Below are 57,671 nucleotides of genomic sequence, written 5' to 3'. Positions count from 1 at the left end.
AAATTGTTTTACTCCTATTTTAATTGCAGAACAAGCTTATCGACAAGCGCCTGATAAAATTAAGCATGTTTATATTACGAATGTTTATCATAAAAAAGATCACCCTATTATGTTTAATTTTATTGGGAGAACGAAGGTATTGAAAGATGGAATTCTGACCGTAGAAGGGCGTTATCAAATGCCAGATTTCTTGTCTCGTTACACGGATATAGTGCTTGCTCATCAATGGGAAAATGGCTTGAATTATGCTTATAATGATGCGTTGTATGGCGGTTATCCATTTGTACATAATTCAACGCTATTACCTAAAGGCGTTGGATATTATTATGAAGGTTTTGATGCATTTCATGGTGCTAATGTTTTATTAAATGTGATTGATAATCATGATAAGAACCATGAGGAATATCAAAAACGTGCAAATGCATTTTTAGAGACTTTGTTACCAAGTAATCCTATCAACATTGCTATTTACGAGCGTGAAATTCAGCGCTTATTTGAAGAATAATATATAATTATGGTTATTTAACCACGCTTTTATCGTATAAAAACAAGGTGTATAAAATGAAACGATTAATTTTAACTGCTCTAGATGATAATAATAAAATATGGTTTGAAAATCTAATTCCTTTTATTCTCAGTTTGCGAAGAACTAATTATACAGGTGATATAGGTATCATTGACTATGGTTTATCAGAAGTTAAGAAAATATGTTTAAAAGAGCATAGTATCAAAATTTTTAAGCCTAGTTATGGTTGTAAAGAGTTGTTATTAGATAGACATATTTCTGCAGCTGATATTGCACAGAGTTATAGCTATGATCAAATTGCAGTATACGACTGTGATATTTGGTTTCCTTCTCATCATCTAGATATATTTGAACAGATTAAAAATGAAAAGAATCTTTATGCAACTTATGATGCGTGGCGTTGTACCTTTTTAGATAATTGTGTTGAATCTAAATTTAAAAAAACAGTTAGTGCCAAGATAGATGCTGTAGTTTCGAAAAATGGATATGTATGGCAAGTAGGAGTAATATTAGGATATAAAGAAGCTTGGTTATTATACAAACAGTATATTGAAGAACAATTGGATATCAAAAATTATCTAAATCTTATTTATGGTGTTGATACTACTTTATTCAATTTATATGCACTGGATTCTGAAAAAGTAAGTTTTATTCATCAAAAATATAATTGCCCGCCTGTTTGGGGAATTGAATTAAAACATAGCGAGGGGAATCTTGCTTTTTGGGTTAAAGAGGAAATCGTTCAAGGGATACATATAACAAGAAATCATCGTAATGATAAGATGTTAGCTTATCCTTATGTATTTGAAAGTTATTATCATCAGGAAGGAAAAAAATTTAACCTGAGAGAGAATAAAACCTTCAATATAATTAAGTCTTCTTTGACATGTTATCTTCCGACTAAAGAAAACCTCACATTAGAATTAACTCAAGCAAATGCAAATGGAGGACATTTTTCAAGTATTATATCTCAATCTAATGATGTTTATAAAACAGGTTGTTTAATGATAGCTGTGTCAGGAGATAGTTCATTTGCACTAAAGAATACACACAATCATTCTGTAAGATTAGAATTTTTCTGTGAAAAAATAATTGGTTTTGGATCATGTCTTTCAACATATTTTATTCGTGAGAATGGATATAAGTTTTCTCCTGAATTACAATCACTTTATTATGTTGATTTAGCATCAAATGAGGAAATCCAATTTTGTACTAAAGAATTGGATGTTGAAGGTAAGCGTATTCGCTGGGTTTTTGATAATTTGCGTTTAATTTAGCTATCTTTGCAAAGAGTTAGTAAAAATAAAATTCTTTGGGGCTGAACTAGATAACGACTAAAAATCCCATTTAGGTTAGAATAAACCAATGAGAAAAAGCCGCTTAAGTCAGCATACAGCTTGTTTCATCATTCGGGTGATTTGTTCAAAGTTCGGGCTTCGCGCTAAATCATAAGCAATAATTTCATTGTTAAATAAATCCTTAATAGGGGATAAATAGAGCTTGCCTTCAGCACACTTGAACTCGGTAATGTCGGTTGCCCATTTTTCATTAGGTTGTGTTGCCGTAAAATCGCGTTGTAACAGATTATCCTCAATATGCCCGACTTTACTTTGATAAGAACGATATTTTTGAGTCTTACATTTTCCTTTAAGCTCCAACCATTGCATAATACGTTGCACTTTTTTATGGTTAATTTTAATGGTTTCTATTAGCTTAAATGTCACACGGCGATAACCGTAGTTTCCGTGATTGTCGTTATAAATAGCAGCAATTTTTTGTGAGATTGCTACATTTTTATCGCTTTTTACTTTTAAATGGTAAAAGAAAACACTACGGGCCAATCCCATTAAATTAAGCAATATTTGAAGCGGAAAATGAACGCGTAATGCCTTTACGATAGTGGCTTTTTCTGCATTTTTTGTTGGTTGAACTCTTGCAACTTTTTTAGAATGGCATTCTCCGCTTCCAGCTTCAAAATCTGATATTTCAAACGTTCTTCTTTAGTTTTGGGCTTAGGTGGCATCTTAGGGTATTTCAGTTTCATGGTTGGACGACCTTTAGGTTTGGGGATTAAGCCGTTTATACCTTGTTTTTCAAAGGCTTGAAACCATTGACTAACAACGCCTGAATTGGCAATGCCAAAATGTAAGCAAGCGGCTTCTACAGAAAATGGCCCATTTTTAAGCTCTTGTATCACGTTAAGTGTAAATTCAGGTGAGTAATTTCGCTTCTTACCCAGCACAGCTAATCCATTGATTCCACTATGATTAAATTGGTTAATCTAATGTCGTAATGTTCTGCTGGTAAGTTGAAAATGCCTGCGGGTAAGTGAACGATTTTTACTATTTTGAAGATAAAATTCTATGGTTTGTTGTTTGAAAAGAAAATTGTATTTGCTCATAAAAAATCTGCACCTTAGTTAGTTGGTTATTTAGTCCAACTTTTGGGAGGCTGATCATTTTTTATTGTTTAAAGTGCCAGATTAATTCAATATGTCCAACATATATATTTTGCTATTGATATGTGGATTGTGAGGTATTTCTAATGAAACTTATATCTGACCGTTGTTTTATAATTTAATAAAATATCAATGCAACCTATTATCTCTCGATAATAAAATCGTTTTGATAGCTCACTAATTTCCAAATAAAATAGAGCCTCCATTTACTGGGTTTAGCGTTCCATACAACAAACTCAAGGCAAAAAATAGCATTATTCCACCTGCGATTAGTTTCACGATGCTTTCGCTTTTTCCTTTCGTATTTTTTGAACTATACCAACGCCCTAAGTGGATTGCGGTATTTCGCGCATAACGTACAATTCCCGCGAAGGCTGACAGCATAAGTCCTGTGCCGAAAGACATGGCCAATACAGCTAAAATTCCCCAGCCATAAAGATCAAGCATATAAGCTAAAAATAAAACGAAAATTGCACCGCTACATGGGCGCATGCCAATTGTTAGAATCACGAGGAATTGTGATTTTAGATTGGTTGCTTGTGCAGTTCGCGTCGGGCTTGGCAAATGTTGGTGTCCACAGCTACAAGCGTTTGGTTGAAAAGTGCGGTTATTTTTCACCGCACTTTTTTCGTGTAGGGGTAGGGGATTTAGGGATTTAATAGCTAATTTAGCTTTTTTACGATAGGCACGTAAGCCTTGCCAAATCCAATAACAGCCCAGAAATACCAATAATAGCAAGGCAGATCGTTCTAACCAAAGCTGGCTTAATTTGAAATAACGTGATGATAGATTAAGTACCACAACGAGCAATGTGGTTGCTGTAATTGCGACAATGCCTTGTATTAAGGAAGAAAGTAAACTCAAGATAGTGCTTTGCTTTAATTGGCTTTCATGAGTGGAAAGATAGCTGGCAATAATAAATTTGCCGTGTCCTGGCCCGAGGGCATGGAGTACGCCGTAAACAAAGCTGGCAAAAATAAGCGTGATGCCTGCCTTGATACTATTATTTTGAATTTGATGTAAATTTTCCGAAATAAGTTGATTAAACTCTTTTTGCCATGCAGCAATATGTAAGAAAAACCAAGGGGAAAAATAGCCAAGTAAGGCGAGCGAAACCACTAATAACACGAGCCCTGTTTTATATTTTTTCATTTCTACTCACATTGAATTATTATTTTTTGCGCGAACATCACGCCTAATGAATCATCTTCGTTCTTTTGGGATTTATCAAGTGAAGATGCGTAGGCTTGGATTTTTCCATCTACATTAGGTTCAATTAATTTTCCTTGGCAATTTTTCGGAAGTGCGGAAAAATCTACCGCACTTTTTGAGGCGTAAGTCATCGCCACATAATAAGTAGGATCGTAAGTTTGTAAGCTAAAAGTGTTTTTTTCTAACTTTTGCGGATGGGCGAGTGGCACATCAAAATAATATTGCAGTTGTAAACCTTGAATGTTAATGCCGTAATTTTTTGGATGAGGGGAATATTTGATTTTATTATTCTGAGCATCATATAGATAGCTGAAATAATGTTCACTGACGATATTTCCCATTACATCATCAAGAAGTTTTTGTTTCTCCGCTTTAGTTCTAGCCTGTTTCATATCATAAATAACCGCGGACGAACTTGGCTCATCCAGCGTCCATTTCATTGAAAAGCCAGTGAGTTGATTATTTTCTATGATAGGCGTGGTTTGCATATCTATAAATGCATGAGGGTGAGCTAAAACTCCACAACTAATGAATAGAGCGAGTAATAATGAATACGTTTTCACAAAAAATCCTATTATTTTGAACACTAGAATTTGAAGTTGTTTATTCTACACGCAAAAAACAATTTTTCTGTCAAAAATGTTGATGTAAATCAAAAAAACTCTCAATAGCATTTCCCTTGCCTTTCAATATTCAGTAACATAGCTCCCGTCAAGTGATTGCTTGATATTCATAAAGTTCCTAAATAAAATAATCATAAATATAGCTAAACTACTTTCCTGCCACCCGTTTCGGGTGGTTTTTTTTATCTAAGTCGAAAGATGCACTCTTGCATTGTGCATTTATTCTTATTATGATCAGCTCGAGTATAACCAAGAGAATAATAGATGTTTAATTTAAAGCGTGAGCATTTTAGAGATGATTATCTTTATAGGTTTTATCAATATGGTGATGCTCATAGTAAGATTCCTTCTAATTTATCTAAAGTATTGGCAAGAAAATTGGATATGATAAGTGCTGCAGAAAACATCAATGATTTACGTTCTCCGCCGGTTAATCACTTAGAGTTGCTTGAGCCAAAAGAAAATAAAATTTATTCCATTCGAGTAAATAAACAATATCGCCTAATTTTTAAATATGAGAATAACGAAGTAAATAATTTATATTTAGATCCACATTCTTATAATTTATAAGGAAGATAATATGATGACGAGAAAACCCACTTCTGTTGGTGAAATTCTACAAGAAGAGTTTTTAGAACCTTTAAGTCTTAAAATTAATGATTTAGCTCAAATTTTAGATGTACATCGTAATACGGCAAGCAATATTGTTAATAATAGTTCACGAATTACGCTAGAAATGGCAGTTAAACTTGCTAAAGCATTTGATACTACGCCTGAGTTTTGGCTTAATCTGCAAACACGTATTGATTTGTGGGACCTTGAACGCAATAAACGTTTTCAACAAAGTCTTGCAAATGTTAAGCCTGCTCTACATCGGCATGGTACTTCTACATTTGCAATGTAATTTAAGTCCTAAAGTGTCTATTTAATTTAGGGAGCTGCTTTACCCCTGAATATTTACAAGCGGTCAATTTCCGCGAAACTTTTGTAAAATCCTACCGCTTGTTTTCTATATTTTCGCCCTATTTTCCAGTAAAATAGGGCGTCATTTTTAATGAGGAATAATTAATGTCAACGCAATTTGTATATACGATGCACCGTGTCGGCAAAGTGGTGCCACCGAAGCGTCATATTTTGAAAGATATTTCTTTAAGCTTCTTCCCTGGTGCAAAAATCGGGGTTCTAGGCTTAAATGGTGCGGGTAAATCAACCCTTTTACGCATCATGGCGGGCGTAGATAAAGAATTTGAAGGGGAGGCTCGTCCACAGCCAGGAATTAAAATCGGTTATCTTCCGCAAGAACCAAAATTAGAACCGCAACAAACCGTGCGTGAAGCTGTGGAAGAAGCGGTTTCAGAAGTGAAAAATGCACTGACTCGTTTAGATGAAGTGTATGCGCTTTATGCGGATCCAGATGTGGATTTTGATAAATTAGCGGCAGAACAAGCGAACCTTGAAGCCATCATTCAGGCGCATGATGGGCATAATTTAGATAACCAATTAGAGCGTGCGGCAGATGCATTACGTTTACCTGATTGGGATGCCAAAATCGAACATTTATCTGGTGGTGAGCGTCGCCGGGTGGCACTTTGCCGCTTATTACTCGAAAAACCAGACATGCTCTTATTAGACGAACCAACTAACCACTTAGATGCGGAATCTGTGGCATGGTTAGAGCGATTTTTACATGATTATGAAGGCACTGTTGTGGCAATTACCCACGACCGTTACTTCTTAGATAACGTAGCCGGTTGGATCTTAGAGCTTGACCGCGGTGAGGGTATTCCTTGGGAAGGTAACTATTCTTCTTGGTTAGAACAAAAAGAGAAACGCTTAGAGCAAGAACAAGCGGCTGAAAATGCCCGCCAAAAATCTATTGCGAAAGAGTTAGAATGGGTTCGTCAAAATCCTAAAGGTCGCCAAGCGAAAAGCAAAGCACGTATGGCGCGCTTTGATGAATTGAACTCTGGCGAATATCAAAAACGAAACGAGACTAACGAACTCTTTATTCCACCTGGTCCACGTTTAGGTGATAAAGTGATCGAAGTGCAAAACTTAACCAAATCTTATGGCGACCGCACTTTAATTGATGATTTATCCTTCAGTATTCCAAAAGGGGCAATCGTTGGGATTATCGGGGCAAATGGTGCGGGTAAATCAACTTTATTCCGCATGTTATCAGGTCAAGAACAACCAGATTCAGGATCTGTGACAATGGGCGAAACCGTTGTGCTTGCTTCGGTAGATCAGTTCCGTGACTCAATGGATGATAAGAAAACCGTATGGGAAGAAGTGTCTAACGGACAAGATATTCTGACGATTGGTAACTTTGAAATTCCAAGCCGTGCCTATGTGGGCCGTTTCAACTTCAAAGGCGTAGATCAACAAAAACGCGTGGGTGAATTATCCGGTGGTGAACGTGGTCGTTTACATTTAGCTAAACTTTTACAACGCGGTGGCAACGTATTGTTATTGGACGAACCGACCAATGATTTAGACGTTGAAACCTTGCGTGCCTTAGAAAATGCGATTTTAGAATTCCCAGGCTGTGCAATGGTGATTTCCCATGACCGTTGGTTCTTAGACCGTATCGCGACGCATATTTTAGATTATGGTGATGAAGGTAAAGTTACGTTCTATGAAGGTAACTTCTCTGACTACGAAGAGTGGAAAAAGAAAACCTTAGGCGATGCAGCGACTCAGCCACATCGTATTAAATATAAACGTATTGCGAAGTAATTTATATTGAGAAAGTGCGGTTGATGTTGACCGCACTTTTCTTGCTTTTTTGGGAGTGATTATGCTAGTTTATTTACATATTTTTTTCGCCTTTTTAAGTTTTGCCTTGTTGGTGATTCGTGGCGCAATGCAGCTTACTGGCAAAAACTGGCGTTCGATAAAATTATTAAAAATTTTACCGCACTTATCAGATACCTTGTTGATTGTTTCTGGTGTCGTCATTTTATATCTCTTTGCTTTTGATATTGAATGGTGGTTGATAGCGAAATTCGCATTACTGATTTTGTATATTGTGTTTGCTGCAAAATTTTTCAGTAAAAAAGTTTCTCAACCTAAAAGCATTTTCTTTTGGCTTGCTTGCGTAAGTTTTATTGGTGCGATGTTAATTGCTTATTTGAAATAACACGATGCCATCTCGCCATCTTCAAATTTTAATCTGCAAAACTTTGCCACTTGTGCCTGATAACGTATTAATTATCGGTGAAAGCGGCATTGCTTTTTCTAAAGCAACGAATTTGCTTGGACAAGAATTTGAACATATTTTATTTGATGCGCGAAATGGCATTCATCTTGAAGCACTAGCTATTGCAGCTGGAACACTGAAAATGGGCGGCACGCTTTGTTTAGTGTTGTCTGATTGGGAAAATTTATCTCAGCAGCCTGATCAAGATAGTTTACGTTGGAATGGAAATCAGTCAGCAATTTCCACGCCTAATTTTATTGATCATTTCAAACAGTGCATTGAACGCTATCATTTCCCTATTTTAAGAGATAAAAGTGCGCTTGAATTTTCTGCAGTTTTTTATTCTAACGAGCATCACAAAAATGCCACGTTAGCTCAACAACAAATTATCGAGACTATTTTACAGGCCGAGCAGGATATTTATTTTCTAACCGCTAAGCGCGGAAGAGGAAAATCCGCCTTATTGGGGATGCTTGCTAACCAAATTCAAGCGCCCGTTTACCTCACCGCACCAAATAAAAGTGCGGTACATTCGGTTATTGAATTTTCAGAACGAGAGATAGAATTTATCGCCCCCGATGAACTGTCTATTAGGTTACAAAATGAACCAGAATTTAGTCAATCTGCTTGGTTGCTCGTAGATGAAGCAGCGATGATCCCATTGCCCTTATTGCAAGAATATTCTCAATATTTTCAACATATTGTCTTCAGTACTACAATTCATAGCTACGAAGGAACGGGGCGTGGTTTCGAATTAAAATTTAAACGGAAAATCCACCGCACTTTTCAGCATTTTGAGCTTAAACAGCCCCTACGTTGGCAAGAAAATGATCCGTTAGAACATTTTATTGATGATCTTTTGTTGCTAAATGCCGAAGATGAGTTTCAGCGATTTCCTTTTCAGCCTCATCTCCCTTATCAAATTCGAGAAGTGCAAAAACCACAGCATATTGTAGAGTTTTATGGCTTAATGACATTGGCACATTATCGAACGTCGCCACTTGACCTTCGTCGTTTACTTGATGGGGAACATCAACGTTTTTATTTTGCCGAATATCAACAGAATTTGCTCGGTGCAATTTGGGCATTAGAAGAAGGAAATATGGCAGATGATGAGTTGATTATTCAAATTCAACAAGGCAAACGCCGTCCGAAAGGGAATCTTGTTCCACAAGCGTTATGTTTCTATGAAAACTTACCTCAAGCCTGTAAATTACTATCTTTACGCATTTCTCGTATCGCGGTTCAACCAAATTGGCAAAGAAAGGGTATTGGTCAAAATCTAATGAAATTTATGGAAAATTCAGAAGTTGATTTTCTTTCAGTGAGTTTTGGCTACACTGACGAACTGGCCAAATTTTGGCAAAAGTGCGGTTTTGTTTTGGTGCATTTAGGTGAACACCAAGAAGCGAGTAGTGGTTGTTATTCAGCGATTGCCCTTAAAGGTATTTCCAAAGAAGGCTTGGCTTTAGTTGATACTGCGCACAAACAATTTCAGCGTGATATCCCTTTATCTTTTCATCCGTTCGCCATAAATTTTGAGCAAAATCAGCTTGATTGGCAGCTTGATGAATTCGATTGGATGAGCTTAAAAAACTTCGCTAATTTTCACCGCACTTTATTTTCGAGCGTTCCTGCGATGAGGCGTTTATTAAAATTAGCAGGCAAAGAAAATTTCCCATTAATTTCCGCTTATTTAACAAAAAAACAACTTCTCATTAACAAGAAAAAAGGCGTAGAATGTTTGCGTTTAGAAATTAAACAATATTTAGAGCGAGGAACTTTATGACAGAACAAACCGCAAAATCAAAAGGCTGGTTTAAACGCGCACTTGAAAAATATGATAATTTCATTAAAGAGTGGGGATTAGATCAACCTAATTGTAGCTGCGTGCCTATGTCAGCAACAGAAGATGAAAATGGTAATTTGAAGAAAGAGGAATCTCTTTTAAAGAAATAAATATTAACTGTTTTTTTAAACAGTAAATTTATTGAAAGATAATTCAAATTCCAGTACACTATGCGCCAATTTTTATACAAGATTGGCGCATTATTTATATTTATGAAAACGGCTTTTTTCCAACCTGATATTCCAACCCAACCCAATGATCACAAAATTTTAGGCAATGTATTACTAGGCGCTGATGCATTGGCGATTAGTGAAATTGCAGAGCAAAATCAAAATTTAACCGTAGTGGTGACACCAGATACGCGAAGTGCGGTGCGTTTATCACGTGTTTTATCGGAATTAAGCAGCCAAAATGTATGCCTTTTTCCTGATTGGGAAACCTTACCTTACGATACCTTTTCTCCCCATCAAGAAATTATTTCCTCTCGTTTAAGTGCGCTTTTCCATTTACAAAATGCGAAAAAAGGCATTTTCTTATTGCCGATTTCGACATTAATGCAACGCCTTTGCCCGCCACAATATTTACAACACAATGTGCTTCTGATTAAAAAAGGCGATCGCTTGGTCATCGATAAAATGCGCTTACAATTAGAAGCAGCGGGCTATCGCACGGTGGAGCAAGTATTAGAACACGGTGAATACGCTGTTCGTGGAGCCTTGTTGGATCTTTTCCCAATGGGAAGTGCGGTGCCTTTTCGTCTTGATTTTTTTGATGATGAAATTGATTCGATTCGCACTTTTGATGTGGATACGCAACGTACTCTTGATGAAATTAACTCAATTAACCTTTTACCAGCGCACGAATTTCCAACGGATGACAAAGGGATTGAATTTTTCCGTGCGCAATTTCGTGAAACTTTTGGTGAAATTCGTCGAGATCCCGAACATATTTATCAGCAAATCAGTAAAGGTACCTTGATTTCTGGCATTGAATATTGGCAGCCTCTTTTCTTTTCTGAAATGGCGACGTTGTTTGATTATTTGCCAGAACAAACGCTGTTTGTGGATATGGAAAACAATCAAACGCAAGGCGAGCGTTTTTATCAAGATGCCAAACAGCGTTATGAACAACGTAAAGTGGATCCCATGCGTCCGCTTTTATCGCCTGAAAAATTATGGCTTAATGTTGATGAAGTCAATCGCCGATTGAAATCTTATCCACGCATTACATTTAAAGCGGAAAAAGTGCGGTCATCGGTACGCCAGAAAAATTTATCTGTTGACGCTTTACCAGAAGTGACTATTCAATCCCAGCAAAAAGAACCATTGGGACAATTACGTCAATTTATTGAGCATTTTAAAGGAAACGTACTGTTTTCGGTGGAGACGGAAGGTCGCCGAGAGACTTTGCTTGATTTGCTTTCAGCGTTAAAACTTAAACCAAAACAAATTCAATCCTTGGAACAGGCTGAAAATGAAAAATTTAGCTTGTTAGTCAGCTCTCTTGAACAAGGTTTTATTATTGAACAATCGCTTCCTGTTGCGATTATTGGTGAAGCTAATTTGCTTGGCGAACGTGTTCAACAACGTTCTAGAGATAAACGTAAAACGATTAATCCTGACACGCTTGTGCGCAATCTTGCCGAACTGAAAATAGGGCAACCAGTTGTGCATCTTGATCACGGTGTGGGGCGTTATGGCGGTTTGGTCACCTTAGATACAGGTGGCATTAAAGCAGAATATTTGCTACTAAATTATGCAAATGAATCGAAACTTTATGTTCCCGTTACTTCATTACATCTCATTAGCCGTTATGTTGGTGGTTCTGATGAAAGTGCGCCATTACATAAACTGGGTAACGAGGCTTGGGCGAAATCGCGCCAAAAAGCAGCGGAGAAAATTCGTGATGTGGCGGCTGAATTATTAGATGTTTATGCACAACGTGAAGCGAAGAAAGGCTTTGCTTTTAAATATGATCGTGAAGAATTTCAACAATTTGCCGCAACTTTTCCTTTTGAAGAAACCTACGATCAAGAAATGGCAATTAATGCGGTGATTTCGGATATGTGCCAACCAAAAGCAATGGATCGCCTTGTTTGCGGCGATGTAGGTTTTGGTAAAACTGAAGTGGCAATGCGCGCTGCCTTTTTGGCTGTGATGAATCATAAGCAAGTAGCAGTGCTAGTGCCAACCACACTATTAGCCCAACAGCACTATGAGAATTTTAAAGATCGTTTTGCGAATTTGCCGGTGAACGTAGAAGTGTTATCCCGTTTTAAAACTGCAAAAGAACAAAAACAAATTCTGGAAAATCTTGCAGAAGGAAAAGTCGATATCCTAATTGGTACCCATAAATTAATTCAATCAGATGTCAAATTTAATGATCTTGGCTTGTTGATTATTGATGAAGAGCACCGTTTTGGTGTAGGGCAAAAAGAGAAAATCAAGCAGCTTCGTGCAAATATTGATATTCTTACCCTAACAGCAACACCAATTCCGCGTACGCTTAATATGGCGATGAATGGTATTCGTGATCTTTCCATTATTTCTACGCCACCTGCGCGCCGATTAAGTATTAAAACCTTCGTCCGCCAGAATGACGATCTTGTTGTACGAGAAGCGATTTTGCGTGAAATCTTACGTGGCGGGCAGGTTTATTATCTCCACAATGATGTTGCAAGCATTGAAAATACAGCAGAAAAACTCACCGCACTTGTGCCTGAAGCACGAGTGATTGTAGGGCATGGACAAATGCGAGAACGTGAGTTAGAACGTGTGATGAGTGATTTTTATCATCAGCGTTATAACGTCTTAGTTTGTTCAACCATTATCGAAACGGGTATTGATGTGCCAACGGCAAATACCATTATTATTGAACGCGCGGATCATTTTGGATTAGCTCAGTTGCATCAATTACGTGGACGAGTAGGGCGTTCACATCATCAGGCTTATGCTTATTTACTTACGCCTCCACCTAAAATGATGACAAAAGATGCTGAACTCCGTCTAGATGCATTGGAAAATCTTGATAACCTTGGTGCTGGCTTTATTTTAGCAACTCACGATTTAGAGATTCGTGGTGCCGGCGAATTACTTGGAAACGAACAAAGCGGACAAATTGAAAGCATTGGTTTTTCGCTTTATATGGAATTATTGGATGCAGCGGTTAAAGCGTTAAAAGAAGGGCGTGAGCCATCATTAGAAGAATTGACGCAACAACAAGCGGATATTGAATTGCGCGTGCCTGCTTTATTGCCAGATGATTATTTAGGTGATGTGAATATGCGTTTATCCTTTTATAAACGTATTGCCGCCGCAGAGAGTAAATCAGAGTTGGATGAGTTAAAAGTTGAGTTGATTGACAGATTCGGATTATTGCCAGATGCGACAAAAAATCTACTGCAAATTGCAGAGTTACGTTTGTTGGTTGAACCGTTGAAAGTTGTGCGCATTGATGCAGGAACGCAAGGCGGTTTTATTGAGTTTTCACCAAAAGCACAAGTGAATCCAGATAAATTTATTCAATTAATTCAAAAAGAACCTATTGTGTATCGATTTGATGGTCCATTGAAATTTAAGTTTATGAAAGACCTATCTGATAACAAAGTGCGGTTAGAATTTGTGGTAGATTTGTTGAAAGCAATTGCTTCATAAAAAAGAAGTCCGATCATCATGATCGGACTTTTTGTTTATATCTTTGGTGGAAGAATTATTGTACTAATAAGTAAAAATTGTTGTCTCCACGTAAAATATTTAAGGCTACAGCCGATGGTTCATCATCAAGCGCTTTACTTAATTCAGCCGTGTTTTCAACCAGTTGACGGTTTATACCAATAATAATATCGCCAGCTTTTAAACCTCGTTGCGCAGCAAGCGAGTTCGGTTGAACTTTGGTGATTTCAATCCCTTTGATGCCTTTTGCATCATAGTTTTTCAATGTCGCGCCATCTAATGCAGGCAATTCCGTTTTAGAGGAAAGTTGATTTCCATCATCTGCTTGTAATTTCACTTTAACGTCGTGGGATTTGCCATCACGTAAGTAAGTTAAGCTAATCTCTTTGCCTGCACCAGTGGTTGCAATTTTTGCACGCATTTCAGCAAAACTTGAGATTTTTTGACCGTTCATTGCCGTGATAATATCCCCGGCTTTAATGCCAGCTTTTTCAGCGGCTGATTTAGGTAATACTTCACTCACAAATGCGCCTTGTTGCGCGCTTACATTAAAGGCTTTGGCTAAATCAGCATTGAGTTCGCCACCTTTAATACCAAGCAATCCGCGACGCACTTGACCAAATTCTAAAATTTGTTGCACTAAATTGCTTGCTTGATTACTTGGAATCGCAAAGGCAATTCCTGCATTGCCACCGCTTGGCGAAATAATTGCGGTATTAATTCCAATAAGTTCGCCATTTAGATTGACTAATGCACCACCCGAATTACCGCGGTTTACGGCTGCATCGGTTTGAATATAGTTTTCATAAGTGCCACTGTCAGAACCTGTTGAACGACCTAATGCAGAAACAATACCTGATGTCACAGTTTGACCTAAACCAAATGGATTACCGATTGCAACAGTGAAATCGCCTACACGTAATTTGTCGGAATCAGCAAATTTGATTTCTGTTAAATTACTTGGTTTTTCAAGCTGTACTAATGCAATATCTGATTGTTCATCTTTCCCCACTAATTTCGCTTTAAATTCACGCCCATCTTGCAATTGCACGGTAATTTTATCGGCACCATCAATAACATGATTATTGGTTAAAACATAACCTTTGCTTGCATTGATAATGACACCAGAACCTAAACCACGGAAGTTACGCTTTGATTCACTACGTCCACCAAATTGTTCGGCAAAACGATCCCCAAAGAAGAATTTAAATTCTTCAGGAATATCGTCTTGAAAAGGAGAACGTGAATCAACTTTGGCTTTCCCTTCAACGGAAAGCGTCACCACCGCAGGTTGAACTTTTTCTAACATTGGTGCAAGACTGTTTTGTTCCGAAATAAAACTTGGCAAAGTGGCTTGAGCAACAAATGATGTGCTTAATACACTTAATCCAAGTGCAATACTATTTAATACAAAACGTGTTTTTTTCATAAAATACTCCAAAATAGATTTTAGACAACGTGGTCTATAAGACAAAAAAATAGAAAAAATGTTCAATAAGAGGAGAGCAAATTATCTTGTTTAAAAGGAAATCGGAGCAGTATAAAAACGGCCTTACAAGTAGAAAATTCTATAAATTTATGTTCTAATACGCCCAATTTTCTAGTCAATAAAAAGGTCGAAAAATGAGCTGGATTAACCGAATTTTTAGTAAAAGTCCGTCTTCTTCTAGTCGAAAAGCCAATGTGCCGGAAGGCGTGTGGACAAAATGTACTTCTTGTGAACAAGTACTTTATAGTGAAGAACTTAAACGTAATCTTTATGTTTGCCCTAAATGTGGCCATCATATGCGTATTGACGCACGTGAGCGTTTATTAAAATTATTGGACGAAGGTTCAAGCCAAGAAATAGCGGCAGATTTAGAACCAAAAGATATTTTAAAATTTAAAGATCTAAAGAAATATAAAGATCGTATCAGTGCGGCGCAAAAAGAAACAGGCGAGAAAGATGCGCTAATTACTATGACAGGTACACTTTATAATATGCCAATCGTTGTGGCTGCATCGAACTTTGCTTTTATGGGCGGTTCAATGGGTTCTGTAGTTGGTGCAAAATTTGTTAAAGCGGCGGAAAAGGCAATGGAAATGAATTGTCCGTTTGTGTGTTTCTCTGCGAGTGGCGGTGCACGTATGCAAGAAGCCTTGTTTTCTTTAATGCAAATGGCAAAAACTAGCGCGGTGCTTGCCCAAATGCGTGAGAAAGGCGTGCCATTTATTTCAGTATTAACGGATCCGACCTTAGGCGGCGTATCAGCCAGTTTTGCGATGTTAGGGGATTTAAATATTGCTGAACCAAAAGCCTTAATTGGTTTTGCTGGCCCTCGTGTTATTGAACAAACCGTACGTGAAAAACTCCCAGAAGGTTTCCAACGCAGTGAGTTTTTACTTGAGAAAGGAGCAATTGATATGATTGTGAAACGTTCAGAAATGCGTAAAACTTTGGCAAGTGTACTAAGTAAATTAACGAATCAACCTTCTCCTTTTGTAGAACCTGAACTCATTTCAGAAGATGAATAATATGCAACTTAAAGCCACTTCGCCACTCGCTGAGTGGCTTTCTTATTTAGAAAAAAGCCATTTTAAACCCATTGATCTTGGTTTAGATCGTATTAAATCCGTGGCTGAAAAATTGGATTTACTTCATCCCGCTCCTTATGTGATAACTGTGGGGGGGACGAATGGTAAAGGCACCACTTGCCGCTTATTAGAAACGATTTTGCTTAATCACGGATTACGTGTAGGCGTATATTCTTCGCCTCATTTACTACGTTATAACGAGCGAGTACGTATTCAAAATCAAGATTTACCTGATGAAGCACATACAGCTTCTTTTGCTTTTATTGATGAAAACAAAACAGAATCGCTGACTTATTTTGAATTTAGCACCCTTTCTGCCTTGCATTTATTTAAGCAAGCAAAATTAGATGTGGTGATTTTAGAAGTGGGGCTGGGCGGACGTTTAGATGCGACCAATATTGTGGATAGCCATCTTGCGGTGATTACTAGCATCGATATTGATCACACTGATTTTCTTGGGGATACCAGAGAGGCTATTGCTTTTGAAAAAGCAGGAGTTTTCCGCAAAAATTGCCCTGTCGTGATTGGCGAACCTAATGTTCCGCAAACAATGTTAGATCAGGCTGAAAAATTACATTGCCAAGTTACTCGTCGTGATGTGGATTGGTCGTTTGAGCAAAATGCTGAAAATTGGCAATGGCAAAATAAAAAAGTGCGGTTAGAAAATTTGCCGTTTTGTCAAATTCCATTGGCGAATGCCACAACGGCTCTTGCTGCTGTTCAATGTTTACCTTTTGATATTTCAGAACAGACTTTGCGAAAATCTTTGCAAGAGGTTGAACTGGTTGGTCGTTTTCAAGCAATAAAAGCAGATAGACGCGAAAAATTAGCGGATTACCTTGGCGTACCAGTTGAAACCTTGCCAACAATTATCGTTGATGTGGGGCATAATCCTCATGCCGCAAAATATTTATCTGAAAAATTGACCGCACTTAAACATAGCATAGAAGGCAAAATGATTGCCGTATGTGGGATGCTCAAAGACAAAGATGCAAATGGGGTATTTGCGCATTTAACGCCTATTATTGATGAATGGCATTGTGTCACCTTAGGTGGCTATCGCGGGCAGTCAGGCGATGAATTAGCAGAGAAATTGAAAAGCCATTTCCCAAATATTCAAGCTACATCAGATAATTCTGTTATGGATGGCGTGCGTACAGCACTCAAAAGTGCGGTAAAAAATGATGTGGTTTTAGTCTTTGGATCTTTCCACACCGTAGCCGAATTTTGGGCTGTGGTGGAATAAAATTTATCATTAAAACAAAGGGCTGATATTTAAAATCAGCCCTTGCTTTTTAAAAGGGGATTATCTCCCCAGATTAATGATTACCAATGATAGCCAACGCCGACACCCGCTGAATAATCCTTACTGGTATTTGCCGTACCGACAAATTTTACAACGGTTTTCCCATTATCAGACATTCTTGAATAGCTAACGGCCACAGCTGAAGAGCCCGCAGAAATACCACTACCCGCAGCAAACATTGATTTACCTGGAATAGTCGATTGTGGTAATGCAGCCGCAGCGGCGATTGTTGCACTTAATCCATTTACGCGTTTATCAAGTTTATTAACGCGATTTTCAAGATGATGAATGCGTTGGTCCATAATACGGATTTCTTGTGGTTTCATTCCAGTTGGACCTTGAGGACCAATAGGACCCGTATCTCCTTTATCGCCTTTATCACCTTTATCACCCTTATCACCTTTGGTGCCTTGGATACCTTGCTCGCCTTTAGGGCCTGTTGCACCAGTATCGCCTTTAGGGCCCGTAGAACCAGTAGCTCCAGTGTCTCCCTTAGGACCAGTAGGACCCGTAGAACCAGTAGCTCCAGTGTCTCCCTTAGGACCAGTAGGACCCGTAGAACCAGTAGCTCCAGTGTCTCCCTTAGGACCAGTAGGACCCGTAGAACCAGTAGCTCCAGTGTCTCCCTTAGGACCAGTAGGACCCGTAGAACCAGTAGCTCCAGTGTCTCCCTTAGGACCAGTAGGACCCGTAGAACCAGTAGCTCCAGTGTCTCCCTTAGGACCAGTAGGACCCGTAGAACCAGTAGCTCCAGTGTCTCCCTTAGGACCAGTAGGACCTGTAGAACCAGTAGCTCCAGTGTCTCCCTTAGGACCAGTAGGACCCGTAGAACCAGTAGCTCCAGTGTCTCCCTTAGGACCAGTAGGACCAGTAGGACCCGTAGAGCCCGCAACTCCTGCATCACCCGTTGTATTTTTCACACTAGAGCCTACAAAAATAAAGTCACCTTTGGAATCAGTACGTTTTTCTGCATATAAACCATCTCCAAAATCCATGCGCAAGCCATTGACTAAAAGATCTTTTGCAACTTCTGTTGTACCAATTGCTGGAGATGTGGTTGCACCTGCAGGCGCTTTCGCACCACCGCTGTAGAAAGATACTCGCGGAATAAAGCTAAAGAGTTGTGAACCATTGATAGCATCGGTACTGTCCGCTGAAATTAAGCCTGGCGCAACATGTTGGATTCGGCGAGTTTCTGTTCCATTACCTACGCTAAATACACCTACAACATTTGTGCCACCTGCAAAATCAAATGTGTGCTTATCAATTTCCATAGAATTGTAAGTTTCAGTACCCTTTGTATAAGGATTTGGTGTGGTTAAAGTCGCAACGGTGGTTGCATTACTGCCTATTGCTACACTATTCGCGGCATTTGCCTCAGCCTTATAACCCAAAGCAAAAGCATTATCTGCTAAAGCTTTACTTTCATTCCCGAATGCTGCTGCATTGGCTTTCTTGGCTTTAGATTTTTTACCTATAGCAATTGCATTACTGACTTCTAATACATCATCTTCAGAATTGGCTTCTTCACCAATAGAAATATTTTCATTGCCTTTGAGTTTATTACCTGATTTTTTACCAAGCGCAATGTTGTTATTGCCTTCAACATCTTTTCCGGCATCTTCACCGCCAGCAAAGTTGCTATTGCCAGTAACTTTCTGACCCGCAGATTTACCCATAGCAACATTGTTATTACCTGTAACTTCATTTCCAGCTTCATGACCTGCCGCATAGTTACTGCTACCTGTTACTTTTTTACCCGCTTCGGCACCTGCTACAAAGTTATTGCTGCCCGTTACTTTATTGCCGCTTTCATGACCCAAGGATGTATTGAAGTTTCCTTCTACTTCTTTTCCTGATTCTTTACCTAAAACAACGTTGCTTTCACCTTTTATCCAACTACCAGAATTGACGCCAGCCGCAAAGTTATCTTGACCAGCAATCCATCTTCCCGCACTAAATCCAAAAGCGATATTGTGCTCTGCACCATCTACAGTACCTTTATCTTTTGTATTAATAAACTTGCCATCGGCATCATAGATATTTTCCCAATCATGACCGACATAATTCCCAGCATTTTCAGCAAAGGCAAGGTTGAAGTTACCAACCACGTTGCTACCTGCAGCCTTGCCAAAGGCCATATTGTTCCATCCTTTAGATTGACCATATTTGTCATCAGCGTTTGTTGCACTCGCATTTTTTATAAAGCCATCAACATCTTGTCCTGCATCTAGACCAAAAGCATAGTTGTAATTCCCACCTACTCTTTGACCTGCGTTTTGACCGATTGCGACGTTATAACTGCCCGTTGTATCATGGCCTGAATCTTGCCCAGCCATAAAGTTATTATTACCAGATACGCGCCATCCTGCACTAGGTCCTAAAGCGTAGTTGTGGGAGCCTGTTGTGTATTGACCAGCCTTGTAGCCTGAAAAGAAGTTATAATTTCCTTTAGTATTTGAACCAGCTCCTTCTATTAAAGAAATGTTATGACTACCACTTATATCTTGTCCTGCGTTTAAACCAGTGGCAAAGTTGTGATCTCCTGAAATAGTTCGCCCTGCACTTTCTCCAAAAGCAACGTTATGTGAACCTGAAACCTTAAATCCAGATAACTTACCAAAGGCAAAGTTACTTGTTCCAGTTAATTGATGACCAGCTTGTTCTCCATAAGTAAAGTTATAGTTTCCAGAGTTACCATCTCCTGCGTTAGAACCAAATGTAAAATTATATTTCCCATGAGTTCTTCTACCAGATAAGTCTCCACCAAAAATAAAGTTATATTCAGAAGTTCCAGCGGAGTTGTAACCAGCTGTATCACCAAAAGTAAAAATATATTTACCACCATAAGACTCTTGCCCTGCATTTCTGCCGATAGCTATGCCATAATCCCAATAGTGATGATCGCCTTCTCCAATAACTATTCGATGTGTGCCACCAACAACACCTGCATTACCGAGTACAAGAGTATTATTAGCATTCCAGTTTGTTGCAGTGCCTGCAATAATCGTATTTGTGTCACCAATCTGTGTTATTACCCCAAACGAATAATTACTCCACAAAGCCAAAGCAATTAGAGAATAAGAAAAAGAAGTTTTTGTATTCATAATAAAAAATCGTATAAAAGAAGAATTTATTACGACAGAAGAAAATTAACTAGATCGAATAGATAGATCCTTATCTTTTCTGTCACCAAATAACAGGAAAAGAGAAGTACTACATTGAATCTTAGTGAGAGATTCGGATTTTAATTTTTCGATGTGTAACTATGTTACACATCCCCCTGTAGTACTACAGGGCGTTTACACGCCCTGATTATTCTCTTTGTTATTCATTATTTCCAAGAATATTTCACACCCACGGTGCCTTGGTAGCCTTTATGTCGGTTGCTATCGAAGGATTTTTCGTAGCGAGCATCCGCATAAAGGTAAGTGTTTTCACTTAATGAGAATTGAGAGCCTAAGCCTAATTCCCACCAAGTGCGGTCAAATTTCTCGGTTAATTTATCACGACCAATTAATGCATTGCCAGTTGCTTTAAAATCGTGCCAAATATTACCGATGAAATAATAGGTGCGAGTGCGTTGTTTATCATTTGGTTTGTTATATGCCAAACGGAAACCAACACGACCACGCAAGCCATAACCTTTTTGTGAAACTGCACGAGTGCCGTCGTTAAAGTTGCCTAAACGCAAGTATTGAGCAATAAGTTGTGCTTGCGGCTCTAAAATCCAGCTATCTCCGTTGTTGGTTTTATCTTTACCTAAGGCGTAAGGACGACCAGTTTCCACTGAAAGGGCAGCACCCCAGCCGTGATTTTTCGCTTGTGTGCCATCAACGGATGAATAACGGTTATTTAACCAAGAGAGTTGTCCCACCCAGTCAATGTAAGTGCCATTTTCATTGTAACGCGTATCGGTTACACCAAGATTAAGTGCGGTAGTTTTTACACGAGAAGTTAATTTATCTGCAATCACGATGCCGTTTTTCGCACGGTATTCATCATAGAATTTGCTGTGAGAACGTAACGCGCCGAAATACAAGCCAGTAAAACGACGAGTGAGTTTGCCCTCATCATCTTGTTTGGTTTTAACATCAAAGTCGTGCCCAACTTGGAAACCGTACATATTGGTTTTTAAACCAAAACGTTCTTTTCCATCGAGTTTGAGGTGTTTGCCGATTACGCGCCCCCAAGATTGTTTTTCTACATCTTGCCAATAACTGCCTTGTTTATCCCAAGAAAGGGTTTGGTTTTCGCCACGACGTTGGTGAAGCGTATCCAACATTGTATAGCCTAATTCCAAGTTTTGGCGGGGAACGAGTGTATAAGCCGGTGCGCTTGGCGTGATGATGGTTTTATCTTGATTTGGAGTGGTTAACGTCCAGAAGTATTCTGTTACACCATTGTCATCTTTATGTGAAACTAATTGTAATTCTCCCGCCCCTGTGGTTTTTGCTGTACCAGTAAAGGTTGAACGTGTATTGTAAGCGTAAGGTTTAGTTGCATCCGTAGAATTTATTTCACCGTTTGCTGTTCCTTTGTCATCACCTAAAACTTTAATAACAGGGACACTACGTTTGTAGCGATCGGCAAGTTCGCCGATTGAGCCATCAATAACATCTTCAGTTCCATCTGTTTTAATAGCTTTGACAGTCGTATTACCAGAGGCATCGCCCGTAATCGTTAATAAATCTGATTCTGAATTTGCGCCAGAATAATCGCCCGGGGTATTCCATTTGGTGTTTACTTCTAACACACCATCTTTACCAACATAATTCCCTTCAATGGTAAGTTTGTCTGCATAGGATTGATTGGCGAGGGTGATGATACCGCCGTTGGTGAATGTTCCTTTTTCAGCTTCATAACTTGTACCTGATAAAGCAACACCTGTGTTTGATTGGGTAAATGTACTGCCAGCAAGTTGTATATTACCCTCTGGGGTTTCTAATACACCTTTTGTAATTTTAAAACTACCATCTTTGATTTTAATTGTTCCTGCCTTATCTTCTATTTCTATTACACCGTTTACAATTCTTAATGGCTTCGTAACAAATTTAACCTCATTATCATATGGTTGTTCTGTTCCATCTGCTTTTAATAGCGTACCTGATTTTATCTTGAATAGACCTTTAGCGTTTATTATGCCACTAGTAATATTCTTTTGAATATTTTGCGGAATCACCGCGTGATTTAAACTTATTTTATAATCCGTTCCATCTCCTAGGGAATATTTTGAAGCATCTAATACACCGCCATCAGCAAGCTCCACATCATAAGCTGTCGCACGTTGAACTGACTCATCGGTTTTGGGTGCAAGTTCCCAAATAGCACCATTTTTGATTGCAACATTAAGTTTAGAGCTGATGAGACCTTCACTTTGTTGATGCATTAAGCCAATCGCTTTGGCTTGATTATCCAGCGTAAAAGTGAGATCTGAGGCTTTGGTTTTTGCTAATTTTGTTTCAGCCAGCCAACCTTTGTTTGCCGCCCTTGCTTCAGATTGCGCGCCTTTTAATAAGAATTTTGCATTTTCAGCAACAAATTCCCCATTGTTAAACCAGTTGGCGACTTTGTTTCCCGCATAAGATACCGCAAGGCTGTTCACATTCTCAGCATTAGCGACAATCAATGAGGCATTTTCAGAAGTGGTTGAAATCTTGGTATTGTTCAACCGCACTTCTTGATCTTTGTTTGGTTCGTTACGGGAAACGGGTACAGTGAGATAATAGGTTACATCAGTAGCGTAATCCCCTGTATCAAATACAACAGCCGAATTACCTGATGTAATTGTTCCTGTGCTGGTTTCACTATCTGCGATTAAGCGGGATTTTGTGCCAAATAAGCGCACCGTAGCTGAATCTTTTGTTTCTGACGTATCAAGCACCATATTGCCTGTCGAGTTGATTGCCGCACCTTTGTAATCATTAGGTTTATCTGTGTTAGGTAATTCCGGTTTGCCGATTTTTAATGCAGCAGAGAATTTGCCGTTGGCTTTTACAGTAATGTTACTATCTTTTAGATTGGCTTCAGCACCATCACCTGCAATGTAGATACCCACTAAATAATCGCCAATTTTTGCGGTTGATTTATCTTCAACGTTGATAGTTAATAATTTTTCAGAATTTAAAATAGGGGTTGAATGAGCGGATGATTTTCGATAAATCCTAATCCCTGAAAGTTGATGACCGGTTTTAGCTGTGGCACCGCTATAGCTCATGGAACCAAGAATAGTCCCTGGGGTATTATCTACCTTGATTGTTGCATTTTCTTTTAGTGTTAAAATGCTTTCTTTTGTCCCATTTCCGTCGTAGTCATAACCTACAGCAATGCCATAAGCTGCATTAGAGTCTGGAGATATACCAGGATTTCCTTCACTGGCTAAAGTGACAGCAATATTGGTTTCTCCTTGAATTTCAGCAGAGCGATCTTTACGAATAATTAGACCTTTTGGACGAGTGTGTTTTGTTGAATCTGCTGGTATCACAGTAATATCAGCATTTCCAGTAACGATAGTATTGGTATCACTAAACTCAAAACCAATAGGTTCACCTGAGTTAGTTTTATTTTCAGAAATAGATTGGAGAGTTGTATCAGCAAAAGCAGTAGTAGAAAGCGCAGAAGAGATTAGAATACTAAGAAGTTTTTTTTTACAATTTTGTTTGCTTGCTTGTGAGTATTTCATAAATTCACCTGATAAGTTTTGTAAGTTTAAATAATTTTAGTATGAAATGCCTTATATGAAATTATCCATACATAGCGTCTGGATTTTAACCAATTTGAAGTGGGCTTGCAAATTTTTAGCGGAAATTTTTGGGAAGAAATGCTGATTGGATTTCACAATTATTTCACTGAAAATTTTTCTGTTGGAAGTGGTTCTGGCTCGCCTAAAAAATAAGGCTCAACACCTAATATCAAATCCAAAACCGCTTTTATGCGGGCAAAAACTTCTCTTATTTGTGTGGAAAAATGTAATTCTGGCTGTTTTGCTACAAAGCAAATGGCATCAATATTATGTGCTTTAGCAATTAATAGTGCGCGTTCGCAATGAAATTTTTGGCTGACAATCGTAAATGCTTGCACTTGGAAAATTTTATTGGCACGAACAACAGAATCAAGGGTGCGAAAACCTGCAAAATCACGGAACATTAAAGTTTCTGGCACGCCCATTTTGCGTAAATCGCGAAACATTGCTCTTGGTTCGTTATATTGCAACGTTCGGTTGTCGCCACTTAATAAAAGATAATTCACTTTTTGTTGTTCGATTAGGCTTTTAGCTGCCATTAAGCGGCTATCGTAATAAACGTTCGGTTTTCCGCTGACGGTGTATTTTGATGTGCCAAGCACAAGGGCGTAAGGGCGAAAGGGCAGTTCATCAATATTTGTGAATATTTTATCGCGAACATAAAAACTTACGCCTCGATCAACTAGCAAGCAAAGTATAATCAATGCAAAGATTGCGTAGAGTAAGGCGCGAAAAAGTGCGGTGAATTTTGGGGAGAATTTTTTTACTAGCATAGCGGTAAACATAATGAAAAATCGACCGCACTTCAAGGGGAATTTGATGGATTTTGTGAATCGCATTGATGTGCGATAATTTAGCCGTTTAGACGGCTAAAATTTCTTGACAAGCTAATCGACTTACTGATAGTTTAAACGCCATTCTGATTATTACGATAGGTTTTCAATGTCTGTGCAAAATGTAGTGCTTTTTGACACACAGCCTTTAACTCTGATGCTTGGCGGCAAGCTTTCCCATATCAATGTCGCGTATCAAACTTATGGTACGCTTAATGCCGAAAAAAATAATGCGGTATTAATTTGCCACGCTTTGACTGGCGATGCTGAGCCTTATTTCGATGATGGTCGCGATGGTTGGTGGCAGAATTTTATGGGCGCAGGTTTAGCGTTGGATACGGATCGTTATTTTTTTATTAGCTCGAACGTATTAGGCGGTTGCAAGGGAACAACGGGGCCTTCATCAATTAATCCGCAAACGGGTAAACCTTATGGTAGTCAATTTCCTAATATTGTTGTGCAAGATATTGTCAAAGTACAAAAAGCCTTGCTTGATCATCTTGGCGTTAGCCATTTAAAAGCGATTATTGGTGGATCTTTTGGCGGTATGCAAGCGAATCAATGGGCGATTGATTATCCTGATTTTATGGATAATATCGTAAATCTTTGTTCATCCATTTATTTTAGTGCGGAAGCCATAGGCTTTAACCATGTTATGCGTCAAGCAGTCATTAATGACCCTAATTTTAATGGCGGTGATTATTACGAGGGTGCACCGCCAGATCAAGGGTTATCTATTGCGCGTATGCTAGGTATGCTGACTTACCGCACCGATTTACAACTTGCGAAAGCCTTTGGACGAGCAACAAAATCAGATGGTAGTTTTTGGGGCGATTACTTTCAAGTGGAATCCTACCTTTCTTACCAAGGCAAAAAATTCTTAGAACGTTTTGATGCAAATAGTTATTTGCATTTATTGCGTGCGTTAGATATGTATGATCCCAGTTTGGGATATGAAAATATCAAAGAGGCATTATCACGCATTAAAGCGCGCTATACGTTGGTTTCTGTGACAACGGATCAACTTTTTAAACCAGTGGATCTTTATAAAAGTAAACAGCTTTTAGAACAAAGCGGCGTCGATCTACATTTTTATGAATTTCCATCAGACTACGGACACGATGCGTTTTTAGTGGATTATGATCAGTTTGAAAAACGGATTAGAGATGGTTTGGCGGGTAATTAGGCATAAAAAAGTGCGGTGAAATTTCACCGCACTTTTTTCTTATTTTTAAAAACTTTCTTAGTTTATACCGCACTTTTTATCCAAAAGTTCTGAAGTGTAATTAAGCATAATGCAAGCCAAATTATTCCGTTTGCAATGCCTTTTTGTGTTCTGAAAAATTGATGTATGTCAATTTTAATGGTACAAGCACTTATAATTATCTTGAGTTAGGCAACCGTTTACTCTATGCTCTTGACGATTTATTTCAACCTTAGGAGTATCCAATGATTCAAGTAATCGTTGCAGCTCACGGCAAGCTTGCTGCTGAGTTGGTCAATTCTTCTGAAATGGTGTTCGGTGAGGTGGATGGACTCCACGGTGTAACATTCGTTCCAGGAGAAGGGCAAGACACCTTGGTGGAAAAGTATGAGGCTATTATTGCTGAATGCTCGCCATCAGATAGCGTGTTATTTTTGGTAGATTTATTTGGTGGAAGTCCGTATAACGCGGCAGCCCGAGTAGCGGCAAAACGTCCTCAAGATGATATTGTCACTGGCGTAAGTTTACCAATGTTATTGGAAGTATTAGATGCCAAGGATGATGCAAAATCAGCGGAAGCACTTGCTGATGTCGCCAAGGAAGTTGGCGTAATGGCAGTGAAAAGTTATCGGAAACCAGATGACGTTGCCTCTTTCGCTCAACCTGAAACTCCAAAAGAGGAAGCAAAAGAAGAACAAGAAAGCGAAGAAGATAATACTCAATACGATCCTAATGGACGTATGAGTGTCAACTTACTGCGTATTGATGATCGTTTAATTCATGGTCAAGTCGCTACTTCTTGGGCAAAAGCAGTGAAATGCGAAGCTATTTTTGCTATTAGTGATGAAGTGGCAAATGATGAGTTGCGTAAGGAATTGCTTCTTCAAATTGCTCCGCCACATTTGAAAGCCTATGTAATTCCTGTGGATAAAGCGATTAAGGTTTACAACAATCCAAAATATGCGAGCCGTAATATTTTAATGCTTGTAACAAAGCCTGAAGATGCGGTGCGTTTAATCGAAGGTGGTTTACGTATTGATACTATTAATGTAGGTGGTATGACGCATAAAGAAGGCAATAAACAGCTTTCTGATGCTGTCACAGTGAATCCATCTAATGTCGCTGCATTCAAAAAATTACTTGATATGGGCGTGAAACTTTCCCTTCAAAAAGTGGCAGCGAATAAGCCTGTTGAACTTACTCGCGAAAAACTTGATTCAATTAAATTCTAGGAGCGCATTTTATGTCAACAATGGAACTCATTTTAGTCGTGCTTGTCGCGGCAATTTGCGGTATGGGGAGCGTATTAGATGAACGTCAAACCCATCGTCCACTTTTTGCTTGTACTATGATTGGCTTGGTATTAGGCGATCTTGAAACCGGTATTATCCTTGGCGGTACATTAGAAATGATCGCACTTGGTTGGATGAACGTTGGCGCTGCTATGGCGCCAGATGCGGCACTTGCTAGTGTGATCTCCGCGATTCTTGTTATTAAAGGCGGTCAATCTGTGGGTACAGCGATTGCTATCGCGGTGCCAGTTGCTGCTGCAGGTCAAGTGCTTACTATTTTCGTACGTACACTAACGATCTTCTTACAACATAAGGCTGATAAATTTGCTGAGCAAGCTAATTTCCGTGGGATTGAACTTTGCCATTTTGCAGGGCTTTCCTTACAAGCATTGCGTGTTGCAATTCCTGCATTAGCGGTTGGTTTAGTCGCAGGTACTGATGCTATAACTAGCGCATTAGATGCAATTCCTGAAGTGATTACTCGTGGCTTACAAATTGCGGGTGGATTTATCGTCGTAGTGGGTTATGCAATGGTGATTAATATGATGCGTGCGGGTGCATTAATGCCATTCTTCTTCCTTGGTTTTGTTATTGCTTCCTTTACTAATTACAACTTAGTTGGATTGGGTATTCTGGGCACTTGCTTGGCAATGCTTTATATCCAATTAAATCCGCGTTTTAACCAAGTCGCAATGCCAGTGGCAAGCAAAAGAAAACTTGCTGATAACGAATTAGAAGGCCTATAAGGAGCGTATTATGTCAGAACAAAAAGTAACTCTCACAAAGGGCGATATTTTAAGTACTTATTTCCGTTCAACGTTCCTTTTAGGTTCATTTAACTTTGAACGTATGCAATCAATGGGATTTTGTGTTTCGATGATCCCAACAATCAAACGCCTATATAGCAAAAAAGAAGATCAGGCTGCGGCACTCAAACGCCATCTTGAATTTTTTAATACTCAACCTTGGGTTGGATCTGCAATTATGGGCGTGACTGCTGCAATGGAGCAAGAACGTGCGAATGGCGCCAAAGATGTAGATGATGCGGCAATCAGCGGTGTAAAAGTCGGACTTATGGGGCCATTAGCTGGTGTGGGCGATCCTATTTTCTGGGGAACTTTACGTCCAGTTTTAGCCGCACTTGGTGCTGGAATTGCCTTAACAGGTAGCATTTTAGGTCCATTATTGTTTTTTATCTTAATCAATGTGATCCGTGCTGTTACGCGCTGGTATGGTTTCAAATATGGTTATGAAAAAGGCACAGAAATCGTCTCTGATATGGGTGGTGGACGTTTGCAAAAAATCACTCAAGGGGCTTCTATTCTTGGTCTCTTTGTCATGGGCTCACTTGTTTCCAAATGGACAAGTATTAATGTCCCATTAGAACTTACTCGTTATAAAAACCAATTAGGCGAAGAGGTTGTGGTCACCTTGCAAGGCGTATTAAATGACCTACTTCCAGGTTTATTAGCCTTATTACTGACTTTCTTATGTATGTATTTATTACGTAAAAAAGTGAATGCAATGGTGATTATTTTTGGTTTATTTGGCGTAGGGATTTTAGGTTACTGGGCTGGTATTTTGGCTTAATTCAGCTTGAAATTTAATGCCGAAAGGCTTATATTAAAAAGGCAACAAGATTTCCTTTGTTGCCTTAGTTATAAAGTTGGTCTTAGTTTTGTTACCAAGCTGGCGAGCTATAAGACAACAAAACTAAACAAATGATAATCATATAAATGATAGTTTTCATTGGTTTATCTCCATTCAGAGTTGTTAAACAAAGCTGATCGAGATTGCGTTGTTGCCTGACCTGCCAGTCAGGCAATAACTAACCTGACCAACTACTGATTATTCTAACATATAAAAACCGCTAATCTAGCGGTTTTTTGCTTTTTACCACGATAAGATTACGGTAAAACTATGAAATTATCTGAATTGCTCAAAGTCGCTGTTTCCCCCATCCCAAGTGAAACCTATATCAAAAATAGCGCACGCTTGGTTTATGGTTTATTTATTATAGGCGGATTACTTTATTACCTAACAAATGGCTATGGCACTGTAATTGCATTGGCATTAGCACTAATTGTTTTAATTGGACAAAAAATGTTGCTTACCCAAGCAAATAAGGATTTTGCAGATATGTATCAAGCACAGTCTTTATTTGAAAAAACGCAAAACTATGATTATTTACGTTTTATTATGGCGCGTTCAGAACAGATGCTAAAGGATAATAAAGTGCTTTCTGACAAAGCAAAAAATGAAATCCATAAGCTACAAGCATTTTCTCAAGGTGAATTAGAAAAGATGAGTGAATAAAAAATGGCTACATGAAGTAACCATTTTTATAAGCGGAAAAGTGCGGTTGGTTTTCACCGCTCTTTTATCTTATTTCTTGCCTAATTGTGGCAATACGGAATCTTTAATTGCGCTTAATAAGCCTGTTTGTGCATAGATGCCAAGTTTGCCTCGGGTGTCAGATACATCTAAATTGCGCATAGTTAATTGACCGATACGATCAATTGGATCAAATGGCGCATCTTCCACTTTTTCCATACTTAAACGTTCTGCTTCGTAGGTTAAGTTTGGTGATTCGGTATTTAAAATTGTGAAGTCATTACCACGACGAAGCTCAAGGGTTACTGTGCCTGTAATTGCTTTTGCCACCCAACGTTGTGCTGTTTCACGCAGCATTAATGCTTGTGGATCAAACCAACGACCTTGATATAACAAACGGCCTAAACGGATACCATTAATACGATATTGTTCGATGGTATCTTCATTGTGAATACCTGTGACTAAACGTTCGTAAGCAATATGCAATAATGCCATCCCTGGTGCTTCATAAATACCGCGAGATTTGGCTTCAATAATACGGTTTTCGATTTGGTCTGACATTCCTAAACCATGACGTCCGCCAATACGATTTGCTTCTAAAATAAGATCAACTGCATTATCAAAATGTTTGCCGTTTAATGCCACAGGGACGCCTTCTTCAAAAGTGACGGTTACTGTTTCAGGTTTAATTTCTACCTTCTCATCCCAAAATGCTACCCCCATGATTGGTTTAACAATTTTCATGCCAGTGCTTAATTGCTCTAAGTCTTTTGCTTCATGGGTTGCACCCAGCATATTGGAATCGGTGGAATAGGCTTTTTCAACGGACATCTTGTAGTCAAAACCATTTTCGATAAGGAATTGAGACATTTCTAAACGACCGCCAAGTTCTTCAATAAATTGTGCATCTAACCAAGGTTTATAGATTTTTAAATTCGGGTTTGTTAATAAGCCATAACGATAGAAACGCTCAATATCATTACCTTTGAAAGTTGAGCCGTCGCCCCAAATGTTTACATCATCTTCTTTCATTGCTGCAACAAGCATTGTGCCTGTTACTGCGCGACCAAGAGGCGTTGTATTGAAGTAAGGAATGCCGCCTGTCGAAATATGGAATGCGCCACATTGAATCGCTGCAATACCTTCGTGAGCAAGTTGAGCACGACAATCAATTAAGCGAGCATTTTCTGCACCATACGCCATTGCTTTTTTAGGGATTGCGTTGTAATCGTCTTCATCGGGTTGCCCTAAATTGGCGGTGTAGGCATAAGGCACCGCGCCTTTTTGACGCATCCAAAGTAATGCTGCGCTGGTGTCTAACCCGCCAGAGAACGCGATACCGACTTTTTGCCCTTCAGGTAAATGTTGTAGAATTGTATTTGACATATCTTTTCCTTGTTTATAATTTAGATTGAATAATTAATCATTTTATTTGAATAAAAAGTCATTTAAATATAACCGCACTTTTTATGTTTGTCTAGCCTTTTATGTATTAAGACTAAAAATCTTTAGTTGTCATCATGCATAAAAATCCCCGCTCTAAATAGCAGGGATTTTGATCTCTATTTTGTTAATAAATCCAGCGCTTCCTGGTATTTATCAACAGTTTTCTGAATAATATTTTCTGGCACTTTCGGTGCTGGCGCTTGTTTATTCCAGCTGCTATTTTCTAACCAATCGCGTACAAATTGTTTATCGAATGATGGAGGATTAATCCCTTCTTGATAAGTATCGATAGACCAAAAACGGCTAGAGTCAGGTGTTAATACTTCATCCATTAAGGTGAGTGTGCCATTTTCATCTAAACCGAATTCAAATTTTGTGTCGCAAATAATAATGCCTTTAGTCAGTGCATATTCTGCAGCAGCAGTATAAAGTGCGATCGCTTTTTCTTTTACTTGTGCGGCTAAATCAGCCCCGATGAGTTTTTCACATTCTGCATAGCTGATATTTATATCGTGATTGCCTACGGCTTCTTTACTTGATGGGGTGAAAATAGGTTCTGGTAATTTACTGGCTTCAACTAAGCCTTCAGGTAATTTTAATCCGCAGATGGTTCCAGTTTGTTTGTAATCTTTTAAACCACTGCCAGTTAAATAGCCACGTACGATAGATTCAATTTTAATGGGATTCAAACGTTTACACACTACAGCGCGATCTTTGATTAAATCGGCTTCTTCTTTTGGCAACACATCATAAACACTCTCGTCAGTGAAATGATTCGGCATAATGTGAGTAAGTTTGTTAAACCAAAAATTGGATATTTGAGTCAGGATTTCGCCTTTTCGTGGAATGGGATCATCTAAAATAATATCAAACGCAGATAAGCGGTCAGAAGCAACCATTAGCATACGTTTATCATCGATTTCATAGAGATCGCGTACTTTACCTGAATAGATTTTTTTTAGACTTAGAGTGGGGAGTTGTTGTGTCATCGTTTTGCACCTGTATGAAAGTAAAAACTGGTGCGTATTGTACCGCACTTTTAAAGCAAACGTTTGCTATTTTTTAAAAGAAATAAAAAATCCCCTAAAATTTCAGGGGATGTGTAGTTTTTTTGCTTCAAAATATTTGCTTACTATTAGAAATATACCGAGATTAATTATTGTGCGGGTGGATTTGGGTTATCCAATACATCCCAGACGCTTTCCTGTCGAGGGGCGATTTCTGTTTCAGCTGGTGGAGTAGCTGGCGATGGAGAAGTCGTTGATGTGCCTCCGCAGAAATTCTGCCCATTATTCACCCAAACTGGGATCACTCGATTACTGTCACAATCCCAGCTACCATGTTGGGTAATACCAACCCATTTCATATTTGAGGGTTTATTTAGCTTCAATTTTTCAATATAAGTATGGCTTAAATAATCTTTATAAATCTGTAATGCACCCGATGCACCGGTAAGTTTTGTTTCGCCATTATCATCGCGACCAAGCCAAACCGTGCTGATATTTTTTCCATCGATGCCCACAAACCAAGTATCACGCGCATCATTTGTTGTCCCTGTTTTACCAGCTAAACGTAAATCCGCATAATCATTTTGTAAGCTACGAGCTGTACCACGTTCAACAGTTTGTTGCATCGCAAATAACGTTTGGAATGCGGCTTCTTGTGGAACCACTTGTTTTGCGGTTTTATCATGTTGATAAATGATATTTCCTTGACGATCCGCAATGGTATCGACAGTTGTGAGTTCAATCCGCCCACCTTGATTCGCAATAGTTTGATAAAGTTTAGTTACATCATAAGGTGAGATGGTATAAGCCCCGAGCAACATCGCAGGCACTTTTGGAATTTCCACATTATCCCATCCCATCGCTTTTTGTGTATCAATGACTTTGCTCAAGCCGACTTTCATCCCAATATTCACAGTCGGAATATTTAAAGAACGCGCTAAGGCATCCATTAACATCACTGAACCACTATATTTTTTGTCATAGTTGCGCGGCTGCCACGGCGGGCTACCTTTGACATTAATCGTAATTGGTTGGTTGTTAATTGGGGTATTTAAACGGAACTGTTCTGGATTCGAAAGTGCGGTCAAATAAATTGATGGTTTGACTAAAGAACCAATCTGACGTTTTGCCATTAATGCACGATTAAAGCCTGCATATTGCGTTTGCAAACCACCCACTACCGCACGAATTTCACCCACACGGTAATCCGCAACAATCATGGCGCCTTCTAAATATGGATTTTTCGTTTTCAGTTGTAGTTGTGAAACTGTATTCACCACTGCATTTTCTGCTTGGGCTTGCTGTTTTAAATCCATTGTGGTGAAAATCCGTGCGCCAAGTAAACTGGATATTTTATGTTCGCCTAGTTCACGACGTAAATCCGCCTGTAAAGTTTGAATAAATGACGGATATTTACGGGAGATTTGTCCTTTTTGTTGAACACCTAAAGGTCGTTGGCTTAATAATTGGTAAAGTTCATCACCGATCATTTTATGTTCAAGCATGAGCTTTAAAACAACATTACGACGTTCTAAGGCATTTTGAGGATTACGCCAAGGATTATAAAGTGAAGGGCCTTTGACCATCCCGACTAAAAGTGCAATTTGATCCAAGCTAATTTCACGAATTGAACGACCAAAATAGAATTGGCTGGCTAATTCAAAACCATGAATTTGCGTATCGCCATTTTGTCCGAGATAAATTTCATTGAGATAGGTCTCGAGAATACGATTTTTATCATAACGCCAATCTAATAGTAATGACATTAAGGCTTCGTTCGCTTTACGTGTGATCGTACGTTCACTTGATAAAAATAAATTTTTCACGAGTTGTTGAGTGAGCGTACTCCCACCTTGTACGGTTTGTCCTGCACGAATATTGGTAATTAATGCGCGTATAATCCCCACTGGATTTATACCGTGATGATCATAAAAACGGCGATCTTCCGTTAAAATTAAGGCATCAATCAATAAGCGCGGGTAATTTTGTAAAGGAATTGCAAGGCGATCTTCATTATCAGATTCCAACATTGCAATCAATTTTGGTGCAAGGCGAAATTCATCGATTGCTTTTACGGCAACGAGATCTTCAATTCGATTAAGTTTGTTATCGACAAAACGTAAACGTAAAACTCGTTGTGGTTCTGGTTTATCAGGGAAAGGGAAAGCTCGACGAAGAACCACAATGGTATCATCTTCTAATTTGAAATCGCCTGGTGCCGCTACCATGGTAGTTTGGCGATATTCGTTATCTAATAAAATTTGAATCACTTCATCGAAAGCGAGATTATCTGAAATTTTCACACTTTCAATGCGGCTATACACTTCAGCGGGCAAACGCCAAATTTGCCCATCCATTTTTGAACGGATTTGCCAATCTAAATATCCGCCATAAAATACGGTTAATACCGCACCACTAAACGCTACTTTTAATAGAAAGCTTTTGAAAGAACGGCGTTTTTTAGGTGTTTTTTCTTCGGGATTTTTTTGAACGTTTTCGATGGTCATAGTCGGTTAAGAGATAAAATCAACATAAGCTTCGAGGAAATGGATAAAATCTTGCGTGCCACAAAAAGCAATGCTTTCTTCATCATAATAATGAAAATCGTCTTCCAAAATTTCATCTGTTTCAATGGCGAGATTATTCGCTCGTACCATTACTTCATCAGCATCTAAAAACAATGTATATTCTGCGCCGATTAAGATCTCTTCTTGATTTTCAGAGAGTGATTGCGCAGTAGAAAGTGCGGTCAAAATCGCCTTTGGATTTGACCGCACTTCTGTATTGAACCAGTTAGCAAGGGCAATGTGTTCCATCGAACATTTTACGGATACATTGCCTTGATAATGTGTAAATTGAAAATCCATCTTAGATACTAAAGGATGAACCACAGCCACAAGTGCTGGTAGCATTTGGATTATTTACAGTAAAGCGTGAGCCTTCTAAACCTTCAGTGTAATCGACGGTACCACCGATTAAATACTGTAAACTCATTGGGTCAATTACAAGTTGAACCCCTGATTTTTCAATCGTTAAATCGCCTTCATTCACTTTTTCATCAAAAGTAAAACCATATTGGAAACCGCTACAGCCACCACCCGTGATATACACGCGTAATTTCAAATTAGTATTTTCTTCTTCGCTGATTAAACTTTTTACTTTATTCGCTGCTGCATCAGTAAATATCAATGGTACTGCAATGTTATCTGTCATAATTATTTCCCGCTTCCCGAAAATTTGAATTTCGTTATTATCTAATAACCATTTACTCCATTCAAGTGTAATCCAGTTTTTTCCTAGAAATCATGCTATAATCTGGCAAAAATTTTTTCAAAAAGGGTGAAATAAAATGGCTATTCCAATTAGAACAGAAAAAGAAATTGTAAAACTACGTGAGGCCTGCAAATTGGCTTCAGATGTGCTGGTGATGATTGAACCTTACGTAAAAGCAGGTGTAACTACAGGTGAACTTGATCGAATTTGCCATGAATATATGGTGAATGAACAAAAAGTTATTCCCGCTTGTTTGAATTATCATGGTTTCCCAAAGGCTACTTGTATTTCCATTAACGAAGTTGTCTGTCACGGTATTCCAAGTGACGATAAAGTGCTAAAAAATGGCGATATTGTGAACATTGATGTCACGGTGATTAAAGACGGTTATTTTGGCGATAACTCAAAAATGTATATCGTGGGCGGTGAAACGAATATTCGTAGTAAAAAATTAGTGGAAGCGGCACAAGAAGCCCTATACGTGGGATTGCGCACGGTAAAACCAGGTATTCGTTTAAATGAAATAGGTAAAGCTGTGCAAAAATATACTGAAAGTCAAACTTTCAGCGTTGTGCGCGAATATTGCGGACATGGTGTCGGTACAGAATTTCACTGCGAACCTCAAGTATTGCATTATTATGCCGATGATGGTGGCGTGATTTTAAAACCAGGCATGGTGTTTACGATTGAGCCAATGATTAACGCGGGCAAAAAAGAAGTGCGTCTTATGGGAGATGGTTGGACAGTAAAAACCAAAGATCGTAGTCATTCAGCACAATATGAACATCAACTTGTTGTGACAGAAACTGGTTGTGAAGTAATGACTATCCGCGATGAAGAAATTGCAGAAGGTCGAATCTCACGGATTATGGTGAATGTGTAATCGCATAAAATTATAAGATAAGGGCGTAGATATACGCCCTTTTTATTTTTCTTTATAATAAAGTGACTTCGATTTAACAAAAGGCAATTCATATGCTATTTTCTCCGACACTATCTTCTCCTTTAACGCCAAGTGCGGTCAAAATTGAACGAGAAAATCTCAAGCAATTTGAGCTCGAGAATTTTTCTTGTTATTCCATTTTTGAGCTTATTGAAAATCGCTGTGATTTTTATGATGCCTTATTGATTCAACTTTGGCAGGAAATAGGATTAAGTGAACAGCAAGGCATTTCTTTAATTGCGGTGGGCGGTTATGGACGGCGTGAGATGTTTCCTTTGTCAGATTTAGATTTTTTGATTTTAGTCGAGCAAATACCTAGCCCAGAAATTGAAGAAAAAATTACTCAATTTATCCAATTTTTATGGGATTGTGGTTTTGAGGTGGGAAATAGTGTTCGAACCTTAGCACAATGCGAATCGGAAGGAAAACAAGATATTACGATTGCCACCAATTTATTAGAAGCAAGATTTCTTGCTGGAAATCGACCGCACTTTGATGCGCTAAATGAATTGCTAAAACGTGATGATTTTTGGTCGAAAGAGGATTTTTTTAACGCCAAAGTGCAAGAGCAAATGGAACGTTATCAGCGTTATCACAATACGGCTTATAACCTTGAGCCAGATATTAAGTATAGTCCTGGAGGTTTGCGTGATTTGCATTTGTTGTATTGGGTGGCGTTGCGCCATTCTGGGGCTTTGACCCTTGAGGCCATTTTACAAAGTGGTTTTATTTATCCTCAAGAATATCAGCAACTACAAGAAAGTCGTGCATTTTTATTTAAAGTGCGGTTCGCTTTGCATTTGATTTTGAAACGTTACGATAATCGTCTGTTGTTTGATCGTCAAATTAAAGTCAGTGAATTGTTGGGTTTCCGAGGTGAAGGCAATCAAGCTGTGGAAAAAATGATGAAATGTTTTTTTCAAGCATTGCACCGAATTTCGCTGATTAGTAATTTGCTGATTCAGCATTATAGAGAAAATGTGCTTTCATCAAATCAGGATAGCGTGATTCATCAGTTAGACGATGATTTCCAACTGATTAACCAATGCTTATGTTTGCGTAATAGCTTTGTTTTTCAAGAAAAACCAGAGCGAATGTTAGATCTATTCTTTTATTTAACGCAGTATGAACAGGCCAATATTCATTCTGATACCTTGCGTCAATTACAAATTTCCTTGGAGCAATTATCACAAAAATTATGCGAAATTCCTGAAGCTCGAGAAAAATTTCTACGTTTGTTTAATCAACCTAATGCAATTAAGCGTGCGTTTATGCCGATGCACCAATATGGCGTATTAACTGCGTATCTTCCCCAATGGCAAGCCATTGAGGGATTAATGCAATTTGATTTATTCCATATTTATACGGTGGATGAGCATACATTGCGCGTGATGTTGAAATTGGAAAGTTTTTTGTCACAGGAAAGTGCGCAAGAACATCCCATTGCTCATCGAATTTTTAGTCAACTTTCTGACCGCACTTTGCTTTATATTGCGGCGTTATTCCACGACATTGCAAAAGGGCGGGGCGGTGATCACGCAGAGCTTGGCGCAAAAGATGTGGCAAATTTTGCGCAATTACATGGTTTAGATCGTCGAGAAATTGATACCCTTGCTTGGCTCGTAAAATCCCATTTGCTGATGTCAATTACGGCGCAACGCCGTGATATTCATGATCCTGAAGTCGTCATGAATTTTGCGGAAGCCGTGCAAAATCAAGTTCGATTAGATTATCTCACTTGTTTAACGGTGGCGGATATTTGTGCAACTAATGGTAATTTATGGAATAGCTGGAAACGTTCGCTTTTTGCCTCTTTATATGAATTTACCGAACAGCAATTTGCACAAGGCATGAAAGAATTGCTTGATTATTCAGAAAAATCGGAAGAAAACCGAAAACTTGCACAACAAATTTTAACTCAGGATTATTCCGATATTGCACCAATCTCGATTGAGCAATTATGGGCTCGTTGTCCTGAAGATTATTTTGTGCGTAATACGCCAAAACAAATCGCGTGGCATACTAGTTTGCTAGTGGATTTCGCTGAGGCATTATTAGTGAAAATTAGTAATCGCTTTTCACTTGGCGGTACGGAAGTGTTTATTTATTGCCAAGATCAACCGCACTTATTTAATAAAGTGGTGAGTACCATTGGCGCAAAAAAATTCAGTATCCACGATGCGCAGATTATTACGACACAAGATGGTTATGTTTTTGATAGCTTTATCATCACAGAACTTAACGGTGAATTGGTTGAATTTGATCGTCGCCGAGAACTAGAGCAAGCTCTAACAGTAGCCCTTCAAAGTGAAAAATTACCCGCACTTTCTATTACGCCGAATCGTCAGCTTCAACATTTTACTGTGCAAACTGACGTGCGTTTTTTACACGAAAATAAAAAAGAGCATACTGAAATGGAACTGGTTGCGTTGGATAAACCAGGTTTATTAGCCCAAGTGAGCCAGATTTTTACTGAGTTAAATCTCAATTTATTGAATGCGAAAATTACTACTGTAGGCGAAAAAGCCGAGGATTTTTTTATTTTGACGAACCAATTGGGGCAAGCTCTTGCGAGAGAGGAAAGGGAAAGATTGAACAGTGTTATTATTCAGCGAATTAGGTGAATATTTATACGCTCTAATAAAATAAAGAACAAAAAACATCCAATTGCACTTTTTCTTGTTTTTTTCGATTTGATTGATTTTTTTGTGTGATACAAATAAGATACTTTTCTGTTTGTAGGTGTACAACGAGTTTTGTATTGTTTGCTCATAACTGTTGTACTTAAATCTTAAATATCGGAGTTTATATGAATAATATTTATAAAGTCGTGTGGAACGCTGGAACTCAAATGTTCCAAGTTGTATCTGAATTAGCAAAAGGAAAATCTAAATCAAGACGTTGCAAGCAACAAGTTTCTGATGCACCATCTGCCTGCCTGCCTGCCTGCCTGCCTGCCTGCCTTAACATTTTCTTCTCTTCTCTTATTTTCAACAAATAGTTTTGCGGATGGTTCTGAAATTGATCAGTTAAAACAAGATATTGATGCTTTAAAACAAGAAATTAATACACTTAAAACACAAAAAATTAAATATGTTAGTGTGAAATCAGATAATACATCGGAAGGAAGTAATGTTAATAATGATGGTGCGGAAAAATCTGGTTCAATTGCTATTGGCGATGGCGCATTAGCAAATATAGATAATAGTATTTCAATCGGTAAAAATGCTGGAAAAGGTTCATCTGGAGATAGGCAGATTGGAAACATTTTTTTAGGTTATGGTGCTGGTGAGAATAGTAAGAACTCTATCAATGTTTATATAGGTTATTCTGCTGGCTCTAATGCTTCAGGACATAATAATTTAGCTTATGGTAATACTGCGGGAAAAGGCATAAAAGGAGATCATAATATCGGTATTGGTTTTAATTCTAGTCTTGCGGTAAGTGGTAATAATAATGTCGCCTTGGGGATAAATTCAGGTAAAAATATTAAGGGAATTAATAATACTTCTATTGGCCCAATGGCTAATAGTTTTGATAAAACGACTGCATTTGATTATTCAGTTGCTTTGGGTGTTCAAAGCGAAACTACAGCTTCAAAGGCTACAGCATTAGGACCTGCGGCGAAAGCTAAACAAGAGGGAGCATTAGCCATCGGTTTTGCAGCTAAAGCAAATGCCGTAAACAGTGTGTCAATCGGTACAGGAGCCTCTTCTAAAGAAAATGCAGTAAACAGTGTGTCAATCGGGACAAGCTCCTCTTCTAACATTGAAACCTCGGTTGCTTTAGGATTTGATTCTGTAAGTAATCGTTCTATAGATACGATTGGTTATGATTTTTCAGAAATAAATACTAAAAATGGGAGTTTCGTTGGAGATATAAAAACTGAAATAGATAGAGTTAATGGAGAAATTTCTCCTTTGGAAGAGAAAATTAATGAACTTCAAGCTGAACTTTCACAATTAGAAGATAAAAAGAAACAACTAAAAAATGAAAATAATACAACTGAGTTAGGCGTTGTTGAAAATAAAATTACACAGAATAGACAAGAAATAGCGGAAAAAAAGAAAGAACTAAATAAGAAACAAGTGGAAAAAAATAAAATTCGCTCTACTTGGAAAGGCACATTAGGTGCTGTTTCTATTGGTGATACACAATATGGTGAAACACGTCAGATTATTAGCGTTGCCGCAGGTACGGAAGACACCGATGCAGTAAATGTTGCTCAATTGAAATCATTAAAAAACGCAGGTTTAACATTTGCGTTGAATGATTATGATAAAGATCAAGCAGATAGTACCAAAGATAAACTAATTACAAAAGAAATTGGCAGTATTTTTCAGATTCAAGGCAAAAGTGATTTAGTTTATAACGATGCTAATAAAGCTAAGTACACTTCTGATAATTTAGTGACATTTAACGACGCTGGAGTATTGCGTATTGGAATGTTGAAATCTCCAAGTTTTACTGGCGTTACATTGGGAGAGGGCGATAAAACAGTTTCACTTACCGCTGATGATGGTGTTTTAAAAGCGGGAGGTAAAACAATTTTCACAGAAGATAACTTTAAAATGTTTTTTACAAAACTTTATACTTTTGAAGGTGGCTTGAAAACAGAAGATAAAGACGGAAAAACCGTTGTTTCATTGAATAAAGAAACCATTAAGCAAATGCCTGAATTGAAAGGCGAAAAAGGTGATAAAGGCGCTGACGGTAAATCTGCTTATGATGCCTGGAAAGCGAAAGATGGCAATCAAGGTAAAACCGAAGAGGAATTCTTAATTTCACTTAAAGGTACAAATGGTGTTGACGGTAAATCTGCTTACGATCTATGGAAAGCGAAAGATGGTAATCAAGGTAAAACCGAAGAGGAATTCTTAACCTCAATTAAAGGTGCTAAAGGTGACCAAGGTGAAAAAGGTGCTGACGGTAAATCTGCTTATGATGCTTGGAAAGCGAAAGATGGTAATCAAGGTAAAACCGAAGAGGAATTCTTAACTTCACTTAAAGGTACAAATGGTACAAATGGTGTTGACGGTAAATCTGCTTACGATCTATGGAAAGCGAAAGATGGTAATCAAGGTAAAACCGAAGAGGAATTCTTAACCTCAATTAAAGGTGCTAAAGGTGACCAAGGTGAAAAAGGTGCTGACGGTAAATCTGCTTATGATGCTTGGAAAGCGAAAGATGGTAATCAAGGTAAAACCGAAGAGGAATTCTTAACCTCAATTAAAGGTGCTAAAGGTGACCAAGGCGAAAAAGGTGCTGACGGTAAATCTGCTTATGAAAGTTGGAAAAAATTACCAGCTAATCAAGGTAAATCAGAAACTGAATTTGCTGAGATGTTAGGTGGCGGAGCGAGTAAAGTAGAGTTACAACAGCTTCGTACTGAACACGATAGCTTGAAAGCACAAATCCGCAAAGATCAGCAATCTATTCAACAACTCGATCGCAATATGCAAAAAATGAATAAAGACTTGCGGGCAGGGATTGCGGGGGCAACAGCGATTGCTTTCTTGCAAGGGGGAAATTTTGCTGGAGAGTCTGCGGTTTCTGTGGCAGTTGGCACTTATAAAGGAGAACACGCGTTAGCGGTCGGTTACGGCAGACGTTTAACCAATAACAAAATTGAGATTAAATTGGGTGCGAGTGTCAATAGCCAAAGCGATGTTAATGCGGGCGGTAGTGTAGGATACCACTGGTAAAATAAGGATAAGAGTAAAAGTGCGGTCAATTTGGACCGCATTTTTTATAAAAATACGGGCGTTGAAGTGAAAAATAGTGGTTCTTGAAAAATATATTTCTAGGTAAATTTGCCTTATGTTATCCTTTACAAAAAAATTTTAGGGTCACACTATGCTGAGTATTTTTGTTACTTTTATTGGCGCATTTTTAACATTGATTGTGATGCGACCAGTTGCCAATTGGATTGGATTAGTTGATAAGCCAAACTATCGTAAACGTCATCAAGGCGCAATTCCGCTAATCGGTGGTGTATCGCTTTTTGTTGGAAATCTTTGCTATTACCTGATGGAATGGGATCAACTTCGATTACCTTATCTCTATTTGTTCAGTATTTTTGTTTTATTGGCGATAGGGATTTTAGATGATCGCTTTGATATCAGTCCTTTCTTAAGAGCAGGGATTCAAGCAATACTGGCGATTTTAATGATCGATCTCGGGAATGTTTATCTTGATCATTTAGGTCAAATTTTAGGGCCTTTCCAGTTAACGCTTGGTTCAATTGGTTTGATTATTACCGTCTTTGCCACTATTGCGATTATTAATGCCTTTAATATGATTGATGGTATTGATGGATTGCTCGGTGGGCTTTCTTGCGTTTCTTTTGCCGCGATTGGTTTCTTGATGTATCGAGATGGGCAAATGGATATGGCGCATTGGAGTTTTGCTTTAATCGTGTCGATTTTACCTTATTTGATGCTAAATCTAGGGATTCCATTTGGCCCAAAATATAAGGTGTTTATGGGGGATGCGGGAAGTACATTAATTGGCTTTACCATTATTTGGATTTTGTTATTGAGTACGCAAGGAAAAGGGCATCCGATGAATCCAGTAACCGCACTTTGGATTATTGCGATTCCTTTGATTGATATGGTTGCGATTATTTATCGCCGTGTACGTAAAGGCAAAAGCCCATTCCGCCCAGATCGTTTACACGTTCATCATTTAATGGTGAGAGCGGGTTTAACATCAAGACAAGCCTTTTTATTGATTACGTTTGTTTCTGCAGTTTGTGCAACTATCGGTATTTTAGGGGAAGTTTATTATGTGAATGAGTGGGCGATGTTTGTCGGCTTTTTCATTTTATTTTTCCTTTATGTCTATTCAATTACGCGTGCATGGCGAATAACTCGTTGGGTAAGAAGAATGAAACGTCGCGCAAAACGATTGAAGAAAGCATAAAAAATAAAGGCTTGTGTTATTAAATCACAAGCCTTTATTTTTGAGAAAACTCACCGCACTTTTTAACATTTTGACGATCTATTCTTATAGATAGAAAAAATCCCTAGCCTTTTGGCTAGGGATTGAAATTTGGAGCGGGAAACGAGGCTCGAACTCGCGACCCCGACCTTGGCAAGGTCGTGCTCTACCAACTGAGCTATTCCCGCAATAATGCTTTTATAATGTGAAATTGGAGCGGGAAACGAGGCTCGAACTCGCGACCCCAACCTTGGCAAGGTTGTGCTCTACCAACTGAGCTATTCCCGCAGTTCACATCAGTGAATGAGCCCGCATTATACAAATATTTTTAGGGCTTGCAAGGGCAATTTCATAAAAAGAAATTTTTTGTTGAAGTTTTCGTCAATCTAATTTCATGAAATGTTCGCGATAATAAGCCAGCTCTTTAATCGATTCTCGAATGTCATCTAGCGCCAAATGCGTATTCTCTTTTTTAAAGCCTTCTAAAATTTCAGGTTTCCAACGTGCAGCAAGTTCTTTTAATGTGCTTACGTCTAAATGACGATAATGAAAATAATCAGCTAAATCAGGCATATATTTCACTAAAAAGCGTTTATCTTGGGCAATGCTGTTACCGCAAATTGGCGATGCACCTTTTGGCACCCACTTTTTTAAAAAGTCTAAGGTTTGTAATTCTGCTGCACGTTCGGTAAGTTTGCTGGCTTTTACGCGTTCAATTAAGCCGTTTTCACTATGTGTTTTTTGGCACCAATCATTCATTTTATTGAGTAATTCATCAGACTGATGAACCGCTAATACAGGGCCCTCTGCCAAAATATTTAAATTTTTATCTGTTACGATAGTGGCAATTTCAATAATACGTTCTTTTTCCGGATCTAAACCGGTCATTTCTAAATCAATCCAAATAAGATTTTGTTTATCGAATGGCATAATATCAGGTATCCTATGCAAAAATTTTTTTCATTTTACCAAAAACAAGGGAAAAAACGACCGCACTTTTATGGCTAAACGTAAATTAACTCAGAACCAAACCAGAAGAATTCAATCAAATAATGCGAAAACATTGCATCGCTATAAGAAAAAAGAGATTGAATGGTCAGATGAAATGCTTGGCGAATCACAAGAAGGGGTTGTGGTCACGCGTTATTCGATTCATGCTGATGTCGAAAATGAACAAGGCGAAATTTATCGTTGTAATTTGCGTCGTACCTTGTCGAGTTTGGTGGTAGGAGATAAAGTTGTTTGGCGTAAAGGCAATGAACAATTACAAGGTGTGAGCGGCGTGATTGAGGCGATCCATCCCCGAGAAAATGAAATTTCCCGTCCAGATTATTATGATGGTTTGAAACCCATTGCGGCGAATATTGATCGTATTATTATTGTATCAGCGGTGTTGCCAACGCTTTCCTTAAACATTATCGATCGTTATCTTGTTGTGTGTGAAATAGCCGAAATTAAGCCATTAATTGTTTTGAATAAAGTGGATTTATTGACGCAAGAACAGCGTCAAGAAATTGAAGAGCAACTTAAAATTTACCAAGATATTGGCTATGAAATTTTAATGATTTCAGCAAAGAGCGGTGAAAATATGGAAAGATTAACCGCACTTTTGGCACAAGGTACAGCGATTTTTGTTGGGCAATCAGGTGTCGGTAAATCGAGTTTAATTAATCATATTTTGCCTAGCGTAAATGCTCAAGTAGGGGATGTGAGTGAAACATCAGGCTTAGGTCAGCATACGACTACATCATCGCGTCTTTATCATTTGCCACAAGGCGGTAATTTAATTGATTCACCGGGAATTAGAGAATTTGGGCTTTGGCATTTAGATGCGGAGCAAATCACAAAAGGGTATCGAGAATTTCAATATGTATTAGGCATCTGTAAATTCCGTGATTGTAAACATTTGAGCGACCCCGGATGTGCGTTGCGTGAAGCCGTCGAGCAAGGGAAAATTTCGCCTGTTCGTTATGATAATTATCATCGATTAATTGAAAGTTTAAGTGAAACAAAATCACAACGTCATTTTTCAGTAGTTTAACGATTGCGCAAGCTGGATGATAAATAAACAAATCCTGCGTTTTTTTATGATCTAATTCAATTTTTTTAGTGTTTATTCTTGATTATTCGCTTTTGAACAAGGATACTAAGGCGGATTTTATCTTTGTATTTTTTTAACTATTATTTAGTAGAGAGGTAGCATTATGTACTCAAAAGATGTTGAAATCACCGCGCCAAACGGTTTACATACTCGTCCAGCAGCACAATTTGTGAAAGAAGCCAAAGCATTTTCTTCTGATATCACAGTAACATCTGCTGGTAAGAGCGCAAGTGCAAAAAGTTTGTTTAAGCTACAAACACTAGGTTTAACACAGGGTACGGTGATCACCATTTCTGCTGAAGGCGAAGATGAGCAGCAGGCAGTTGAGCATTTAGTCGCTTTGATTCCAACTTTAGAATAATTCTTACTTAGCCATAAAATTGTGAAATTTTATGGCTATTGTTTATCTATTCCTTTTTAATTATTTCGGAAGGTATCTATGATTTCTGGTATTCTCGCATCACCTGGTATTGCCTTTGGTAAGGCACTTGTTCTTAAAGAAGAAAAGATTGTTCTTGATACACAAAAAATTACTGATGATCAAATTGACGCAGAAGTCGCTCGGTTTTACGAAGGACGTAGCGTGGCGGTGGAACAACTTAATTCAATCAGAGAGCGTGCATTAATTTCTTTAGGCGAAGAAAAAGCTGCAATCTTTGAAGGTCACTTGATGATTCTTGAGGATGAAGAATTAGAAGAAGAAATTCTTGATTATCTTCGTTCAAATAAAGTCAATGCCGCAGTTGCAGCGAGCAAAATTATTGATCAACAAGTCACAATGTTGTCGGAGATCGATGATGAATATTTGAAAGAGCGTGCTGGCGATATTCGTGATATTGGTAACCGTTTAATTAAAAATATTTTGGGTATGTACATAGTAGATCTTGGCGATATTCAAGAAGAATCAATTCTTGTTGCTTATGATTTGACTCCATCAGAAACTGCCCAACTTAATCTTGAAAAAGTATTAGGGGTTGTCACTGATATTGGTGGTAGAACCTCTCATACTTCTATTATGGCACGTTCTTTAGAATTACCAGCGATTGTAGGCACAAATAATGTGACCGAATTAGTCAATACTGGTGATTACTTAATTTTAGATGCGATAAATAATCAAGTTTATATCAATCCAACACAATCTCAGATTGATGAATTAAAAACACTTGAAGCTAAAATTTCTAAGGAAAGAGCAGAGTTAGCTAAATTAAAAGATCTTCCCGCAATCACATTGGATGGACACAAGGTTGATGTCGTCGCGAATATCGGGACAATCCGTGATTGTGAAGGGGCAGATCGCAATGGTGCTGAAGGTATTGGTTTGTACCGAACTGAATTCTTATTTATGGATCGTGAACAGCTTCCGACAGAAGAAGAACAATTCATTGCCTATAAAGAAGTGGTAGAAGCAATGAACGGGCGTTTAACCGTGCTTCGTACTATGGATATTGGTGGCGATAAAGAGCTTCCATATTTAGATTTACCAAAAGAAATGAATCCATTCTTGGGATGGCGTGCGATTCGCATTGCGTTAGATCGTCGTGAAATTTTAAATGCACAATTACGCGCGGTGTTGCGTGCTTCAGCGTTTGGTAAATTGGCGGTGATGTTCCCGATGATTATTTCTGTAGAGGAAATTCGAGAATTAAAATCGGTTATTGAAACATTAAAAGCGGAATTGCGTGCAGAAGGCAAAGCTTTTGATGAGCATATCCAAGTGGGTGTCATGGTTGAAACGCCATCCGCTGCCGTAAATGCAAAATTCTTAGCAAAAGAAGTAGATTTCTTCAGTATCGGTACTAACGATTTAACCCAATATACTTTGGCGGTGGATCGAGGCAATGAGTTAATTTCGCATCTTTACAATCCAATGCAGCCATCTGTGCTTGGTTTAATAAAACAAGTAATTGATGCTTCTCATGCAGAGGGCAAATGGACGGGAATGTGCGGTGAATTAGCCGGTGATGAACGTGCAACCTTATTGTTGCTTGGTATGGGATTAGATGAATTTAGTATGAGTGCTATTTCCGTACCTCGAATTAAAAAATTAATCCGTAATGTGAATTTCCAAGATGCAAAAGCCCTTGCTAATGCCGCATTACAAAAACCGACCGCTTCGGAAATTGAGCAGTTAATCGAAGAATTTTTGGCGGAAAATGCATTAAATTAAACAAAATTGTTTGATTTTACGTTAAAATAACAGCCATCTATGAATTGATAGGAGATTAAAATGGGCTTATTTGACAAGTTATTCGGTTCAAAAGAAAACAAATCTGTGGAAGTTGAAATTTATGCACCTATCTCTGGTGATATTGTAAATATCGAAGATGTTCCTGATGTGGTTTTCTCTGAAAAAATCGTGGGTGATGGTGTTGCTATTCGTCCTACCGGTAACAAAATCGTTGCGCCGGTGGATGGTGTGATTGGTAAAATTTTTGAAACCAACCATGCTTTTTCAATGGAATCAAAAGAAGGTGTAGAATTATTTGTACACTTTGGTATTGATACCGTTGAGCTGAAAGGTGAAGGATTTACTCGTATTGCGCAAGAAGGTCAATCTGTTAAGCGCGGTGACACCGTGATTGAATTTGATCTTCCTTTATTAGAATCAAAAGCAAAATCAGTATTAACGCCCGTTGTTATTTCCAATATGGATGAAATTTCTTGCATCGTGAAAAAATCAGGTGAAGTCGTCGCAGGAGAGTCAGTGGTATTAACCTTAACTAAATAATTTCTTTACGATAAAAAAGTCCGCCTTTGTGCGGATTTTTTATTTATTATAGTTACCTAGGGTAAGTATACCCTAGGCTAATCTCAATGCTACCCCGTTGGGGTAGTTTGAGGTTCCTCAAAGAGGAACTACTATAACTAGCCGTGGGTATACCTATCCACAGTAAAATATAAATTTTAAAAATTTCAGCGGAAGAAAATCAATATCTGGGTAAGTATACCCTAGGCTAATCTCGGTGCTACCCCGTTGGGGTAGTTTGAGGTTCCTCAAAGAGGAACTACTATAACTAGCCGTGGGTATACCTACTCGCAGTAAAATATAAATTTTAAAAATTTCAGCAGAAGAAAATCAATATCTGGGTAAGTATACCCTAGGCTAATCTCAATGCTACCCCGTTGGGGTAGTTTAAGGTTCCTCAAAGAGGAACTATTATAACTAACCGTGGGTATACTTACCCACGGTAAAACATAAATTTCAGCGGAAGAAAATCAATATCTAGGGTAAGTATACCCTAGGCTAATCTCGGTGCTACCCCGTTGGGGTAGTTTGAGGTTCCTCAAAGAGGAACTACTATAACTAGCCGTGGGTATACCTACCCACGGTAAAATATAAATTTTAAAAATTACGCTAGTTAAAGTGAAAATAAAGCAATGATCTACAAACTCACTGGCTCACTCCAAAATTACGTATGGGGAGGGCATCAATATATTCCTCAATTACTGAATATTCCAGCAGAAGAAAATCAATATTATGCTGAATGGTGGTTAGGCGCACATCATTCTGCGCCTTCAAGCATTGAAGTCGATGGTAAAAATGTATTACTTACTGAATTTTTACAGAAAAATCCTACCGCACTTGGTGTTCAAAGCCGAGCAAGTTTTGGTAATGAATTACCCTATTTATTAAAAATTCTTGATGTTTCCCAACCTCTTTCTATTCAACTTCATCCAACAAAAACGCAAGCTGAAATAGGATTTGCGGAAGAAAATGCGAAAGGCATTGAGTTAAAAGCATCAACACGTACTTATAAAGATAACAATCATAAACCTGAAATGATGATTGCTTTATCTGATTTCTGGTTGTTGCATGGTTTTAAAAATAAATCGGATATTATCGAAATTTTAGAGGCACGATCATCTTTAGTCCCGCTTGCAAAAAAATTGCATGAACAAGATTTACATGCTTTCTATGCCGATATTATGCAAGCAGAACAAGCTCAATTACACCAATGGCTTTCCCCAATTCTGTTGGCGAATCAAGCAGATTATGAGGCTAATAATCTGGATTTAACTAATCCAGATTATTGGGTGCTTTACACCATTGATGCAATGAATATTTCTTTAGATAAATTAGATTCGGGTTTAATTTGCTTCTATTTGTTTAATATTGTGCACCTCAAAAAAGGCGAGGGAATTTACCAAGATGCAGGCATTCCGCACGCTTATTTACGTGGGCAAAATATTGAACTGATGGCGTGTTCAGATAATGTAATTCGCGGTGGTTTAACGCCTAAATATGTGGATATTCCTGAATTGCTTAAAATTGTCGATTGTCGTGAAGTGGAGCCTAAAATTATCCCGTCGGCACCTCAAGACGCGCGTATATTTACTTACGCCACGCCAGCAAAAGATTTCGCTTTGCAAAATATTCAATATGAATGTGGCGAAACTCATCATTTAAAAGCACAAAGTGCGAGTATTTTATTGGTGATGAATGGCCAGTTAAATTTACGCTCAGAAACGACCGCTCTTTCTTTGAAACAAGGCGAGGCAGCTTTCATTACTGCGAATGCTTCTTATGAGCTGGAAGGTTTAATTGAAGGCTATGCAGTGGTGGCAAAATTGCCTTAATTTTATACAAAATAGGCTATAAAAGTGCGGGTGGATTTGATAGACTTTTTTCATTAAATCTACCCAATAAAGGAGAAAAATATGCTTGATGGATTCGCTATTTCCACATTAATTTTTGTGATATTAGTCGCATTAATTTTGTTTTCTACAGTAAAAACCGTACCACAAGGTTATAACTGGACAATCGAACGCTTTGGTCGTTACACAAGAACGTTAATGCCAGGGTTAAATTTAGTAGTACCTTTTGTTGATCGTATTGGTCGTAAAATTAATATGATGGAACAAGTTTTAGATATTCCTTCCCAAGAAGTGATTTCTAAAGATAACGCCAATGTTTCTATTGATGCGGTTTGTTTTGTGCAAGTGATTGATGCGCGAAGTGCGGCTTATGAAGTGAATCATTTGGAACAAGCTATCATAAATTTAACCATGACAAATATTCGAACCGTGCTTGGTTCGATGGAGCTTGATGAAATGCTTTCCCAACGTGATTCTATTAATAGTCGATTATTGGCTATTGTGGATGAAGCGACAAATCCATGGGGGATTAAAGTAACGCGTATTGAAATTCGTGATGTTCGTCCGCCTCGTGAACTGATTGATTCTATGAATGCTCAAATGAAAGCGGAGCGAAATAAACGTGCTGAAGTATTAGAGGCTGAAGGGATTCGTCAAGCTCAGATTCTCCGTGCTGAAGGTGAAAAACAAGCTCGAATTTTAAAAGCGGAAGGGGAGCGACAAGAAGCCTTTTTACAAGCTGAAGCCCGAGAACGTGCCGCGGAAGCTGAAGCAAAAGCAACGCAAATGGTATCAGAAGCCATTACCAGTGGTGATACCAAAGCGATTAACTACTTTATTGCACAAAAATACACGGAAGCATTGAAAGAAATCGGTAGTTCAGGAAACAGTAAAGTCGTGCTTATGCCATTAGAAGCTGGCAATTTAATTGGTTCTGTTGCTGGTATTGCGGAGTTATTAAAGGGCGATAAAAAATCTTAATTTAGATAAAGTGCGGTGATTTTTTTAATCGTTTATCACTGCACTTTTGTAATAAAAAGCCCTTACAACAAATAGGAGAATCTATGGCGGATTGGCTAATAAATTGGACGCTTTGGCATTGGCTGATTTTAGGCTTTATTTTGCTTATTGGTGAAGTGCTTACACCAGGGATATTTTTGCTATGGTGGGGATTGGCGGCTTTAGTGACGGCATTTGTACAATTTCTTTTTCCAAGCCTTTCTCTTGCCTCACTTGCTGTTTTTTACGCGCTATTAGCTTGTATACTTTCTGTGATTTGGTGGAAATATCAACATGGCAAAGATCGCCATGATCAATCTCATTCAACATTAAATCAACGCGATCATGCCTTACTTGGTAAACAAGGCATTGTTCAAGAACTTGGCGCGAATGGAATTGGTCGAGGTGCTTTTGGCGACACAACTTGGCGCATTCAAGGTGATAATCTTACAGTCGGTGCATTAATTGAAGTTGAACGCGTGGATGGCATTACGCTGATTGTAAAAAATATTTCTAATTAGTTTTGGGTTTTATTCGATAAGAAAAAACAGGCATCAAGCCTGTTTTTTTATGAGATTAAAATGTTCTTCCAACATTTACCGCACTTTGGGATTAGCCCAGCGTCGCTAAAATAATTTGCTCTTGATCAATATGAATCCAAACCTGTTGCCCGATTTGCCATTGATTCGGCTGGTGGACTGTGGCACAAAATTCAATATCGTTTTCAGCAAATTGAAGGATGGCTTCTTCTTCATTTAGTGATTTGATATTTACAGGGAACTGATTAGATTGATTCTCCAGTGGTTGTTCACTGATTTTCACCCAAGGCGCTTTGAACATCAGCATCACTTCTTTTTCCGTGATGAGTTTCAAACGAGCCGAGCTTTTTGTGGTAATAGAAACTTGCAACGGCGTTGGTAATCCTTGCACATTCACATCCACAACACAACGGGCGTCAATAATTCTCTGTTGTGCCACTCGTCCAAAAAATTGATTGCGTGCGCTACTTTGTAAAGAAAAACGTGCAGTTGCCGTGAGCAAACTATCTAACGGAACAGATTCATCTTGTAGGATATGAAAAGCGTGTTCTTGCGTACGTTCTAATAAATCATAAAGCTGTAGCAAACGCTCGGCATAAGTGGTAAGTGCTGTACCTCCGCCATTTTTTCCACCTGTATTTCGTTCAAGCAATGAGCGAGGGCTGATTTTATTCATGGCTTCTAAATGATCCCACGCACTTTTATAACTCACTTTTGCATTTTTCGCTGCTTGATTAATCGAACCGCATTGTTGAATTTCTTTGAGTAAACGTACTCGTTTTGGATCGATAAAAAGTGCTTGTTGAAGTTTAATGGTGAGTAAAATTTCGGTGTTTTTCATTTCGGTTCTCCCCAGTGATGATTCGAGTATTCTACTGGAAAAATAGAATGAGATAAAATTTCTTCTGGAACTAATCTTAAGATTCGTTATAACGATCTTTTAAAAGCAAAATCATCCCATTGTTTAATAGGTTTTTACTAAAAATGGGTAGTTCTTTTTTGTGTTTCACACTTTCTTTATATACTTTTATTGATATATAATAAAGTAAATAACGTTCTACCATAGGAGATGATTCATGAAAAAATTAACTAAAATTTCAACCGCACTTCTAATCGCAGGATTAGGCTTTTCTTTTGCGGCATCCGCTAAAGTGACTGTATTTGCAGCGGCTTCAATGACAGATGCTTTACAACAAGTTGCAAAAGATTACGCAAAACAAAATCCGAAAAATGAAGTGGTATTTTCTTTCGCTTCTTCTTCCACTTTAGCAAAACAAGTTGAAGAAGGTGCGCCAGCAGATATTTTTGTTTCTGCAAGCAATAAATGGATGAAATATCTTTCTGAAAAAGATTTAACCGTGAAAGAAACTGAAAAAGTTTTAGTGGGCAATGATTTAGTCTTAATCGCACCAGCAAAAAGTGCGGTAAATTCTATGGATATTGCAAAAGGTGAATGGATCAATGCATTAAAAGATAGCTATTTATCTGTTGGCGATCCTGCACACGTACCAGCAGGTCAATATGCAGAAGAAGCATTAACCAAATTAAATTTATGGGATAAAGTACAAGACCGTTTAGCTCGTGCAAAAGATGTTCGTGGCGCATTAGCTTTAGTTGAACGTGCAGAAGCACCTTACGGTATTGTGTACAGCACTGATGCAAAAGTTAGCCAACAAGTTAAAACGGTTGCAGTGTTCCCTGCTGATAGCCATAAACCAGTTGTTTATCCCGTTTCTATTGTAAAAGGTCATGATAATGCAGATTCTCGTGATTTCTTGAAATATTTAGAGTCAGATGCTGCGAAGAAAGTGCTTGTAGGGTATGGTTTCTCTGCAAAATAAGATAGAATCTTAATAGTCATGAAGGGCGGATATTTCTGCCCTTTTGTAATTATAGAGCATCTTACCTCTCATTAATGTGGGATATTCCCATAAACAAGGGATTTAAAGAGAGGATATTTGTATAAGGATTCATTTTGCTTACCCAATTTTTCTCATTTTTCAATCTGACCCCAATGGAAATCTCAGCGATTAATTTAAGTTTGAGTGTCGCTGTTAGTTCCATGCTTTGGAGTTTGCCGTTAGCCATTTTTGTCGCGTGGCTCTTAGCGCGTAAAAACTTCTATGGAAAATCCCTGATTACTGGCGTAATTCATTTGCCTTTAGTGTTGCCACCTGTGGTTATCGGTTATTTATTACTTGTGGCAATGGGGCGCAATGGTTTTATTGGCAAGTATTTATATCAGTGGTTTGGCTTATCTTTTGGTTTTAGTTGGAAAGGGGCGGTGCTTTCCTCTGCAGTAGTTGCCTTTCCATTGGTTGTTCGCGCGATTCGACTTTCTTTAGAAAATATTGATATTAAATTGGAGCAAGCAGCGCAAACATTGGGTGCTTCCACTTGGCGTGTATTTTTTACAATAACCTTGCCACTTTCTTTACCAGGGGTTTTAGCTGGACTCGTGCTTGGTTTTGCACGATCATTAGGGGAATTTGGTGCGACTATAACCTTTGTATCGAACATTGTAGGCGAAACTCAAACTATTCCACTTGCGATGTATTCTTTTATTCAAACACCCGGTGCAGAAGAACAAACCGCTCGCTTATGTTTATTTGCTATCATTCTTTCATTGATTTCTTTGCTATTGTCAGAGTGGTTGAGCAAGCGAATGCAGAAAAAATTAGGACAAGGAAATGTTGCAGATTAATGTGAAAAAACAGCTCGGGCAACTTGCCTTGCAAGCGAATATACAAGTGCCAGATCAAGGTGTGACAGCTATTTTCGGTTTGTCTGGCTCAGGCAAAACATCGCTGATTAATCTTGTCAGTGGCTTGATACAACCAGACGAAGGATTCATCCGTTTAAATGACCGCACTTTAGTGGATATGGAAACGCAAGAATCATTGCCGACCCACTTGCGTAAAATTGGCTATGTGTTCCAAGATGCGCGTTTATTTCCTCACTACACCGTGAAAGGCAATTTGCGCTATGGCATGAAAAATGTCTCGCAAGATGATTTTAACTATATTGTCGATCTTCTCGGTATTACTCATTTATTAAAGCGTTATCCTCTAACGCTTTCTGGTGGTGAGAAGCAGCGTGTAGCAATTGGTCGAGCATTGTTGGCTGAGCCCGACATTTTACTGATGGACGAACCACTTTCTGCCCTTGATGTTCCCCGCAAACGCGAGCTAATGCAATATTTGGAACGTCTTTCTAAAGAAATTAATATCCCGATTTTATATGTTACACATAGCTTGGACGAACTGTTGCGTTTAGCTGATCGGGTCGTACTGATGGAAAACGGCATTGTAAAAGCCTATGATAGCGTAGAAATAATTTGGAATAGCCCTATTTTTGCCCCTTGGAAAGGGGAAAGCGAACAGAGTAGTGTGCTTGCCTTGCCCGTTCATTTGCATAATCCTCCTTATAAAATGACCGCACTTTCGCTAGGCGAACAAGCGCTTTGGATTCATCAAGTGCCCGAAAATGTGGGCGAACGAGTGCGAGTTTGTATTTATAGTTCAGATGTTTCTATCACACTGCAAAAGCCAGAACAAACAAGCATTCGTAATATTTTACGTGGTCAAGTTGCACAAATTGAGATACAAGATTCTCGGGTAGATATTGCGGTGCTGGTGGATGGACATAAGATTTGGGCAAGTATCAGTAAATGGGCACAAAATGAACTGCGTTTTGCTGTTGGGCAAGATGTTTATGTTCAGATTAAAGCGGTGTCGGTGATGTAGTAAACGCTTTACTGAATAAAACACTAATATGACATAATATAAAAAACGCTTGTAGTGTATATTACAAGCGTTTTTTTGCGTAACGTCTAGAAAAATAAAGAAATTTATTAAATTATCCTGATATTTATCCAGCTTGCATTTTTTTTTTTTTTTTTAGAATAGGTAAGTTTTCACTCTAAATTATCGGGTTTAAACGTGGTCATCCAATCTAGGATGAAATTTATTCTAAAGTTTTTATATAGGATGTTTAAAATGAAAAAAACAATCTTAGCTTTATTAGCATTAGGGGTGTTTGGTGTGGCTAATGCAGCCCCTGTAACTCCAATTGGTACTCCAATCCCAACTCAAGCTGCAGGTGTAACCGCACCAGCAACTACAGGTGCTACTCACGCCAAAATCAAAGTAGAAGGTAGAGTTCTTGATAACACTTGTGAAATTAAAGCAGGTGATAGAGAAAAAACTGTTAGACTTAAAGATGTAGGTAAAAACCAATTAACAAGACTAGGTGATGTTGCTGCAGATCAATTAATTGAAATTGAATTAGAAAACTGCAAAGCTGGTAATCCAGCAACAAACGGTAGTGGCGGTAAAAGTATAACTGCTGCATTCCGTTCAACTAACCATGTTGATCACGATAATAACGGTACATTGAAAAACTTAGAGCCTACTGCAACTGCAGCTCAAAACGTAAACATCCAATTCTCCAACTTAGATGGTTCATCTATTCGTCTTGGTGCAAACGATTCAGCTAACGCATTAAAAGGTATCCGTCCTTCAACAGATGGTACTGGTCTTATTCAATTCAACGCTCGTTACTATGCAACTGGTCAATCTACTCCTGGTGCAGTAAAAGCAGAAGCTGAATTAGACTTAGCTTACGAGTAAGCTTAACTGATTCAATAAAATTAAGCCCGTCTTTGGCGGGCTTTTTTGGGCTTTTAACTCTTATTTTGAGTATTCTGTTTACTTGGGGAGAATCATCTATGCTATCTATTTTTAAAAAATCAGCTTTTATTTCTGCCACTCCACTTATGCTTGCATTTGCAGTCTCATCTGCTCAGGCGAGTGTAATCATTCTCGGTACGCGTCTGATTTACCCGTCTAACCAAAAAAGCCTCAATGTTCAACTTAACAACCAAAACGGCACCCCTGCTTTAGTGCAAAGCTGGATTGAAGACAAACAAGGCAACCAAGCTAATATTCCTTTTATTATTACTCCCCCAGTAACACGTGTGGAGGGTAACCAAGGGCAAACCTTACGTATTACTTATACGGGCACGCAAGCACTCCCAGAAGATCGCGAATCGCTCTATTATTTTAATTTATTGGATATTCCACCTAAACCAAGCAAGAAAGAGCTTAAAGATAGCCAAAACTATCTGCAATTTTCAGTGCGTAGCCGTTTAAAAATGTTTTATCGCCCAAGCGGCTTACCTTATCCACCAGTAGAAGCCTATAACAAAGTAACTTGGCAAGCCAAAGGCGGCAAACTTTGGGCAGATAACCCAACACCTTACTATTTAACATTTACTCAAGCACAAGTGGGTGCAAAAGATGCCTCAGCGGCGGTGATGGTTGCACCCTTTAGCCAAGGAGAATTTGACGTAAAAGGCGTAAGTAATGGTCAAAAAGTAAAATGGTCATTAATTAATGATTACGGTGGTGATGTGGCTGGAGAATCAGTAATTAAATAATTACCTAAAATCGATTTACTTATGGCAAAATTAACTTTAAACACATCCTTAAGCCCGCTTTATCTTGCATTAGGGCTGGCATTTGCAGGTTTTGTAGAAACAGCTTGTGCAGAAGAATCCCTACCCATTTCACAAGAAGAGAAAGCACCATTAGAAAGCAACGATGAAGATGTTGAGTTCAGTGCCACCTTTTTACAAATGGGGGGTAATGGTTCTACTGTCGATGTTGCACGTTTCCAACAAAAAAATAGTGTTCTACCTGGAGAGTATCCTGCAGAAGTTTGGGTAAACAACAAAGCTAAAGGCGAAATGACGTTGCGTTTTCGTGATAGCGAAAATGCGGCTCAACCACACGCAGAGCTCTGCTTTACTCCAGAATTAAGTGATTTACTCGATCTTGAACGAGCTGCTATTAAACTTGCCCCAAAAGAAGATGAATGTGTCTCTATTCAAGGAGCAATTCCTGAAGGTAAAGCGGTGTTTAATACAGGGTTACAACGCTTAGAATTTACCATTGCACAAGCCTTAACCATCAATCGCCCACGTGATTATATTGCCC

The 57,671-nt window shown here is 38.5% G+C and carries 47 protein-coding genes, 2 tRNA genes and 1 pseudogene (2 of these 50 cut by a window edge); 34 read left to right on the top strand and 16 right to left on the bottom strand.

Annotation, left to right across the window (positions count from 1 at the left end; translation table 11 throughout):
• Nucleotides 1-505, top strand: partial view of a DUF2827 family protein gene (locus DV415_RS02200; protein ID WP_118790695.1) — the 3' end only. Its footprint begins 635 nt before the window's first position; the window shows 505 of its 1,140 coding nt (coding positions 636-1,140); its start codon lies beyond the left edge, outside the window; the stop codon is at nt 503-505.
• Between the two features lie 56 nt (nt 506-561).
• A complete protein-coding gene (locus tag DV415_RS02195; RefSeq protein ID WP_118790697.1) occupies nt 562-1,803 on the top strand; it encodes a hypothetical protein in 1,242 nt (413 codons plus the stop codon).
• A gap of 114 nt (nt 1,804-1,917) precedes the next feature.
• Here the strand turns inward: DV415_RS02195 and DV415_RS02190 are convergent.
• From DV415_RS02190 to zevA, 3 genes and pseudogenes are all read right to left on the bottom strand, one after another.
• A pseudogene (locus DV415_RS02190) lies at nt 1,918-2,927 on the bottom strand (IS3 family transposase); the annotation flags it as partial.
• Between the two features lie 234 nt (nt 2,928-3,161).
• Nucleotides 3,162-4,136, bottom strand: coding sequence for a zinc transporter permease subunit ZevB (gene zevB / locus DV415_RS02185; protein WP_118790699.1), 975 nt, complete (start codon nt 4,134-4,136; stop codon nt 3,162-3,164).
• 2 nt (nt 4,137-4,138) lie between these two features.
• Nucleotides 4,139-4,759: a zinc transporter binding subunit ZevA gene (zevA, locus tag DV415_RS02180; protein ID WP_118790701.1), complete on the bottom strand. Its 621-nt coding sequence runs from the start codon at nt 4,757-4,759 to the stop codon at nt 4,139-4,141.
• A gap of 324 nt (nt 4,760-5,083) precedes the next feature.
• Between zevA and DV415_RS02175 the strand changes: the two genes are divergently transcribed.
• The 7 genes from DV415_RS02175 (at nt 5,084) to mfd (ending at nt 13,523) form a co-directional block, all read left to right on the top strand.
• A complete protein-coding gene (locus DV415_RS02175; protein WP_118781637.1) occupies nt 5,084-5,389 on the top strand; it encodes a type II toxin-antitoxin system RelE/ParE family toxin in 306 nt (101 codons plus the stop codon).
• 10 nt (nt 5,390-5,399) lie between these two features.
• Nucleotides 5,400-5,723, top strand: coding sequence for a HigA family addiction module antitoxin (locus tag DV415_RS02170; RefSeq protein WP_118790702.1), 324 nt, complete (start codon nt 5,400-5,402; stop codon nt 5,721-5,723).
• Nucleotides 5,724-5,887: 164 nt separating this feature from the next.
• On the top strand, nt 5,888-7,558 hold the full coding sequence (gene ettA / locus DV415_RS02165; protein WP_118790704.1) for an energy-dependent translational throttle protein EttA: 1,671 nt from the start codon (nt 5,888-5,890) through the stop codon (nt 7,556-7,558).
• Nucleotides 7,559-7,619: 61 nt separating this feature from the next.
• Nucleotides 7,620-7,961, top strand: a complete 342-nt coding sequence (locus DV415_RS02160) for a SirB2 family protein (RefSeq protein WP_118781636.1) — start codon at nt 7,620-7,622, stop codon at nt 7,959-7,961.
• Nucleotides 7,962-7,965: 4 nt separating this feature from the next.
• Nucleotides 7,966-9,810, top strand: a complete 1,845-nt coding sequence (locus DV415_RS02155; RefSeq protein ID WP_118790706.1) for a tRNA(Met) cytidine acetyltransferase TmcA — start codon at nt 7,966-7,968, stop codon at nt 9,808-9,810.
• Entirely contained in the window at nt 9,807-9,980 is a 174-nt protein-coding gene (locus tag DV415_RS10175) for a DUF5363 domain-containing protein (RefSeq protein ID WP_192877464.1), read from the top strand. The genes DV415_RS02155 and DV415_RS10175 overlap by 4 nt, the downstream gene beginning before the upstream one ends.
• A 102-nt stretch (nt 9,981-10,082) precedes the next feature.
• Complete coding sequence (mfd, locus tag DV415_RS02150; protein WP_118794413.1) at nt 10,083-13,523, top strand: transcription-repair coupling factor; 3,441 nt, start codon at nt 10,083-10,085, stop codon at nt 13,521-13,523.
• Nucleotides 13,524-13,578: 55 nt separating this feature from the next.
• Here the strand turns inward: mfd and DV415_RS02145 are convergent, their stop codons facing one another.
• Entirely contained in the window at nt 13,579-14,970 is a 1,392-nt protein-coding gene (locus tag DV415_RS02145; protein WP_118790708.1) for a DegQ family serine endoprotease, read from the bottom strand.
• A gap of 194 nt (nt 14,971-15,164) precedes the next feature.
• On the opposite strand from DV415_RS02145, the gene accD reads away from it, so the two are divergent.
• A complete protein-coding gene (accD, locus tag DV415_RS02140; protein WP_114892137.1) occupies nt 15,165-16,055 on the top strand; it encodes an acetyl-CoA carboxylase, carboxyltransferase subunit beta in 891 nt (296 codons plus the stop codon).
• Nucleotide 16,056: 1 nt separating this feature from the next.
• A complete protein-coding gene (gene folC / locus DV415_RS02135; protein ID WP_192879073.1) occupies nt 16,057-17,361 on the top strand; it encodes a bifunctional tetrahydrofolate synthase/dihydrofolate synthase in 1,305 nt (434 codons plus the stop codon).
• Nucleotides 17,362-17,441: 80 nt separating this feature from the next.
• Here folC and DV415_RS10410 read toward each other — a convergent pair whose 3' ends face one another.
• The 3 genes from DV415_RS10410 to DV415_RS02120 form a co-directional block, all read right to left on the bottom strand.
• Nucleotides 17,442-20,528: a YadA-like family protein gene (locus DV415_RS10410; RefSeq protein ID WP_118791719.1), complete on the bottom strand. Its 3,087-nt coding sequence runs from the start codon at nt 20,526-20,528 to the stop codon at nt 17,442-17,444.
• A gap of 227 nt (nt 20,529-20,755) precedes the next feature.
• On the bottom strand, nt 20,756-24,103 hold the full coding sequence (locus DV415_RS10315; RefSeq protein WP_118790713.1) for an autotransporter family protein: 3,348 nt from the start codon (nt 24,101-24,103) through the stop codon (nt 20,756-20,758).
• Nucleotides 24,104-24,261: 158 nt separating this feature from the next.
• On the bottom strand, nt 24,262-24,948 hold the full coding sequence (locus tag DV415_RS02120) for a SanA/YdcF family protein (RefSeq protein WP_118790714.1): 687 nt from the start codon (nt 24,946-24,948) through the stop codon (nt 24,262-24,264).
• A 157-nt stretch (nt 24,949-25,105) separates the two neighbouring features.
• Here DV415_RS02120 and metX point away from each other — a divergent pair, with 157 nt between their 5' ends.
• The 5 genes from metX (at nt 25,106) to DV415_RS02095 (ending at nt 29,808) form a co-directional block, all read left to right on the top strand.
• Complete coding sequence (gene metX, locus DV415_RS02115; RefSeq protein ID WP_118790716.1) at nt 25,106-26,182, top strand: homoserine O-acetyltransferase MetX; 1,077 nt, start codon at nt 25,106-25,108, stop codon at nt 26,180-26,182.
• Nucleotides 26,183-26,445: 263 nt separating this feature from the next.
• A complete protein-coding gene (locus DV415_RS02110) occupies nt 26,446-27,432 on the top strand; it encodes a mannose/fructose/sorbose PTS transporter subunit IIA (RefSeq protein ID WP_118790717.1) in 987 nt (328 codons plus the stop codon).
• A gap of 11 nt (nt 27,433-27,443) precedes the next feature.
• Nucleotides 27,444-28,238 (top strand): PTS mannose/fructose/sorbose transporter subunit IIC, encoded by a 795-nt coding sequence (locus tag DV415_RS02105; RefSeq protein ID WP_118790719.1) that lies wholly within the window; start codon nt 27,444-27,446, stop codon nt 28,236-28,238.
• 10 nt (nt 28,239-28,248) lie between these two features.
• Complete coding sequence (manZ, locus tag DV415_RS02100; RefSeq protein WP_005635877.1) at nt 28,249-29,082, top strand: PTS mannose transporter subunit IID; 834 nt, start codon at nt 28,249-28,251, stop codon at nt 29,080-29,082.
• 330 nt (nt 29,083-29,412) lie between these two features.
• Nucleotides 29,413-29,808 (top strand): hypothetical protein, encoded by a 396-nt coding sequence (locus DV415_RS02095; RefSeq protein WP_118781626.1) that lies wholly within the window; start codon nt 29,413-29,415, stop codon nt 29,806-29,808.
• Between the two features lie 69 nt (nt 29,809-29,877).
• Here DV415_RS02095 and argG read toward each other — a convergent pair whose 3' ends face one another.
• The 5 genes from argG to erpA form a co-directional block, all read right to left on the bottom strand.
• Nucleotides 29,878-31,212, bottom strand: a complete 1,335-nt coding sequence (argG, locus tag DV415_RS02090) for an argininosuccinate synthase (protein ID WP_118781625.1) — start codon at nt 31,210-31,212, stop codon at nt 29,878-29,880.
• Between the two features lie 176 nt (nt 31,213-31,388).
• The gene (locus tag DV415_RS02085) at nt 31,389-32,261 is read right to left on the bottom strand and encodes a phosphoribosylaminoimidazolesuccinocarboxamide synthase (protein WP_118781624.1); all 873 of its coding nucleotides are present in this window, start codon (nt 32,259-32,261) and stop codon (nt 31,389-31,391) included.
• A gap of 167 nt (nt 32,262-32,428) precedes the next feature.
• Nucleotides 32,429-34,786 carry a penicillin-binding protein 1B gene (gene mrcB / locus DV415_RS02080; RefSeq protein WP_118790721.1) on the bottom strand — a complete coding sequence of 786 codons (2,358 nt, stop codon included), beginning with the start codon at nt 34,784-34,786 and terminating at the stop codon, nt 32,429-32,431.
• A 6-nt stretch (nt 34,787-34,792) separates the two neighbouring features.
• On the bottom strand, nt 34,793-35,146 hold the full coding sequence (locus DV415_RS02075; protein WP_032826506.1) for a YacL family protein: 354 nt from the start codon (nt 35,144-35,146) through the stop codon (nt 34,793-34,795).
• 1 nt (nt 35,147) lies between these two features.
• Nucleotides 35,148-35,492 carry an iron-sulfur cluster insertion protein ErpA gene (gene erpA, locus DV415_RS02070; protein ID WP_005628395.1) on the bottom strand — a complete coding sequence of 115 codons (345 nt, stop codon included), beginning with the start codon at nt 35,490-35,492 and terminating at the stop codon, nt 35,148-35,150.
• A 136-nt stretch (nt 35,493-35,628) separates the two neighbouring features.
• On the opposite strand from erpA, the gene map reads away from it, so the two are divergent.
• The 5 genes from map to wecA all read left to right on the top strand — a co-directional run bounded on the left by map (nt 35,629) and on the right by wecA (nt 43,419).
• Nucleotides 35,629-36,435 (top strand): type I methionyl aminopeptidase, encoded by an 807-nt coding sequence (map, locus tag DV415_RS02065; RefSeq protein ID WP_118781622.1) that lies wholly within the window; start codon nt 35,629-35,631, stop codon nt 36,433-36,435.
• 92 nt (nt 36,436-36,527) lie between these two features.
• Nucleotides 36,528-39,119 carry a bifunctional uridylyltransferase/uridylyl-removing protein GlnD gene (gene glnD / locus DV415_RS02060; protein ID WP_118790722.1) on the top strand — a complete coding sequence of 864 codons (2,592 nt, stop codon included), beginning with the start codon at nt 36,528-36,530 and terminating at the stop codon, nt 39,117-39,119.
• A gap of 185 nt (nt 39,120-39,304) precedes the next feature.
• The gene (locus DV415_RS10470; protein ID WP_118794391.1) at nt 39,305-39,496 is read left to right on the top strand and encodes an ESPR domain-containing protein; all 192 of its coding nucleotides are present in this window, start codon (nt 39,305-39,307) and stop codon (nt 39,494-39,496) included.
• Nucleotides 39,417-42,200, top strand: coding sequence for a YadA-like family protein (locus tag DV415_RS02050; RefSeq protein ID WP_192879072.1), 2,784 nt, complete (start codon nt 39,417-39,419; stop codon nt 42,198-42,200). The genes DV415_RS10470 and DV415_RS02050 overlap by 80 nt, the downstream gene beginning before the upstream one ends.
• Before the next feature lie 151 nt (nt 42,201-42,351).
• On the top strand, nt 42,352-43,419 hold the full coding sequence (gene wecA / locus DV415_RS02045) for a UDP-N-acetylglucosamine--undecaprenyl-phosphate N-acetylglucosaminephosphotransferase (RefSeq protein WP_065249701.1): 1,068 nt from the start codon (nt 42,352-42,354) through the stop codon (nt 43,417-43,419).
• Nucleotides 43,420-43,549: 130 nt separating this feature from the next.
• On the opposite strand, the gene DV415_RS02040 is transcribed toward wecA, so the two are convergent.
• From DV415_RS02040 to orn, 3 genes are all read right to left on the bottom strand, one after another.
• A tRNA-Gly gene (locus DV415_RS02040) sits at nt 43,550-43,625 on the bottom strand.
• A gap of 24 nt (nt 43,626-43,649) precedes the next feature.
• Nucleotides 43,650-43,725: transfer RNA gene (locus DV415_RS02035), tRNA-Gly, on the bottom strand.
• A 93-nt stretch (nt 43,726-43,818) separates the two neighbouring features.
• Nucleotides 43,819-44,367, bottom strand: coding sequence for an oligoribonuclease (orn, locus tag DV415_RS02030; RefSeq protein ID WP_009500975.1), 549 nt, complete (start codon nt 44,365-44,367; stop codon nt 43,819-43,821).
• A gap of 70 nt (nt 44,368-44,437) precedes the next feature.
• Between orn and rsgA the strand changes: the two genes are divergently transcribed.
• From rsgA to DV415_RS01995, 7 genes are all read left to right on the top strand, one after another.
• Nucleotides 44,438-45,478 carry a small ribosomal subunit biogenesis GTPase RsgA gene (rsgA, locus tag DV415_RS02025; RefSeq protein WP_118790726.1) on the top strand — a complete coding sequence of 347 codons (1,041 nt, stop codon included), beginning with the start codon at nt 44,438-44,440 and terminating at the stop codon, nt 45,476-45,478.
• 163 nt (nt 45,479-45,641) lie between these two features.
• On the top strand, nt 45,642-45,899 hold the full coding sequence (gene ptsH, locus DV415_RS02020) for a phosphocarrier protein Hpr (RefSeq protein ID WP_005628404.1): 258 nt from the start codon (nt 45,642-45,644) through the stop codon (nt 45,897-45,899).
• A gap of 78 nt (nt 45,900-45,977) precedes the next feature.
• On the top strand, nt 45,978-47,705 hold the full coding sequence (ptsI, locus tag DV415_RS02015; protein ID WP_118790728.1) for a phosphoenolpyruvate-protein phosphotransferase PtsI: 1,728 nt from the start codon (nt 45,978-45,980) through the stop codon (nt 47,703-47,705).
• A 60-nt stretch (nt 47,706-47,765) separates the two neighbouring features.
• Nucleotides 47,766-48,266 (top strand): PTS glucose transporter subunit IIA, encoded by a 501-nt coding sequence (gene crr, locus DV415_RS02010; protein ID WP_118790729.1) that lies wholly within the window; start codon nt 47,766-47,768, stop codon nt 48,264-48,266.
• 650 nt (nt 48,267-48,916) lie between these two features.
• Nucleotides 48,917-50,116 (top strand): mannose-6-phosphate isomerase, class I, encoded by a 1,200-nt coding sequence (gene manA, locus DV415_RS02005; RefSeq protein ID WP_118790731.1) that lies wholly within the window; start codon nt 48,917-48,919, stop codon nt 50,114-50,116.
• Nucleotides 50,117-50,197: 81 nt separating this feature from the next.
• Nucleotides 50,198-51,115 carry an SPFH domain-containing protein gene (locus DV415_RS02000; RefSeq protein ID WP_005628412.1) on the top strand — a complete coding sequence of 306 codons (918 nt, stop codon included), beginning with the start codon at nt 50,198-50,200 and terminating at the stop codon, nt 51,113-51,115.
• A gap of 83 nt (nt 51,116-51,198) precedes the next feature.
• Nucleotides 51,199-51,654, top strand: a complete 456-nt coding sequence (locus DV415_RS01995; protein WP_118790733.1) for an NfeD family protein — start codon at nt 51,199-51,201, stop codon at nt 51,652-51,654.
• Nucleotides 51,655-51,745: 91 nt separating this feature from the next.
• On the opposite strand, the gene DV415_RS01990 is transcribed toward DV415_RS01995, so the two are convergent.
• Nucleotides 51,746-52,513 (bottom strand): TOBE domain-containing protein, encoded by a 768-nt coding sequence (locus DV415_RS01990; protein ID WP_118790735.1) that lies wholly within the window; start codon nt 52,511-52,513, stop codon nt 51,746-51,748.
• Nucleotides 52,514-52,748: 235 nt separating this feature from the next.
• Between DV415_RS01990 and modA the strand changes: the two genes are divergently transcribed.
• The 6 genes from modA to DV415_RS01960 form a co-directional block, all read left to right on the top strand.
• Entirely contained in the window at nt 52,749-53,513 is a 765-nt protein-coding gene (modA, locus tag DV415_RS01985) for a molybdate ABC transporter substrate-binding protein (protein WP_118790736.1), read from the top strand.
• Between the two features lie 134 nt (nt 53,514-53,647).
• Nucleotides 53,648-54,376, top strand: coding sequence for a molybdate ABC transporter permease subunit (modB, locus tag DV415_RS01980; protein WP_192879071.1), 729 nt, complete (start codon nt 53,648-53,650; stop codon nt 54,374-54,376).
• Nucleotides 54,363-55,418 carry a molybdenum ABC transporter ATP-binding protein ModC gene (gene modC, locus DV415_RS01975; RefSeq protein WP_118790737.1) on the top strand — a complete coding sequence of 352 codons (1,056 nt, stop codon included), beginning with the start codon at nt 54,363-54,365 and terminating at the stop codon, nt 55,416-55,418. The genes modB and modC overlap by 14 nt, the downstream gene beginning before the upstream one ends.
• A gap of 252 nt (nt 55,419-55,670) precedes the next feature.
• Nucleotides 55,671-56,303: a fimbrial protein gene (locus tag DV415_RS01970; protein WP_239990900.1), complete on the top strand. Its 633-nt coding sequence runs from the start codon at nt 55,671-55,673 to the stop codon at nt 56,301-56,303.
• A gap of 98 nt (nt 56,304-56,401) precedes the next feature.
• Nucleotides 56,402-57,112, top strand: coding sequence for a fimbrial biogenesis chaperone (locus DV415_RS01965; protein WP_118790739.1), 711 nt, complete (start codon nt 56,402-56,404; stop codon nt 57,110-57,112).
• A 21-nt stretch (nt 57,113-57,133) separates the two neighbouring features.
• Nucleotides 57,134-57,671, top strand: partial view of a fimbria/pilus outer membrane usher protein gene (locus DV415_RS01960; protein WP_118790740.1) — the beginning only. Its footprint extends 2,060 nt past the window's final position; 538 of the gene's 2,598 nt are visible here — the first part of the coding sequence; its start codon is at nt 57,134-57,136; its stop codon lies beyond the right edge, outside the window.

Source organism: Haemophilus haemolyticus, from assembly GCF_003490595.1.
Taxonomy (GTDB): domain Bacteria; phylum Pseudomonadota; class Gammaproteobacteria; order Enterobacterales; family Pasteurellaceae; genus Haemophilus; species Haemophilus haemolyticus_L.
This window is presented reverse-complemented; position numbering and strand designations above follow the sequence as displayed.

Coding starts and splice junctions, on each gene's coding strand:
- DV415_RS02195 (WP_118790697.1), top strand. CDS start 562: ATGAAACGATTAATTTTAACTGCTCTAGATGATAATAATAAAATATGG.
- zevB (WP_118790699.1), bottom strand. CDS start 4,136: ATGAAAAAATATAAAACAGGGCTCGTGTTATTAGTGGTTTCGCTCGCC.
- DV415_RS02175 (WP_118781637.1), top strand. CDS start 5,084: ATGTTTAATTTAAAGCGTGAGCATTTTAGAGATGATTATCTTTATAGG.
- DV415_RS02170 (WP_118790702.1), top strand. CDS start 5,400: ATGATGACGAGAAAACCCACTTCTGTTGGTGAAATTCTACAAGAAGAG.
- ettA (WP_118790704.1), top strand. CDS start 5,888: ATGTCAACGCAATTTGTATATACGATGCACCGTGTCGGCAAAGTGGTG.
- DV415_RS02160 (WP_118781636.1), top strand. CDS start 7,620: ATGCTAGTTTATTTACATATTTTTTTCGCCTTTTTAAGTTTTGCCTTG.
- DV415_RS02155 (WP_118790706.1), top strand. CDS start 7,966: ATGCCATCTCGCCATCTTCAAATTTTAATCTGCAAAACTTTGCCACTT.
- DV415_RS10175 (WP_192877464.1), top strand. CDS start 9,807: ATGACAGAACAAACCGCAAAATCAAAAGGCTGGTTTAAACGCGCACTT.
- mfd (WP_118794413.1), top strand. CDS start 10,083: ATGAAAACGGCTTTTTTCCAACCTGATATTCCAACCCAACCCAATGAT.
- DV415_RS02145 (WP_118790708.1), bottom strand. CDS start 14,970: ATGAAAAAAACACGTTTTGTATTAAATAGTATTGCACTTGGATTAAGT.
- accD (WP_114892137.1), top strand. CDS start 15,165: ATGAGCTGGATTAACCGAATTTTTAGTAAAAGTCCGTCTTCTTCTAGT.
- folC (WP_192879073.1), top strand. CDS start 16,057: ATGCAACTTAAAGCCACTTCGCCACTCGCTGAGTGGCTTTCTTATTTA.
- DV415_RS10410 (WP_118791719.1), bottom strand. CDS start 20,528: ATGAATACAAAAACTTCTTTTTCTTATTCTCTAATTGCTTTGGCTTTG.
- DV415_RS10315 (WP_118790713.1), bottom strand. CDS start 24,103: ATGAAATACTCACAAGCAAGCAAACAAAATTGTAAAAAAAAACTTCTT.
- DV415_RS02120 (WP_118790714.1), bottom strand. CDS start 24,948: ATGTTTACCGCTATGCTAGTAAAAAAATTCTCCCCAAAATTCACCGCA.
- metX (WP_118790716.1), top strand. CDS start 25,106: ATGTCTGTGCAAAATGTAGTGCTTTTTGACACACAGCCTTTAACTCTG.
- DV415_RS02110 (WP_118790717.1), top strand. CDS start 26,446: ATGATTCAAGTAATCGTTGCAGCTCACGGCAAGCTTGCTGCTGAGTTG.
- DV415_RS02105 (WP_118790719.1), top strand. CDS start 27,444: ATGTCAACAATGGAACTCATTTTAGTCGTGCTTGTCGCGGCAATTTGC.
- manZ (WP_005635877.1), top strand. CDS start 28,249: ATGTCAGAACAAAAAGTAACTCTCACAAAGGGCGATATTTTAAGTACT.
- DV415_RS02095 (WP_118781626.1), top strand. CDS start 29,413: ATGAAATTATCTGAATTGCTCAAAGTCGCTGTTTCCCCCATCCCAAGT.
- argG (WP_118781625.1), bottom strand. CDS start 31,212: ATGTCAAATACAATTCTACAACATTTACCTGAAGGGCAAAAAGTCGGT.
- DV415_RS02085 (WP_118781624.1), bottom strand. CDS start 32,261: ATGACACAACAACTCCCCACTCTAAGTCTAAAAAAAATCTATTCAGGT.
- mrcB (WP_118790721.1), bottom strand. CDS start 34,786: ATGACCATCGAAAACGTTCAAAAAAATCCCGAAGAAAAAACACCTAAA.
- DV415_RS02075 (WP_032826506.1), bottom strand. CDS start 35,146: ATGGATTTTCAATTTACACATTATCAAGGCAATGTATCCGTAAAATGT.
- erpA (WP_005628395.1), bottom strand. CDS start 35,492: ATGACAGATAACATTGCAGTACCATTGATATTTACTGATGCAGCAGCG.
- map (WP_118781622.1), top strand. CDS start 35,629: ATGGCTATTCCAATTAGAACAGAAAAAGAAATTGTAAAACTACGTGAG.
- glnD (WP_118790722.1), top strand. CDS start 36,528: ATGCTATTTTCTCCGACACTATCTTCTCCTTTAACGCCAAGTGCGGTC.
- DV415_RS10470 (WP_118794391.1), top strand. CDS start 39,305: ATGAATAATATTTATAAAGTCGTGTGGAACGCTGGAACTCAAATGTTC.
- DV415_RS02050 (WP_192879072.1), top strand. CDS start 39,417: ATGCACCATCTGCCTGCCTGCCTGCCTGCCTGCCTGCCTGCCTTAACA.
- wecA (WP_065249701.1), top strand. CDS start 42,352: ATGCTGAGTATTTTTGTTACTTTTATTGGCGCATTTTTAACATTGATT.
- orn (WP_009500975.1), bottom strand. CDS start 44,367: ATGCCATTCGATAAACAAAATCTTATTTGGATTGATTTAGAAATGACC.
- rsgA (WP_118790726.1), top strand. CDS start 44,438: ATGGCTAAACGTAAATTAACTCAGAACCAAACCAGAAGAATTCAATCA.
- ptsH (WP_005628404.1), top strand. CDS start 45,642: ATGTACTCAAAAGATGTTGAAATCACCGCGCCAAACGGTTTACATACT.
- ptsI (WP_118790728.1), top strand. CDS start 45,978: ATGATTTCTGGTATTCTCGCATCACCTGGTATTGCCTTTGGTAAGGCA.
- crr (WP_118790729.1), top strand. CDS start 47,766: ATGGGCTTATTTGACAAGTTATTCGGTTCAAAAGAAAACAAATCTGTG.
- manA (WP_118790731.1), top strand. CDS start 48,917: ATGATCTACAAACTCACTGGCTCACTCCAAAATTACGTATGGGGAGGG.
- DV415_RS02000 (WP_005628412.1), top strand. CDS start 50,198: ATGCTTGATGGATTCGCTATTTCCACATTAATTTTTGTGATATTAGTC.
- DV415_RS01995 (WP_118790733.1), top strand. CDS start 51,199: ATGGCGGATTGGCTAATAAATTGGACGCTTTGGCATTGGCTGATTTTA.
- DV415_RS01990 (WP_118790735.1), bottom strand. CDS start 52,513: ATGAAAAACACCGAAATTTTACTCACCATTAAACTTCAACAAGCACTT.
- modA (WP_118790736.1), top strand. CDS start 52,749: ATGAAAAAATTAACTAAAATTTCAACCGCACTTCTAATCGCAGGATTA.
- modC (WP_118790737.1), top strand. CDS start 54,363: ATGTTGCAGATTAATGTGAAAAAACAGCTCGGGCAACTTGCCTTGCAA.
- DV415_RS01970 (WP_239990900.1), top strand. CDS start 55,671: ATGAAAAAAACAATCTTAGCTTTATTAGCATTAGGGGTGTTTGGTGTG.
- DV415_RS01965 (WP_118790739.1), top strand. CDS start 56,402: ATGCTATCTATTTTTAAAAAATCAGCTTTTATTTCTGCCACTCCACTT.